Source organism: Niabella aurantiaca DSM 17617 (assembly GCF_000374125.1).
Classification (GTDB): domain Bacteria; phylum Bacteroidota; class Bacteroidia; order Chitinophagales; family Chitinophagaceae; genus Niabella; species Niabella aurantiaca.
In genome coordinates, this window is the sequence record NZ_KB893631.1 from 57672 (window position 1) to 115342 (window position 57671).

Here is a 57671-nt window from a genome sequence, read left to right on the forward strand (position 1 = left end):
CATGGCATATACATCGCTGATGGCATTGGCGGCGGCAATGCGGCCAAAGTCGTAGGCATCATCCACAATGGGCATGAAAAAATCGGTAGTAGCGATCAGGGCCGTGCCATTGCCCAGGTCCAGCACGGCAGCATCATCGCGTTTGTCGTTGCCCACCAGCAGCCGGGGGTCCGCAAATGCAGCGGGGGTTGCCGTATGTAATATCTTATCCAGCAAGGCCGGGCTGATCTTGCAGCCACAGCCGGCACCATGCGAATATTGTGTTAACTTATATATTGTTGTTTCCATTTGTAACGTCAAAAAAAGGATTCATTCCGGTATATCCGGACCGTCATTTCCGGGACGGGGGTCCTGGTCTTCTGTGATCAGTGCTATCAGGCGCCGGCTGTCTGCTGCGGTATTGTTTCCGGATACTTCCAGCAAAAATACCCTGTCTGCCGGATGCAACGCCAATCCCTTCCGGTAGGCTTTATCATAATAGACCAGCACAAGCCGGATAAAGTCGGCCATGCGCCCTTCGCGGATGGCGGCTATCGCTTGTTTTGTCTGCAAAGGTCCCAGGCGTTTATGGATCCTTTCGGTGCATGCCACCAGAAAATCACGGTCCAGGCAGCCATAGTCCTGTACCAGCGTTGCCACCCGTTGTTCCAGGGGCACCTGCAGACCGATCAGCACAGCAGCGCGCATTTGTTTCCAGAGGGGAGTAGGGATGCTGCGCCGGCCGATCATCTGGCACTCGTCTTCGAGCCACAGCGGAACTTCTGTGCACACCTGATTCAGTTCCCAGGCCAGGTTGTTCTCAAACTGTTCCTGTGTGGGTTGGATCAGTTTATCGAGACTGCCATAAGAAGATCCCCGGTGTTGCGCCAGCTCTTCCAGGTCGATCACCTGGTGCTCCTGCGCTTTCATGTATTGCAGCAACCGGGTTTTTCCGGATCCGGTCATGCCGCCCAGTATCCGAAGCTTATAAGCCCGCTCAAATTGCAGGTGCGCCCACCGGCGGTACGACTTATAGCCGCCAGTTACCTGGTAAACTTCAAAGCCATAGAGGTTCAATGCCCAGGCCATGGCGCCGCTGCGCATGCCTCCTCTCCAGCAGTGCACGGCGATCCGTTTGTCCGGGGCTATCTGCAGGCATTGCCGTATAAAACCTGCCCATTTTGGTCCCGTCAGTTCAAAGCCCAGCAGGATCGCTTCTTCGCGGCTTACCTGCTTGTAGGTAGTACCTACCTGCACCCGCTCTTCATTGCTGAACAGGGGTACATTGAACGCGCCGGGGATATGTCCCTGTGCAAACTCCGCAGGTGTGCGCACGTCCGCCAGAGGCAGCGCCCCGGTCCGTGCCATCCAGTCGCTTATGGAAATACTTTGCATCATGCTTAACGCGCGCAAAGGTAATGCATTTTTACAGCCGGCTGCCTTGCGGGGCAAACGCATCTGAATTGCAGAAGAGCAGTGCAGCCTAACGGGCAAAGGCGCCCGCCCGGGATGACCTGATCGAACAGGAATGACTTAGCCGGGCATTCGATAAAGATAAGCAGGCAAAGGAGCAGCGCGCCCGGAATCTTTTTAATCTGGAGTGACGAATGGGTGTTCCCAGCCGCTGGGCACACCCATGATGGTGTCCGGGTTATGGGTGCTGATACTTGATAACCTGTTGCCGGGCACTAAGGAAGAACGGGGGATGAAGGATTGGATCTTGGGCTCCGGTTAGCCTTGCCGCCTACACCATATCCAGAGGCTTCCGCTTTTCAGCCCGGATATTTTTAAAATGACTGGGAGTAAAGCCCGTTACTTTTTTAAACTGGTTGCTTAAATGGGCTACGCTGGAATAATTGAGCTGAAATGCGATCTCGCTGAGCGAAAGCTCGTCATATACCAGCAGCTCTTTTACCCGCTCAATTTTCTGATGGATAAAATATTTTTCAATAGTGGACCCTTCCACCTCCGAAAAAAGACTGGAGAGGTAGTTGTAGTCATGATGCAGCCGGCTGCTGAGATAATCGGAAAGGTTTACCTTTAATTCGCTATCCTGCTGGTGTACCAGCTGGATGATCTCTTTTTTGATATTTTCGATGACCCTGCTTTTTTTATCATCGATCAGCTCAAAGCCCAGTTCATTCAGCCCGGCTTCCAGCTTTTCTTTTTCGCCGGGTGTAATATCGCGCTCCAGTGCTACCTCGCCGAGCGCTACCGAAACCGGCTGCAGGTGCAGTTTTTCCAGCTCTGTTTTTACCGCCATTTTGCAGCGGTTGCATACCATGTTCTTTATATACAGTTTCATTGTGTTCGTATTTAAATGCACCTTTTCAAAAGAGCTTCCTTAACGGTGCCGGTAAAATTAAGCAAATTAGCAGATGCCATATCACCGGAACCAATGCATCTGGTTTCCCTGGACGGCATCTCCGAAGGCGGTTGTATCAAAAGCCCGCATGGCCCTGCCGCTCCCAAAATCCGGAACAGCCAAAAGTGTGGTTAGCGATCAACACACTTTTACCTGGATACACCCTGCATCAACACTGCTTCTCTTATCAACAACCAGGAACGGTTTCTGTTCTGATCGCGGGCCATCCCGGAAAAGATCCATACCCCGGCGCCGGGAATTTTAAATTACAAACGGACTTATCCCCAGTCTTTTTACCGGTTAACTTTCTGATACATAATCAACTATCCACTTTCTTTTTCTTTCTTTTTATTTATAATTATTGATTTAATAGAAATTGGAACTTGTTTTTTATTTTATAATATTTAAATTCGTTTTCGTATTCTTCGAAGTGCAAAAAAACGTTTTTACCTGCCCCGCCCTGTAAACGTGAAAGTGGGGGTAAAGAAAACAGAACGGCAGCAATCCTTGCTATGACCCGGAAAGTCGAAGTCCTTACAATTTAAAACAGCTGACGAGTTATGTTTGCCCATAAGAACCTGCCCACCGATACCCCGGAGCCGCGCGTGATCGCGGATCAAAAGCGGACCCCGGTTTACCGGAGCGCCCCCCGTTTCGATGACCTGCTTCCCAACCCCGGCAGATCCGTGCGCTGCCTGCTGAGGAGTGGTTAACATAATAAACCCGCCGCCGGTGTTTTGGACAAAAGCTATGCCTTCCGGAACGGAAAACGGGACCCGGGCATCCTTAATGTTTTGTTCATATGATAACAGAAACAACATAATTTATTAACGCAATGCATGGCCGATTTTATGACACGGACGATAGTTTTGCCGCCGAAGAAAACAACCTCGGATCATAATAAAAAAAGAAGCTGCCTCCCGGCGCTCGTGGAACAGATCATTTTTTATCAAACCAAAAAAAATTAAAATGTTCAGGGAAACAAGTTTTAAAAACTGTATGCGGGCATTTTGCCTTTTATGTACATTTTTATGTAGCGCACTGTGCTGTTTGTCCCAGGATAAAAGCGCATCCATCACCGGTATTATTATTGACAGCGCCGGCAACGCCGTACCCAATGCCACGATCACATTAAAAGACAGGAACGGTACTTCTTCGAAGCAGGGTATTGCCAATGGACAGGGCCGCTTTTCGTTTTCTGGGCTCAACCCGGGAATATACAGTATCGAGGTATCCTCCGTCGGCTACCAGACGCTGACCATAAAGACGGTCCGGTACGATGGCAGGCAGACCCTGCAGTTGTCTTATACATTAGAGCCGGTTGCAGATCAGCTGAGCGACGTGGTTGTGGTGGGGTACGGAACACAAAAGAAGATCAACCTCACAGGGGCCGTTGACCAGCTTGGAGGAGAAGCGCTGGAAGGAAGGGTACAGCCTTCCATTTCGCAGATGTTGCAGGGAGCGATCCCCAACCTGAATGTGAATCCCCTGGATGGCAAGCCTACCAGGGGCGTTTCCTATAATATCCGCGGTACCACTTCCATCGGCCAGGGAGGTAGCGCCCTGATCCTGATCGATGGTGTCGAAGGCGATCCCTCAACCCTGAATCCGAATGATGTGGAATCCGTTACGGTGCTGAAAGATGCAGCATCGGCAGCCGTATATGGTTCAAAAGGAACATTCGGAGTGGTGCTCATTACAACCAAAAGTGCGCGGAAAGGGAAGTCGGTGATCAGCTATTCTGGAAGCGCTTCCGTTCAGAAACAAACCTCCAGACCCGATTTTGTTACCGACGGGTACGAATATGCAGCGCATTTTTTTGAAGCCTATAATGCCTGGAACAACTACTCCTCCGTGCCCAGCAAGCTGAACAAGACCCAGATATTTACCCTGGATTGGCTTGAAGAGTTTAAGAAAAGAAAAGAACAGGGTATTAACGAACCCATAACCGTGGATAAGGACGGGAACTATGTTTATTACGGTAATGAAGACTATTACGACTTCCTGATGAAAAATACAACGTTTACGCAGCAGCACAACCTGTCGGTAAGCGGGAAGTCCGATAAAATGGAATACTACCTCTCTGGCCGCTATTTTAAGAGCGATGGCATTTACCGTTTTAACCCGGACATCTATAAAAATTACAGCCTCCGGGCAAAAGAGGGACTGCAGGTAACTGACTGGCTGAAGGTCACCAATAGCCTGGATTACTATTATTATACCTACCGCGATCCGATCACTGCCGGGGAAGGAGGCGTTATCTGGAGAAATATTGCGGATGAAGGACATCCCAGTTCGCCCATCTATAACCCCGACGGTACCTTCAGCTATTCGGCAGCCTATACCGTGGGCGATTTTGTGTATGGTAAAAATGTGCGGAACAATGCCGGCTCCAACCTGCGCAACACCACCGCTTTTGAAACGAAGTTCTTTAATAACAGCTTTCATGTTAAAGGTGATTTTACCTTTCGTACCCAGCAATATGAGCTTACCCGGGTACGCGTGCCCGTGCCTTACAGCGTAAAAGAAGGAGAAATAAAGTTTTTGGAATCTTCCTCAAATGATAACATTTATAATGCCAACCAAAAGTGGAATTATTTAACAGCAAATCTTTATGCGGATTATGAAAAACGGTTTGCCCGTCATTATTTGAAAGGGCTTTTGGGCTATAATTATGAGCAGCGTAACTATGATTCAAAATACATTACCAAAACCGGGCTGCTTTCTGAAGATACAAAGAATATCAACCTGGCGCTGGGAAATTCAACAACCGCTACCGGAGGTTATAACCGGTACCGGATCTCCGGCCTGTTCTTCCGGCTGAACTATATCTATGACGAACGCTACCTGCTGGAAATAAACGGCCGCTACGATGGCTCATCAAAATTCCCGCTGAATGAGCAATGGGGCTTTTTCCCCTCGGTTTCAGCAGGCTGGAGGATCTCCAGGGAAAAGTTCTGGCACATCGATCCGTCTGTCATTTCCGACCTGAAATTAAGAGGCTCATACGGAGCGCTGGGCAACGGAAATATCGATCCGTATGCCTACCTGGAACAATTTTCCTTTTCGACCTCCGGCAGGGTGCTGGATGGGAATAAAAACCCGGTGACCAGTGCGCCCGGTGTGATCCCCGACAATCTTACCTGGGAAACCGCGCGTACCTCCAACTATGGCCTGGACGCGGCATTCCTGCAGGATAAACTGACCCTGACCGCGGATTATTACATCCGCAAAACCCTCAACATGTACACAGTAGGGCAAACGTTGCCGGATGTTTTTGGTACCGGCTCTCCCAAGGGGAACTACGCAGACCTGACCACGAAGGGGTTTGAAGTTTCGTTGGCCTATCGCAACTTCTTTGAAATGGCAGGGAAGCCCTTTACCTACAGCCTTAAGGCAACGCTTGCGGATAACAGCGCCACCATCGACCGGTTCTACAATGCTACCGGAGGTTTGAGCGATTACTATGTTGGCAAGAAAGTGGGCGAGATCTGGGGCTATGTAACCCAGGGCCTGTTTCAGTCGCAGGAGGAAATTGACAATGCTCCAAAACAACCGCTCATAAAATCTTCCAACTCCGGTAAGATCTATCCGGGCGACCTTCGCTTTGAAGACCTGGATCAAAATGGTGTGATCGACTATGGCGATAATACTATCTTCGAACATGGCGATCTGAAAGTGATCGGGAATGAGACGCCCCGTTATCTTTATAGCTTTAATGTGAACCTCGACTGGAACCAGATCTATTTTTCTGCATTTGTGCAGGGGGTAGGAAAGCAGGATTGGTATCCGAGCAATGAATCGATCTTCTGGGGCCAATATAACCGTCCTTACAACAACCTGCCCGTCTGGCATCTGAACAATTACTGGACCGAAGAAAATCCCGGTGGCTATTTCCCCCGCTATGCGGGCTATAACGCTTCTTTGAAGCAAACCATACAGACCCGTTATCTTCAGAACGTAGCCTATACAAGGCTCAAGAATATACAGCTTGGATACAGCCTCCCCGCAAACAGGATCAGCAAATGGGGCATGCAGGCGATACGTATCGGCTTATCCGGTGAAAATCTTTTCACCTGGTCGCCGCTATACAAGAGGACCAGGGATATCGACGTGACCAATATCGGCAATTCTGACCCGGATGTCAGCAGCGGGTACGGCGACGGATTCAATTACCCGACCATGAAAAGTTATAGTTTGAATCTTTTGATCACTTTTTAAGCAAAAAAAATGAAAAAGTTATTTTATAGTTTCCTGATAGCGACCCTTGGAATGACTTCCTGTGAATTGCACGAGCTGCCTGAAGCTACGGCCACAGCTAAAGAAGTTTTTGGAAGTGAAATGGGCCTGAAAACGTACAGTTATTCCTTCTATAATATGTTGCCATCGGGAACCAACGCCTATGAACTGGATGCAATGGCAGATTATGGTGCTGTGAACTCCCTGAACGGCTTCTTACAGGCGGGGGCTTACTCCGCGGAAACCAGCAGTGGCTGGGACTGGGGCAACCTGCGCAATGTGAATTATTTTATAGAAAATTGCGCAACCGCCAATGTACCCGAGGCAGTTAAAAATAATTATCTGGGCATTGCCCATTTTTTCCGGGCCTATTTTTACCTGGACAAACTGATCCGGTTCGGAGATGTTCCCTGGATCGACCAGCCGCTCCAGATCAACGATGACGACCTGCTGTATGGGAAACGCGATTCCCGGACGGTGATCATCGACCACATTATTGAAGACCTGGATTTTGCGTATCAGAATATCAGTGTAAAAACTTCCGACGGATCTACCATTACCAAATGGACAGCGTTGGGGCTCAAGACAAGGGCCGCGTTATATGAAGCTTCATTCCGGAAATACCATACGGAATTGAATCTTGTGAGCACTGCGGACAAATACTATCAGCTGGTAGTGGATGCAGCGGATGAGCTGATGAAGAACGGCCCCTATTCCATCTATAAAGGCCAGGGGCCACAGGATTCCCAACGCCAGCTGTTCATTGCAGAAAAACCGGTTACCTCGGAGGTGATGCTGGCCGTGGTGCTGAGTAAGGACCTGGCAATACTGGGAGATGCGAACTGGTGGTGGACCTCCGCTACTTACGGGCCGCGGTACAGCCTGGTACGCCCGTTCATCAATACGATACTGAATGTTGATGGCACCCCTTATACCAGCCGCCCGGGTTACAATACAGAAACGTTTTACGAGGAATGTCAAAGCAGGGATTACCGCCTGGCCCAGCTGATCCGTACGCCGGGATACAGCCGGAACGGAGCTGCCGCACCGCCTAATTTTGCCAGCTATACCTATACCGGTTACCAGCCGATCAAATACACACTTGATGACAGCTATTATGATAACGGAGGATACAATATCAATAACCTGCCGCTGATGCGTTTTGCCGAGATCCTGTTGAATTTTGCGGAAGCAAAAGCAGAATTGGGCAGCCTGACGGATGCTGATTGGGATCAGTCCATCGGCGAGCTGAGAAGGCGGGCGGGCATTACGGGGGGTACCACGCAGAAGCCGGTTGCGGTGGATAATTATTTAAGGCAGACCTTTTTCCCGGATATCAGCGACCCGGTGATCCTGGAGATCCGCCGCGAACGGCAGGTAGAATTAGCGCTGGAAGGATTCCGGTTTAACGATCTGAAGCGCTGGAAAAGAGGCGACCTGATGGCCGGCCTGCAATGGAGCGGCATTTATGTGCCGGCATTGAATACCCTCATTGACCTCGATCACAACGGCACACCGGATGTCGTATTCTATGATGGCGCGCAGAGCGGCCCTACCATTGAAGTTCCGAAGGGCTGTGCAAAAGTGCCCATTGGCGGCAAGAGTACCAATTATCAGACGCTGACTGCCGATAAGCACCTGGAATGGTTTAAGACTCAAACACGCACCTGGTATGCAGATGGCCGCCAGTATTACTACCCGGTGCCGGCCTCGGCAATCGTAAAAAATACGAACCTGACGCAGAACCCGGGCTGGTAATATCCGGGGAGGTGCAGCATCTGTGTATTATAAATATAAAATGAAGAAGCGAATGGCCGTTGGGGACGCAGGCTTTGCGCAATCGGGAAAATAGCAACAGAAGCGCTGAAGATCACTGACGAAAGCAAGACGGGCATCATATTCCCGCAAAAGGATGCTACTGATCTGTGGAGGCAAACGGCAGGAAAGCCCTTACTCGATCACCCACCAGGAGTAGGAGTTGGGGGGCAATATAACCGGCAGTGTTACGGTATAATCCCGGTTCAGCGTATAGCTTTTTGCAGGTCCCTCTTTTTCGCGGATACGCGCGGTCCGGGTAAGGCCTGCATAATAAAGCGGAACGGAGATCTGCCGTTTCATGGGTTGACCGGTAGGATTAAAGAGCATCAGCAGGCCCTTTTCCTTTAATAAGGCGTTTACATGCAACCATCCGTCCCAGTCGCGTCCGTCTGCGCGGCGCAAATGGATCAGGTCAGCGTTCAGGATCTTTCGGTACTTTTTATACCAGGTAACCACTGCGGCAACCGTTTGCCGGGTCTGCTCGGTATCATACAGCCGCGGACCCCGGTAACAGGCCTGAACACCTGCGCCATAATATTGCATCATCAGTTGCTCGTAATCGTTTAGATGCTGCGAAAGCGGTTCCAGCACGGCTTCCGGTCCGCCGCCCTGGTAGCGGGTCAGCGGAACAAAGCCCCATCCCATGGAAGGGGTCTTCTCCCAGGTACCGTCAAAGATGTTCTGCCGGTTCAGGATCTTTTGCTGCTCACGGGGCAGCGAAAAATTTACCTCCCGGTAGCCCAGGCCGATTTTATTGGTGCCATCCAGGAAATACCAGTCGGGTGCATTGATATAAACGCCCCGGTTGTTCAGCCAGTGATACAATTCCTTTTGGATCTCCATTTGCCGCCATTGGCTATCGTCCAGGCCTTTATGCCCCGGGTGTGTTACAGAGGCACAGCGGTCTCCCGGATAAGGGCCGTCGTTCTCCCAGATGTCGAACCCGGTAACGGTAAAGAACTGCTTGATCTTGTTACGGTAGTCCAAACCCCACTTGCTTCCGAAGCAAGGGGCATTTCCAAAAAAAGCACCGCCGGTCTTACCGGTCAGGGGGTTGATCACATCATCGGCCTCGCTGATCTTGCGCGAGCTGAAGAGGGAATACACCCCCATCCTTATACCCTTGCTATGGGCATAGTCTGCCAGTGCCTTACATCGTGCCAGGTTCTGCACGCTGTTGTTCTCCATATTGATATGGCTGCCAAAGCTCAGGATCAGGGCCTCATATCCCGTTTGCACACATTGGTCAACGGCTTTTTTAACTTCGTCATCATTTTTGCTGACCAGGTGCATGAAGATGGGATTGGCCGTTGTCCAGGGCGCAATGGTGCGGTACATTTTCTGGATGGCCATACCGCGGCGTTGCCGGTCATAACTGTCCATGGCCAGTTCATAGGTCCGGATAGAAGTGAAGGTGTCGCGCGGCGGCAGATCGATGCCTGGCCCATATTCAGGATATACTTCCAGCAGGCAGGGGGTATTGTAATTATAATTTACCTGTGATGTGTAAGTGCTGTCTGTTTTCCAATGTGTGGTCTGATCGCTCAGGTCGTAGCGCATGGCATTGTTGAAGGCATAGTTTGATTCGATATACAATCCGCCGGGCTTTTTCATCTGCGCCGGACTGCCTACCACTGCACTCTCTTCTTCTACCATGCCCAGGATCTCGTTCACCACCCTCCCTACACGAATGGTTTGCTCCGACCGGTTGAAGATACGCAACCATTTTGCGATCAGCGGCAATCCGTCGTATAACGCATAATTCACTTCTACCTCAATGCCTTTTAATGCCGGCAGGGGCGACCGGAACAAAAAGCGTACGAGTTTTCCTGTGGCTGCCTGGTGGTTCGTTGCCCAGAATTTGGATCGCGGGTTCAGATAGGGGGGAAGATCGGTGACGGTATAGGTATTAAATTCAAAATCGGAAGCTCCTTTTTTCAGCTGACCAACCCAGGAAGGAAGCAGATAGGCATTTTCTTTTTGCCCGCGCAACCCGCCCACTTCATATGCGGTACCGTCAATGGTTACCCGGGCCTCGGCTTTTACCGAGCGGAGGAGTTGCTGGTTGTTGATCTTGTTTTTATAATCGATGCAGACAAGGTTCGGTTGCAGGCGGAACAGGCGTTGCACCAGCCCGTTATCGAGGATCAGTTCCTTTGCATCGCTGCTTTTATAAACCGCCGCTTTTGCGGTAACCGGCTTTACCAGCCAGTCGTTACCGGTGTTCCCCTGCTGCCCGGACTGCGGCTGGCTTCGGAGCTGGTATGCCCCGGTACAAAAGATCAAAAAAATAAAAAGAGGTCTGAGCATGCCGGTAATCAGTTTAAAATGAATGGTTGTTTAAAACAGCCAGATCGGTACCGGCTGAAAGTTACGTATTTGATTTCTGAAATCGGTGGATCTGTTCTATTTTTGAGAAGGTACTTCAACACCTGCATAATGACCTTAAAAGAACTACTCCAATACAGGATCCGCAACCAGCAGCTTCACCGGCCGGTGCCCCACAGTCCGGAGGCATTGGTGTCTTATATGGGGATCATCCAGGCACAGGACTATGCAATGGCCAAATGGGCGATCGGGCTGCGGATGCAGGACCCGGGTGAAGCGCAGATCGAAGAGGCAGTCGATGAAGGCCGGATCATCCGCCTGCATGTATTGCGCCCTACCTGGCATTTTGTAACCACGGAACAAGTGCGCTGGATGATGCAATTGTCTGCTGTATCCATCCAAAAAGCAGCCCGGTTTATCGACCGGCAAACGGGACTTACCCCGGCGCTGTATGCAAAGGCGCGGAAAGTGCTGGAAAAGGAGCTGGAGGTGGAAGACCTGACCAAAGAGGAGATCATGGAGCGCCTGGCTCAACGCCGGATAAAGACCGATCACCTGCTGGCCACACAATTGCAGATCCGCGCGGAAACAGAAATGCTGATCTGCAGCGGCAAACGAAAGGGCCGGCGCTTTACCTATACGCTTTTCGATAAAAGGGTAGGACCCGCGGCCACCATCAGCAGAGAAGAGGCGCTGGCAAGGCTTGCCACGCTCTATTTTAAAACAAGGGGGCCGGCCACACTAAGGGACTTTGCCTGGTGGAGCGGCCTGACCATAACCGACGCTACAAAAGGATGGGGAGCCATCGAAAAGGAGCTGATACCGGTAACGATCCGGGACACCGTTTACTGGATGTTTGAGCAGGATACGCCGGCTGCACCGGCAATACCTCATTCCTTTTTGCTGCCACCTTATGACGAGCTGGCCGTAAGCTATTCGGAAAGCCGCGGGCTGCTTTTTGACGGCGACGGCACTTCGGTCGGCAACGGGATCTTCCGGCCTGTGATGATGGAAAAGCACAAGCTGACGGGTATCTGGAAACGGACGGAGAAGAAGGATGCCATCGGGCTGGGGCTGAGCTTTCTGCCGCAGCACCCGGGCAAACCTTCCCGCGACCTGCTGCGCTCTGTAAAGCTTTATGAACAACATATGGGCAAACCGGTAAGCATCCTGTAGCCGTTCAGAATCGCAAGGTTATTGAATAATCCTTTATAGCATTTTTTGTAAATTTCCTGTGGGCTTTGCCATTAAATTTTGAACAGCAGGAGGTGTTAAGAAACATAAAAAAGTGCGCCATGGTCAGCGCACTTTTTATGATCGTTTATAGAGCCGTTTAGTTCAGCTTTTTCTTCAGATTTTCATCGATCGCTTCCAGGAACTCTTCCGTGTACAGGTAATGCTCACCGTGCGCCACGTTGGAACCATGGACACAAACGGCCAGGTCTTTGGTCATCTTACCCTGCTCTACGGTCTCAATGCAAACAGCCTCCAGGTTATCGGCAAAATCGATCAGCTCCTGGTTACTGTCCAGCTTACCCCGGAATGCCAGTCCTCTTGTCCAGGCAAAAATGCTGGCGATGGGATTGGTGCTGGTGGGTTTGCCCTGCTGGTGTGCGCGATAGTGGCGGGTTACGGTACCGTGTGCCGCTTCCGCTTCCAGTGTTTTGCCGTCGGGCGTAACCAGTACGGAGGTCATCAGGCCCAGGGAGCCAAAGCCCTGTGCCACGGTATCGCTCTGCACATCGCCGTCGTAGTTTTTACAGGCCCAAACGAAGTTGCCGTTCCATTTTAAGGCACTGGCCACCATATCATCAATGAGGCGGTGCTCATACGTGATGCCTGCCTTATCAAACTCGGTCCTGAATTCATTTTCGTAGATCTCCTGGAAGATGTCTTTAAAGCGGCCATCATATTTTTTCAGGATGGTGTTCTTTGTAGAAAGGTACAGGGGCCATTTCTTGCTCAGGGCCATATTGAAACAGCTTCTTGCAAAGCCCTTAATGCTTTCATCGGTATTGTACATGGTCATGGCCACGCCATCGCCCGTAAAGTTGTACACGTCAAAGGTCTGCGGCTCGCCGCCATCTTCCGGTGTAAAGGTCATGGTCAGTTTGCCCTTTCCTTTGATCACGGTATCGGTAGCGCGGTACTGATCGCCGAAGGCATGCCGCCCAACGATAATGGGGGCCGTCCAGTTGGTGACCAGCCGGGGGATATTGCTGATCACGATGGGTTCGCGGAATACCGTACCGTCCAGGATATTGCGGATGGTACCATTGGGGCTTTTCCACATCTGCTTCAGGTTAAATTCTTTTACCCGGGCTTCGTCCGGTGTAATGGTGGCGCATTTAATGCCCACGCCATATTGTTTGATCGCATTGGCCGCATCGATCGTAACCTGGTCATCCGTAGCATCCCGGTGCTCAACACCAAGGTCATAATATTTGATATCCACGTCTACATAGGGGAGGATCAGTTTATCTTTGATAAACTTCCAAATGATCCGCGTCATCTCATCTCCATCGAGCTCTACAACCGGGTTGGCTACTTTAATTTTTTGGGCCATGATCTTATTTTGATTTAATTAAAAAAAGTGATAGTGGCAAATCTAATGATTTCATGTAATATTTCTCAACAGAATTAATAAGACAATTTAGGAAGCTTCCTTTTTTTTTCGCTTACATTTGCGTATGAATGCGACCCTGACCGATATTGATGATTTTGTAACATTTTTAAGGCAGTTCGTTCCGCTTTCCCTCGAAGAAGTAAAGCAGATCCTGCTTCCGGCCATACAGGTGCGAACCTTCCATAAAAAAGACATCATTACCCGGGCAGGTCAAATAGAGGAGCACATGAACTTTATAAAAAAGGGCACGCTCCGGAAATACTATGTACAGGATAAAGATGAGATCATTGTACAGATATCGATCGAAGGGCATCTGATCTCCAGCCAGGAATCCTTTTATACCCGTACCCCTTCCGAATATTTTATCGATGCCATAGAGCCGGCAACGGTGCTCAGCATGCATTATAATGCCCTGGAAAATGTATTTGCATCCAGCCACAACCTGGAGCGCCTGGGACGCCTGGTTACGGAGCATACCATGGTATTGAAAGATAAATGGCAATTCAGCCTGATCCGCCAGACCCCAAGGGAGCGTTTTCTGAGTTTTGTAGACAAATATCCTGAAATATTACAGCGGGTTCCCCAAAAATACCTGGCCTCTTATTTAAACATCAAGCCCGAAACCTTTAGCCGGTTCAAACATCTCACGCGTCAAAAACATTAGCGCAGCAGCTGCCGGATGTTAAAATTATCAGGAAATGACGGAACCGGGGAGCGGTCATTCATTTGTGCTTCTATCTTGTATAAAATTAAATGAATAAATTTTTTACTCATTAATTATAAATGACTTATAGTATTTGATATCTTCAAAAAATAGAGACCGCCTTTCGGTCAATACCCAGTTCCGGAGCGGGTTTTGTGCATTTTTTGTGAACATATGTTAGTACTTCTTCTTGGAGTTTTGTCAGGAATGCACTACCTTTGCATCTTTCTTGCGTTTCTGGTTTGGCAACCAGTTCGTGTAATTCAGTAAAGCAGACCGGGAGGTCTGTTCTAAAAAAGTTCACAGTTTGCGCCCGGCGCACTGCGTTCAAACTTCCACTGAAACAAATTCTCTGGAAGGTATTGTTTAACTTAAACCTGTTACATGAAAAGAGTTTTAATCTTTGTAACCGCAATGGTCATTTCCATGACCGGCTTTTCCCAAAAAGGGGAAGGAACCAATGCAAAAGCATCATTTTATAGTAAGAATTTTAACGGACGTAAGACTGCGACCGGTGATACCTACTGGGATCATTTGATGACTGCCGCTTCCAATATTTATAAACTGGGAACACGCTTGCTGGTTGTAAACAAGCATACCGGTAAAAAGGTGGAAGTAGTGGTAAATGACCGGATGGCCGCACACATGAAAGGCCGGGTAGATCTGAGCAGGTCTGCATTCCAGAAAATAGCTTCCACTGACAAGGGAGTGGTTCCCGTAAAAGTCTATGTACTGGACGGAAAGAACCCTGATAACGATGATAAAACACTATAGGGTTGAAATTTTTTATAATGGTAAGCCGCCCTTTTCAGGGCGGTTTTTTTATACCCGTCCGGCAGCCTTCCCCGCCCCCCTGTTGATGTTTTGTCCATAACCATCAGATAAGATCCGGGTTTGCCACTGAGGTCCGGCGTCACAGAAGTTTTAATGTTACGGAGTTACCGGGGTTTCCCCACAAAGGTAAATACTGCTGATAAGCTCCGCTTTTTGCTTAATCGGCGGCGATGGCGTTTCCCTCAACAGGGGGGGTTAATGTTGTCATCAGCCGGTGGCCGGCAAGGGCACCGGTTAGGTGAAGCGTCAAAGGGTGCTTTGATATGCTCCAAAAAAAATCCCTGTTCAAAGAGAACAGGGACCGTATAAAAAAGAAACGATAAGCTATGCGTTTTTGCCGATACAATTCAAATCGGTGAAGGCTTCTTCCAGACGTTTTACAAAAAACTCTTCGCCCTTGCGCAGCCATGCGCGGGGATCGTAGTATTTTTTGTTGGGTTTATCTGCGCCTTCCGGGTTGCCCAGCTGGCCCTGCAGGTAAGCTTCATTCTTTTTGTAGTAATCGAACACGCCTTCGGCAAATGCCCATTGCATATCCGTATCCAGGTTCATTTTAATGGCGCCGTAACCAATGGCTTCAGTGATCTTGGCTTTTTCAGAACCGCTGCCGCCGTGGAATACAAAGTAAACCGGTTTGTCAGAGGCAGTGCCAAATTTTTGCTGAATGAATTTCTGGCTGTTATCCAGGATGGTAGGGGTCAGCACCACATTGCCGGGTTTGTAAACGCCGTGCACATTACCAAAGGCAGCAGCAACGGTAAACAGGTTGCCTACCTTGCTCAGTGCTTCATAAGCCTGCGCCACATCTTCCGGTTGTGTATATAATTTGGAGTTATCCACGTCCGTATTGTCCACGCCGTCTTCCTCACCACCGGTAACACCCAGTTCAATTTCGATGCTCATGCCCAGGGGCGCCATGCGTTTGAAATATTCAACAGAGGTCTCGATATTTTCGTTGATCGGCTCTTCGCTCAGATCCAGCATATGTGAGCTGTAAAGCGGCTGACCTTTTTCTTTATGATATTGTTCGCCGGCATCGATCAGCGCACTGATCCAGGGCAACCATTTTTTTGCAGCGTGGTCGGTATGCAGCACTACGGGAACACCATAGTATTTGGCCACGTTGTGTACGTGCAGGGCACCACTGATCGCTCCGGAAATATTGGCCTGCAGCTTATCGTTCGGCATTCCTTTTCCGGCAAAGAACTGCGCTCCGCCGTTGCTGAACTGGATCATCACAGGGGAGTTTACTTTTGCTGCGGTTTCTAAAACAGCATTCACGCTGTCGGTTCCCACTACGTTTACCGCTGGTAATGCAAATTGGTTTTCTTTTGCGTCATTGTAGAGGTCTTCCAGCTCTTTGCCAAATAAAACCCCGGCTCTGTATTTACTCATTTAATAAAAATTTTTAAAATAATGGTACTATTTTATTAGCGAGGCGCTAAGTTAACCATTCCTGAGAAATTTTCTGCTATTCCCGGTAATATATTGATCATTTTCCAATATTTCTGGAAACGGGCGGATACACCGGTTTTTTGAGGGACCGGGTCTTTTCCTGGATCAGTTTCAGGTTCTCCCGGAGCATGTATTTCAGGTGCAGCTTCAGGATCTGCCCCATGGAATTGCAACGGCTGAAGGCCGCGGTATGAAAATGCTGGTTCAGCTGTTCGGCCAGTTGCTTTTGCTTGGCAATGGGAGCGATGATGTCCCGCGACATAATGTTCAATAGTTCCATCAGCCGGAAACGGCCGGCCGCCACCCGGAAGGCCATGGAAGAACGTTCTTCCGCCTTATATTGCTCGATGGATTCTTTATTCAGATGGGCGAGCACTGTTTGTACAAAGCGGTTATTTTCTTTAAAGAACTGCGGCATATATAAACTTTTCCTGCCTTCATAGCTTTGCTGGTCAAAATCGATGGCACGGATACGGTACTGGTATCCTTCAATATCCGGAGTGCTTACGATCACAAAATTGTAGCTGCGCATATCGCCCAGTAAGCGCCCGAAACAACGTTCGTTAAATTTTACAAATTCCTTGGCAAAGCGGGTCTTGTTCGTTTCCGGATGATCCAGGTACTGGCTGAGAAACACATCCCCCGGTAACCCCGGAATATGTTCTTCCACCAGGGTACCGCCGTCCGTATAAAAAGTGATCCGGTTAGGCGAGAGGATATGCTCCATTTCCAGCCCGTAAATGCGGGAGGCATCCGTGATCTTCATATAATAGTGGTCAAAGTTGGCGTTGAATTTATTGATAATGCGGATGCGAAAGGGCAGGGAGTTGCCAAAATTGCAATAGTCGATGCGCGCCACGTCCAGTTGATCGGCAAAGCTCATATCACCTTCCGTTTTCAGGATCGCATAGATCTTTACAAGGCCTTCTTTTAAAAAATCCCAGTCGCGCTTATCATAAATGGCTTTTTCCCAGTGCGTATAGTTTCCATCGCGGTCTTTAATGGGGATAGACCAGGTAAAATTCAGCAGGTCCTTATGAGATATGGGGAGCTTCACTTCCCGGCCCTGGTGCTTTAAATAGGCCGAAAGCTCCGGGTTTACCGGATACAGCAATTTTTTGCGGGACGGTTTGTCGTTCAGTTCGTCGATAAGCGATGTATCCATGCAGCAATTTAAGTGATTTCTGACGAACCGGAAGGCCAAAATATGCCCGGGCCCCGCCAAAAAAGAAACCGCCTCAATTGAGACGGCTTCGATGGGTGTTTTGTTTATGTGTTGTTTATTTTTACAGGCTGTCTGGCTTACTGCTCAGGTTTTCGCCGGCTTTTTTGGCTCCATCCGCTGTATCGTTAGCGGCGGTACCCTGGGCGCTGACATCGGCTATTTTTTCCTGGATGTCGTCTTTCAGTTCTCCGGCTTTTTCTTTGGTGGCATCCCATGCATCTTCCAGTGTGTCTTTTGCCTTATCCCAGGCATCGCCTGCCTTTTCTTTCAGGTCGGATAAGGTGTCCTTGGCTTTGTCCAGAAATGACTCTTTGTTTTCTTCCATGGCATTTTATTTAAAGGTAAAAAATAAGCCGGGCCGTCCATTTTTCAGGCCCGCACGTTCTAATTAAACCAATCCCGTGCCAAATTGCCCCCGGAGCGAATTTGAAAATGTGAAAATTTGAGCATGACACACCCGGTATAAAATCGGGGGGGTATCTGAGACCTATTCCTTACGGGATCCGGAAACGCATACCGGCATAGAACATCCGCCCGGTTACCGGCCCCCAGATCAGGGAGCCGTCAAAATACGGGCTAAAGGGTGTTTCCGCATCAATGATCCGGTAATGCTGCACATAACCGGTCAGGTTCTCGCCACCGATATAAGCCTCCCACTGTTTGCTGAATTGCTTACTTAACTGGGCCGCTATCTGGAAGAATGAAGGCGACCAGGCTTCCATTTGTTGGCCGGCAGGGTTGGAAGCCGTGTTGGGAATGCGCTTCCGGCTTAACCATTGCGTGGTATAATCAAATTTCCATTTATTACGGGTCTCATACGCCAGGTTGATGAAGGCCCGGTGCTTCGCCGTGAAAGGCTTGTCCAGCAGTCCCTGTCTGTATTGTGTTTGTACCTCCAGCCAGCGGTATGCCAGGCGCAGCTCCAGTTTCCGCAGCAATTCATAATTCAGCTCGGCCTGTACACTGCTGGAAACCGATTTGCCGTTTAAATTGTAAAACCGGATGGCCTGCGGATCAGCATCCAGATCCGCCACTGTCTGGTTGGAGAAACGGGTCTGGTAGGCATCCAGTGCAAGGGAACCTTTGCGGTTGCCCAGGGTAAAATGGTGTATGAAGTTAAGGCCGTAATTCCAGGCTCTTTCGGGATCCAGCCCGTAGCCGTATGCAGATGTAGAACTGAGGATCTCGTATTTGCGGGCACTTACAAAAACGCCTACGTTCTCGGCAAAAATATTGCTGACACGGAAACCGGACCCACCCGATAACCGCAGGTTGGTCCGGGCATCAAGATCATACTTCAGATGTACACGGGGGGTGGTGATGAACCCGTACTGATTGTGATGGTCCAGGCGCAGCCCGGCAATGGCGGTGAGTTTATCGGACGCTGTATAGGTATATTCAAAAAAAGCGCCCGGTACGATCTCATTCCGCTTAAAAATCTGCTGGTTCAACTGTTCATTGTAGTTTTCATTAGAGAAGCTGAACCCGGTCCGGAACTTATGATCCGTGGTACCGATGATGGATTGATAGATCAGATTGCCATACAGGTTCTTTTGCCTGCCGCTGTATTCCGTTGGTCCGTAATAGGCGTTATTGGTGTATTGTGCAGCAGACAGGATCAGCCCCAGGCTTTTATATTTGTGTTGCGGAAATACGTAACCAACCTTTCCGGTAAATCCGTACTGCCTGGCGTCAATGCCCACACCGTAGTAATTTGTAGTGTGCCGGTCACGGTCACGGTCAAAGTCCATCTGCCCGGCAAAACGCCGGTCATTCAGGGCTTTCAGCGCCAGCTGAACGATCCAGCCGTTGTTATCCCTGTACTTCCAGCGGTTGATCAGGTTCCACTGAGAGCCCGTGGGCAGGTCTTTAAACCCATCCCCGTTATGGTCGATCTTTGTATCGCTGTAATTGCCATGGGTAAGGAGTGCCGTGCTCCATTGATCATTTAACTTTTGAGCCATATTGATGTTGGCTTCCAGGCGTCCCATGGTGTTGACATAGGTATTTACAAATAATTGTTCTGAATTGTCCGGTTTCTTTTCTTCTACATTGATCTGTCCGGCAATGCTTTCATAGCCGTTGACCACGGAGCCGGTTCCCTTGGTCAGCTGAATGCCTTCGATCCAGGGCCCGGGAATATAGGTGAGCCCGTAATGTGCCATAAGCCCCCTGATCTCCGGGGCATTTTCGGTTAGGAGCTGCGTATAATTGCCGGATAGCCCCAGCAGCCGGATCTGTTTTACGCCCGTAACGGCGTCGCTGTAGCTGACATCCACCGAAGGGCTGGTCTCAAAGCTTTCGGAAAGATTGCAGCAAGCTGCCTTTGTCAGCTCCTTCGCGCCCATATTGAGGGTATTCAGGATGCTCATGGTCGACACAAAAGTGGAGGGGTTCTTCGAACTTACGATGACTTCCTTTAGGTTGCCGGTAGAGGCATTCTTCAGGATGATGGTAAGCATTTCCGGGCTTTTTACGCTGATGGTATCGGATTGAAATCCTACATAGCTGATCGCAATATGGGTGGGCAACTCCGTTTCAAGGCGAAAGACCCCGGTACTGTCTGTAACAAAATGCTGGTTGGCATGCAGGCTTTTTACCGTAGCATGGGCAATAGGATGAATCTTTCCTTTGTTGGTCTCTTCCAGCACCACGCCGGTAATGATCTGCCTTGTTTTCACAGTTGCCTCACCGGCATCCCGGTGATAATGACAACAGGCCGGAAGGGCCTGGTACACGGCATCGGAAGCTTTAAACAGCCCGTTATCATGACCCGCATCAGCAAGGGATCTGCGAAGTTGCGTACCGGTAACTTTGGAAGAGTCGTAACTTACTGAAAGCATTTGGGAAACCGGGTCCCATTTTGCGGTCTTTGCCTTGCGATCGAGGACGGCTGCCTCTATTCGTTCTTTACACATTTCGCAGGCACCCAGCACTTTAAAAGACTCGGTCTTTATATTTTTTTGAGCAATGCCGATCTTTGTGACCAGCAGCAGCGGAAGAATCAGATATCGATAGTTCATGAATTCATTTTTAGAAAAATAGAATAACAACAGGGCTGGTAGAACACCAGCCTGCAAACGGGAGTGTTGTTCGTTCTATATTCTAAAAACACGGAAAAGGAGGGAACAGTCTTCGGGCTGACGCTCCGGAGGATCGGCAGGAGGCCGGATCAGCAGGATGGTAAAAACCGGCTCTGGTATATTGCCGAACAGGGCAGGAGGGGTAACAAAAAAACCGCCGGGTTGTGCCAGCACCAGAACGGGCGACCCGTTTGTTTGCTGATCTACCGAAACCCGGGCTTCGACTTTTTTATGCTCACAGCAATTTTTACCTTTTTGAACCGGACAGTCCTCTGTTTCCGAGGCCGCAGGCTTCAGGGATATGGTCTTCAGTTTGCCACAGCAATAAAAGAAATTCAGACTAACCCCAAAGGAGGCCAGGCTGTAAAAAACAAAAACGAGTAATATGGTCAGTTTTCGCAACACGATTGTTGACAACAATACCTTTAAACAGGACCGTTTATAAAAGGTTCAAAGATACGGCCCTTTTTTTATGTCGGCTCATTTCCGGCGAAACCTGCCCGGTCCGGAGCGGATACCGCTGATATTCTTGATCCGGCAGATGGAAACCGGTTTGGCAAAAGTAAGTGGTGGCAACCAGATTGATATATATTTTCTGGCTGACCAAGGTATTAAAATATAAAACGCGGCCGCGGACAGTTGGCCCATATCTAAAAAGAGCTTACAGACTTAAAACGATCCAATACAAATCTGCGGGAAAGTCTGTGCTATCCGTGCGCCATAAACAAGTTCATTGGATAGGATCTGCGCAGACAAATCCCACGACAATCTGCAGACCAATGCTTCCTGTCCGATCACGCCGGTGTGTCGGGTCTGCCCAACGTCAGTAATTTTTTATGTATATTCATCACCTGTGCGATCAGGGAGATCGTTTCATTATTGTCGATCACAAAATGACAGCGGCGCATTTTTTCGGCTTCGTCCATCTGTTGGCGCATCCGTTCCCGCACCTGGGTTTCCGTAAGGTGGCTGCGCTCCATAGTGCGCCGGATGCGCAGGGCTTCCGATGCCGTTACACCGATCATATAATCTACATACTGATCGCTTCCGCTTTCAAAAAAAATAGCCGCTTCTTTAATAGCGTAAGGGGTGGTTTGCCGGGTAAACCATTCCTGGCTGTTGCGGATGGTAACCGGGTGCACCACCTCGTTAAGCTGTTTGAGCTTTTGCGGATCGCCAAATACCCTTGTTCCCAGCAGCTGGCGATCCAGTTGCCCGTTCTTATAGGTATCGGCTCCAAACAACCGGGTAACCTGTTCGCGGATCTCCGGACTGCTGTTCATGAGTTGCCGGGCGGCGCTGTCCGCATCATACACCGGAATACCCAGCGTATGAAATATGGATGCCACCAGCGTTTTACCGCTTCCGATCCCCCCGGTAATACCAACTTTAAGCATGAAGTTTATTTTTATGAAATGGATGCTGATGCCAAACGGAATCAGTGGCTGTCCTGCCGGACCCGGGAAAATATCCGCGTTCCGAACCTCCTATGCTTGCCACTGAGGCGCAGCAACACGGTCCTTTTATATTGCAACCATGCTCCTGTCGCCCATTTCAAATGGTCCTAAAAAATTCAATGTCTATGTGGCTAAAAAACAATGTAACAAAAAAACACGGCAAAAATATTTCGTTGCCGTGTTCCTGTTTCTAATTATATGATCCGCTGAAAGCTGACAGCTACTTAGCCGGGGTAGCGGTTCCTTTGTTCAATTGATTGGTCCAGTCCATGCTGATGGCAGACTTTTCAATTTTGATATAGTTCCCGGGGCTTACCTCAATGCTCAGCGTTCCATCTTCGTTTACCTGGCTGATCTTACCATGAATACCGGCGATGGTTACGATCTTATCACCCTTTTGCAGGTCTTCAATGAACTTTTTCTGGTTTTTTGCTCTTTTAGACTGCGGACGGATAAAGAACAACCAGAAAACGATGATCATTCCAAACATGAAGATCATGGTTGTCATAGATCCAAAAGGGCCGGGCGAAGCTTGCGCCTGCAATAATACATTTGTCATTTCTATTTTACGCGTTTGATTAATTGACTACTTCTACTCTAAAATTAAGAACGGTTTCAGTGAAGGGTTTCGTATTGGCGCGCACCGTCATATTTTTGTTATGGGCGCCTTCGGCCTGACCTTCGCTGTTGAATTTGGCCACTACTTTTCCTTCTTCACCGGGCATAATGGGCTCTTCAGGCTTTTCACCAACCGTACATCCGCAACCGGGGCTTACAGAGGCGATGACCAGCGGCTTGGTGCCGGTGTTCTTTACAACGAACGGAATCTCAACGATCTGACCTTTCTTTACTTTGCCAATATCCTTAAATGTGGAATCTACCCAGACAACTGTCGTAAAGTTTGCAGAATCTGTTAATGCCTTTTCCTTTTGTGCCACTGTAATACTGTCGCCGGAAGCAGCATCGCCCTTTCCGGATGTGTTCTTACAAGCAATAAGCGTTGCGGCTGCAACAAAAATGAGTAACCCCTTTTTCATTTATATCAATTTTTTTTGAAAGTGCAAACTTAGTCCAAAATCGGCACGGGTGTATCACAAATCCCTGTTTTTATTGGCCGTTCCCCGTTGATTTACATCGCCGCAGCAAAAAAGTTTAAAATTTCTCAAAAATACGCGCTGTTTCCGCCGGCACTCAGGCCTTCTTGTAATCCGTTTTCTTTAAACGTCCTTCCTGCATCAGCTCTTTATGGATATTATCCAGGATACCGTTTACAAAATGCCCGCTCTGGGCAGTGCTGTATTCCTTGGCAAGATCGATGTATTCGTTGATCGTAACTTTTGGCGGGATGGTTTCAAAATACAGGAACTCCGCCACGCCCATTTTCATGATCACCATATCCAGCAAAGCGATCCGCTCCGGATCCCAGTTCTTCAGCTTCGGTGTGATCAATTCCAGCAGATAATCGTTCTTATCGATAACAGTAGTCAGAAGGTTATGGGCAAAACGGGCTTTGTCTGCGCTTACGATTTCCTGGAACTTTGCAGATCCAGGCTTGTGCAGATAGGTTTGCAGCAGTTGCACCACCATTTCCCCATCATCGCTCCAGTTGGAGAACAGCTCTTCAATGTGATTGATAAAATCCTCATTTCCGAGCATATAGTCGTTCAGGATAAATTCGAAGATCTTCCGGTCTTCCTGTTTACTTTGCTGATTTATTGATATATAGTGATGATATTCAGAGGTTTTTATCAGTTGATTGTAAATTTTCTTTACAAGCTCCTCATCCAGTGATCCTTCCGGCTTTTCCTTTTTCAGCTGTTCCTCCAGCTGCTTGTCTTCAAGGATCTGCCAAAGCAGGCCGCTGCCGGCCAGTTTGGTATTTACATTCAGGTCGTTGGCAGAGGGAATGTATTTGCTGGCCCGTTTGTGTGCGTCCTTTTCTGCATAGCGGGCAATTTGGGTCATAAAGTAGATCAGGTACACGAACAGGCTGCGGGTTTGACTGAAATGCTGGTCTAATATTTTTGAAGGATGGGGTACTTTGCTGGTCTGTTCGGTTTCCGCACTGCACGCATAAAGGGTTTGCATCACCTTAACCCTGATATTTCTTCTGCTAATCATTGATTGAATGAACTCTTTTTGGGGCTGCGAAGATAGTTGATTTATACTTTATTGAAGAAAAAACCGCAGCTTAAAAAGATTTATAGCCGTTCCGGTAAAGTGCTATTTTGACAGGAATGGAAATCAATAACGGCCTATTTCCCAAAATATCGGGGTTGAAACTGAAAAAATTGCATTTTAGAATGGGATGGCATACTATTTATGCTACATTAGCAGCCCAAAAATTACATTTTGGCACTTTAAATTAAAATTTTAAAAAACAGTACGATTATGGCTAAAAAAACAACTGTTACCCCTTTGCACGACCGGGTAATTGTAAAACCAGCAGCAGCAGAAGAAAAAACAGCAGGCGGCATCATTATTCCTGATACTGCTAAAGAAAAACCCCAGCGCGGTACTGTAGTGGCCGCGGGTCCTGGCAAAAAGGACGAACCTGTAACAGTAAAACCCGGCGACACCGTATTATATGGTAAATATGCCGGTACCGAGATCCAGATCGGTGGTGAAGATCTTTTAATTATGAGAGAAAGCGATATCCTGGCGATTGTATAATTAATGTGTAAATGTGCTGGTGTGAAAAATAGGAAAATTAACACATCAGTCATGCAAGATCCTAAATAATAAAATGGAATTGTGATTTAGACACATTTTCACATTTTCCACATTTCCAAATTTTCAAACTAAGTAAAAAAATGGCAAAACAACTTTTCTTCAATATTGAAGCAAGAAATAAAATGAAAAAAGGCGTGGACTCTTTAGCCAACGCCGTAAAAGTTACATTAGGACCCAAGGGCCGGAATGTTGTATTAGAGAAAAAATTTGGTGCACCCGCAATAACAAAAGACGGGGTTACCGTAGCAAAGGAAATCGAGCTGGAAGATGTAGTAGAGAACATGGGCGCCCAGATGGTAAAAGAAGTAGCCTCCAAAACTGCGGACATCGCAGGAGATGGAACTACGACTGCTACCGTTTTAGCACAGGCGATCATCGGCGAAGGACTGCGCATGGTAGCTGCCGGTGCCAATCCTATGGATCTGAAGCGTGGTATTGATAAAGCGGTTTCCCTGGTTGTGGAAAGCCTGAAAGCGCAAAGCCAGACCGTAGGCAGCGACAGCAAAAAGATCAAGCAGGTTGCCACCATTTCTGCCAATAACGACGAACAGATCGGTGAGCTGATCGCTCAGGCATTTGGCAAAGTAGGTAAAGAAGGAGTGATCACCGTAGAAGAGGCAAAAGGTACCGATACTACTGTAGATGTAGTAGAAGGGATGCAGTTTGACCGCGGTTACATTTCTCCTTACTTCGTTACCAACAGCGAAAAAATGGAGGCTGAATTACAAAGTCCTTACATCCTGATCTATGACAAAAAGATCAGCACGATGAAGGACATCCTGGGCATCCTGGAAAAAGTAGCGCAAAGCGGCCGCCCGCTGGTGATCATTGCAGAAGACCTGGAAGGTGAAGCACTGGCTACCCTGGTGGTGAACAAACTGCGTGGCACCCTGAAAGTGGCTGCTGTTAAAGCTCCGGGCTTTGGCGACAGAAGAAAAGAAATGCTGACCGATATCGCTATTTTGACCGGCGGTACCGTGATCTCTGAAGACCTGGGACACAAGCTGGAAAGCGCTGAGCTTTCTTCACTGGGTCAGGCTTCTTCCATTACGATCGACAAAGACAATACAATTGTTGTAGGCGGTAAAGGTAAAAAAGCCGACATCACCGGTCGTGTAAACCAGATCAAAGCGCAGATTGAAAATACGACTTCCGACTACGACCGTGAAAAATTACAGGAACGCCTGGCTAAATTAAGCGGTGGTGTTGCGGTACTGTACGTAGGTGCTGCTACAGAAGTAGAAATGAAAGAGAAGAAAGACCGTGTGGATGATGCGTTACATGCAACAAGAGCTGCGGTTGAAGAAGGCATTGTACCGGGTGGTGGTGTAGCCTATATCCGCGCTATTGAAAGCCTGGACGTTAAAGTAAGAGGCCAGATCGAAGATGAAGCAACCGGTATGGCGATCGTAAAACGTGCCCTGGAATCCCCCGTACGCACGCTGACTGACAACGCCGGCATCGACGGTTCCATCGTTGTTCAGAAGATCAAAGACGGTAAAGCTGACTTCGGTTTCAACGCAAGAACAGAAACTTACGAAAATCTGTTCAAAGCCGGGGTGATCGATCCTACAAAAGTAAGCCGCGTTGCACTGGAGAATGCAGCTTCTATTGCGGGTATGTTGCTGACTACCGAGTGTGTGGTTGCAGACAAACCCGAACCCAAAGCAGCGGCTCCTGCAATGCCAGGCGGCCCGGATATGGGTGGCATGGGCTACTAATAGTGAATAGTTAATGGTCAATAGTTCATAGATTGGCCGTTCAATAAAAGATCCTGCTTCAAAAGAGGCGGGATCTTTTTTATGGGCTTTTGACCGCAGTGCAGGGCCGGGCAGCGGTTCCGGCTATCCGCTAAACCTCCGTTGCACTCCGGTGCTGCTGCTATCCGGCAGCCCGTCGGCACCCGGAACATGTATGGCGCAGGGCCTCTTTCCCCAACTTTTAAACCCATAAACTTTTAAACCTTTAAACTTTACGCTACCTTTGCACCACTTTTTGAAAACTGATAAATAAAGACGGACTCATGATAAGTGTAAAGGATCTGAAGCTGGCTTACGGCAAGCGGGTATTGTTTGAAGATGTGAACGTGAACTTCACAAAGGGGAACTGCTATGGCGTTATCGGAGCCAACGGAGCCGGTAAATCAACGTTTCTGAAAATTTTAAGCGGGGAGATCGAGGCCAATAAAGGCACCATCTCCATTACGCCCGGTGAACGCATGGCGGTTTTGAAACAGAACCAGTTTGAGTTTGATGAGCAGACGGTGCTGAACACGGTGCTGATGGGGCATAAAAAAATGTGGGATACCATGTTGCGGCGGGATGCCATTTATGCTAACCCCGATGCTACGGAAGACGATTACATGAAAGCATCTGAGCTGGAAGCCGAATATGGAGAAATGGGCGGATATGAATCGGAGAGCGATGCGGCAGCTTTTTTAAATGGCCTCGGCGTAAAAGATGAGCTGCACCAGATGCTGATGAAAGACATCCCTTCCAACATGAAAGTGCGGGTATTGCTGGCGCAGGCCCTTTTTGGCAATCCGGATATCCTGCTGCTGGATGAGCCTACCAACGGGTTGGATATTGAAACCATCGGCTGGCTCGAAAACTTCCTGGCAGACTATGAGAACATCGTACTGGTCGTAAGCCACGACCGTCACTTCCTGGATGCGGTGTGTACCCACGTGGCCGATGTGGATCGCCAGAAGATCAAGGTCTTTACCGGAAACTACTCTTTCTGGTATGAAAGCTCGCAATTAATGGCGCGCCAGATCAGTGATAAGAACAAAAAACTCGAAGAGAAGAAAAAGGAATTGCTCGATTTTATCGCCCGCTTCAGCGCCAACGCTTCAAAAAGCAAGCAGGCCACCAGCCGGAAAAAAGCGCTGGAGAAGCTGGATTTCCAGGAAATTGAGCCCAGCTATCGTAAATATCCTGGTATAATCTTCCAGCCGCTGCGGGAAGTGGGCAACCAGATCCTGAATGTGGAAAAACTTAGATCGGCAACAGGAGACCGGGTGCTTTTTGATAAGGTAACTTTTAGTGTGAACAAGGGCGATAAAATTGCTTTTATTTCAAAGGACCCGCTGGCGGTGACCCAATTCTTTGAGATCATTAATGGTGAAACAAAAGCAGATGCAGGACATTTTGAATGGGGGACCACGGTTACTTCTGCCTACCTGCCCATCGAAAACAGTAAATTCTTTCAATCGGACCTGAATCTGATGGACTGGCTGCGTCAGTTCGTGCCACCACATGTTACGGATGTTGATGAGCCGTTCCTCCGCGGTTTTTTGGGCAAGATGCTCTTTGGCGGGGAAGAGGTGCTCAAAAAAACGAATGTATTAAGCGGTGGCGAGAAGGTACGTTGTATGGTGAGCAAAATGATGCTGCAAAGTCCCAATGTGATCGTCCTGGACCAGCCCACCAACCACCTGGACCTGGAAAGCATCCAAAGCTTCAACGAACAGTGCACGGTTTACAATGGCATTGTACTATTAACCAGTCATGACCATACTTTTATGCAAACAGTGGCCAACCGTATTATTGAACTGACCCCTAAAGGCATTATCGACCGGTTGAGCACCTTTGATGAGTACCTGGAGGATGAGCGGGTAAAAGTATTACGCCAGGAAATGTATGCATAGGCATTCCTGAAACGATGGGATGTCTCCAATGTACTATTGAGCCGGGAAGGCGGTAACCGGAAGCAATTTTAAACAAGCTTTTCTGCCATCCCGGCTATTGATTTACCTCCGGTTTCTGAAGCAAACCCATAAACCGGCTGCCGTTCATAAAAAATTCTGTAGTATTTGAAGTAACAACCTTTTCTTTGCCGGAATTTAAGTATTGCTGAAGCGGAGCCCGCTTTAAAAACAACCGATAAATTTAATAAAATGCGTAGAAAGTTTTTCTTAACGGCTGTGCTGTCCGTAACCGTTGCCGGCGGCAGCTGGCTGCATGCCCAGGATGACCTGATCAAAAAGATCAGCGGCAACAGCAGCGACAGCACCGGTTTCCGGTTCACCAACATCATCAATCTTGCAGTAACACCGGTAGAGAACCAGGGGTCTTCCGGCACCTGCTGGAGTTATTCTACCAATTCATTCCTGGAGTCGGAAATGATTAAGGCCGGAAAAAAGCCGGTACCCCTTGCGAAGATCTATACCGCCCGTAAATCATATGAGGACAAGGCCGCCAATTATGTAAAAATGAACGGAGCCGTAAGCTGGGGCGATGGGGGAGAACCACATGATGTGATCAATATGTACGCCAAATACGGCATCGTGCCCGAGGAAGCTTATACCGGCTTGCTGAACGACGCCAAAACCAATAATTTCAGCGAGATGCAGGCTGTGTTAAAAGCCATCCTGGATGCGGTGATCAAAAATCCCGCAGGCGTACTTTCCCCCAACTGGAAAAAGGCTTTTTCGGCTACCCTGGATGCCTACCTGGGAGCAGTACCTCCAATGTTCACCTATCAGCACAAAAGCTACACCCCGCAAAGCTTTGCAAAAGAAGTGGTGGGACTCGATCCCAATAATTACATCGAGTTCATTTCGCAAAACAATACACCCTACTGGCAAAAAGCCATGATGATGGTACCGGACAACTGGGCCTTCCAGTGGGATTACAATATTCCACCCACAGCCATCACCGATGTCATCGACCATGCTTTAAAGAACGGCTATACGGTTGCGTGGGGCACCGATGTTTCCGAGCCCTATTTCAGCTGGCCCAACGGGGTGGCATTTGTACCGCAAAACCCCACCTCGTATATAAAGAAGATTTCAGATGCCCAAAAGAAAGAGCTGTTCAACGGTCCCAAACCGGAGCCCGAGATCACACCGGAGCTGCGGCAGATCGGCATCGAGAACAGCCAGACCTCCGATGATCATGGCATGCACATCGTAGGACTTGCAAAAGATCAGAACGGAAAGGAATACTATATTGTCAAAAACTCCTGGGGTACCGGTAACGATTATAAAGGTTACCTGCATGTGACCAAGGCTTATGTACGGTTTAAAACCACCAGCATCCTGGTGAATAAAAACGCCGTGCCTCCCGCAGTTGCCTCAAAGATCACCATGTAACCGGTAACGGGTGGTCGTAAAAGCTATACCCGGCGCAGTTTATACGAAAGTGAATTATAATTTAGGCCGATACGTTTCCGTATAATGCCGATGTGATAGCCGTTTAGGCCAATCGAACGGGTCTGCTACGGATATCCAATCGGTATAAGAAGCCCGTACCCGGCCTGGCTACGGGCTTTTTCATAAAGAGGGGGGGCGCCTGGTTGTTTGGATTTTCTCCAGTCAGAAAGATCTTATGGACCCGGAAAACCAAAAGATGACCATATATCGCAGAGGTATCTTATATTGCGGTAACGATTGCTATGCCCGGTTCTTCGCACCTGCCCGGTAGCCGGCAGATCGGTACCAATGGTTGTGCCGGCAAATAGCGGGTCTGTATAAAATCAACAATATGTTTTGTCGTCCATTTTCCTGCCTGATAACCTTTACCGTAATATTCCTGGTTACCGGCTGTGCCGTGCGGCCACGGGTAACCGTAGGGCAGCCGAAGCCGCCCTTTAAAATAAGGGTGATCGCTCAAAGCAGGGAAGTGGTCCTGCGGCAAACCTTTCCCTGGGAGCAGCAGATGATGGGATATTTTAAAGTATTGAAGCCCTCCCGGGGTCATTGGCAAATGTGGTATTCCGGCTGGGACGTTCATCGTAAGGATGATTATTCCGGCTATCTTTTATATGCCGAATCAAAGGATGGCCGCAACTGGCAAAAGCGGCTGCCCGGAAGTGCTAAAAACATACTGCGGGGCACCGGTCATCCGCAAAGAGACGGCATCGTGGAGCAGGATGTTTTCATTGTTCCGGGCACAGCTCATCCCTACAAAATGATTTACACGGCAAGAGACCCCGAAGACGACAATAAAGAGAAAACATATGTTGAGGAGTCTGCGGACGGGATCCATTGGCAGCACCGGAAGGTATTGTGGAACCGCAAGCACGATTCGCAATTCTCCGTAATACAAAAGGACAACCGGTTCTATATCTATCTACGCTATTGGACCACGGTGAAGAATAGACGTTACCGGACCATTGGCCGCGCAGTCACCGACCAGGACTGGAATGTGATCGAAGAACCGGTGAATATTTTTACGGCGGATCCCAACAGTGATTTTCCGCATCTCTATAACCCCGCGGCCAGTAATATTACTTCCGATCTGGACCTGCTTTTTCCAACCTTTTTTAATGAAGCTACCAATAAAGTACGCATCGGTGTTTTATATACGTACCGGGAACGCCCTTTTTTTACCAGTCTGGACCTGACCGGTCAGCTGCTGGAAAAAGAAAAGAACAATTGGGCGATCGTATGCCCCGGCCTCATACCGGCAGGAAAACATACTTACTGGCTGTACTATTACGCGACCAATATGGTGCACAGCGACTATGACAAATCCGGTAGAAATTTCAGTTATTACCGGATAAAAATAAAGATCATCCCATAACCGGCCGGTAGTCAAAAATGCAGTACGGATGCGGTGTTCCCGGCACAAGCGCCCCTTCTCCCGCCGCCGCTACAGAGCCCTCAGGAGTACAAGTTTTGTTTTTCATTTTATTTTTCAATATTTTCGGTAACGTAACCGGAAATAATAGCGGAGGTGGTCCGGCAATTCGATACCTTTAGGAGTGCCCCGGATATTGAACGATTGTATTGCAGTAATGGCCGCTACCGTACAGGTGCCCGCTAAGCATCCGGAATTTTTCAACCAGACAGATATGTAAAACAGATAAAATGAGTAAACGATTTTCACGCCGCGATTTTTTGAAACAAAGTTCGGTAGCCGTTGCGGGCTACTCTATGGGAGCCGCTGCATTTGCCCCCCGGTTGGGTAAAGAGGGGGTACGGATAGGATTGATAGGGGTAGGGCAAAGAGGGCTCGGACTTGCGGGCACACTTCAAAAAATAAAGACCGCCCAACTGGTGGCCTGCTGCGATATTGATGAAGCCCATTTGCAGGCGGGTATGAAACGGGCAGTACCCGGTGCCCGCTCTTATAAGGACCACAAAGCATTGCTGGACGACAAGAATATAGAAGCCGTCATCATTGCCACACCCCTGTACCTGCACCATTCCATGGCAATGGATGCCATCAGCGCCGGCAAGCACGTCTATGTAGAAAAGACCATGACCTACAATATTGAACAGGCATTGTCGCTGGCGCGCATTATGAAACAGCATCCCCGTCAGGTATTGCAGGTAGGGCATCAGTACCGTTATTATGAAATGTACCCGAAGATCAAAAAGCTGCTGGCCGAAGGTATGATCGGTACCGTAACCCATTTTGAATCGCAGTATAACCGCAACAACAACTGGCGCCGGCCGGTGGAAGGCGGCCGCAGTGAAAAAGCCGTGAACTGGCGGATGTATAAAGAGTATTCCGGCGGGTTGCTTGCCGAACTGGCGGCCCACCAGATCGATCTGGTGAACCTGCTCACCGGCGCTGCCCCGGAGAGCGTGGTGGCCATGGGGGGCATTAATTTCTGGAAGGATGGCCGCACTACCTATGATAATATTCAGGCCGTCTACGCCTATCCCAACGGGGTGCGCTCGCTTGTAGGGTCGGTCCTGAGCAATGAATTTGTAGGATACCGTTTGCGCATCTTTGGTTCCAAAGGCACTTTTGAGCTGGGTCGGGATACCGCTATGTTCTATACAGAAAACCGGGTACGGACCTATGCCACTGTAGATGGGGTTACCGGTGCTACCAAAGAGGCGCTTCAGCAGGGCAAGGGAATTTATGTATATAAGGACGAGAAAAAAATAGAACCTACTTTTTTTGCCCTGAGCGGGTTTGCCGACTCCATTATCAATGGAACACCGGTGGCCAGCAATGTTCATACAGGAAAAGATGTGGCCATCGCCGTGCATATGGGCAATATTGCGGCGGAAACAGGCCAGTTGCAGCGCTGGCAACCGGAGTACTCGGCCATATAAAAGGATCTTAAACAAACGATAAAATGCTCAAACAACAAACGATGGACCGGAAACAATTTCTGCGTCTTTCTGCGCTTGCCGGTATCGGGCTGGGTATTCCGGGCCATGCCACTGCAATGCAGCACCAACCTTTATTGGATGGCAAGCGGATCGGGATCATCGGGCTGGACACGTCGCATGCAGTGGCTTTCGTAAAATCGCTGAACGGGAATGATCCGGATCCGGCCTTTAAAGGCTACCGGGTTGCGGCGGCCTATCCCCGGGGAAGCAAAGACATTCCCAGCAGTATAAAACGCATACCCGGCTATACAACCGAAGTTCAGAAATACGGAGTTGCCATTACCACATCCATTACTGATCTTTTGTCAAAGACAGATGTCGTCTGCCTGGAAACCAATGACGGGCGGCTGCACCTGGAGCAGGCATTGCCCGTGCTGCAAGCGGGCAAACCGCTTTTTATAGATAAACCCATGACCGCTTCCCTGAAAGATGCCGTTGCTATTTTTAAAGCCGCGGAGCAATACGGCGCTCCCGTATTTTCCAGTTCTTCGCTCCGGTACATAACCGGCATGGATGAGATCCTCAGGGGCGATTACGGCAAGGTGACCGGCGCACAAACATACAGCCCGGCAACCCTGGAAAAAACGCATCCGGATCTGTTCTGGTATGGCATACACGGCGTGGAGATCCTTTTTACCGCGATGGGCCCCGGTTGCCAATCCGTAGTAAGAGCACATACACCGGAAACCGACGTGGTGGTAGGCACCTGGAACGACGGGCGCGTTGGCAGCTTCAGGGGAACGCGGAGCGGAAATCCGGATTATGGCGGAACGGTTTTTACAGAGAAAAAGACGGCAATGCTGGGCCGGTTCAAAGGATATGACCCGTTGTTAAAAGAGATCATCCGTTTTTTTGAAACGAGGCAATCGCCGGTGGCCTCCCGCGATACGCTGGACATCCTGGCTTTTATGGAAGCCGCTGATGAAAGCAAACGGAAAAACGGCGCGCCGGTTACACTGGAATCCGTTTATAAAAAAGCCAACTATAAAACCCGATAAAGAACATGACCATGATAAAAAAAACCTCACGCAGAAATTTTATTAAAGCCTCAACATTCAGCGCCGCAGCGCTCACTGTGGGCGGCGTGCTGCCCGGGTTCAGCGCCCGCAGCTACCGCAACATTGCCGGTGCCAATGAACGGATCCTGGTAGGTATGGTAGGGGTCAACAACAGGGGCTCCGCGCTGGCCGGAACTTTTGCAGCACTTAAACAATGCCAGATCAATTATATATCGGATACCGATAGCCGCGCTCTGGCCCGGTGCGTGGATAAGGTAGCCAGATTACAGTCTGCCGCCCCCCGGGCACAGCCGGATTTCCGGAAGGTATTGGAGCAGCAGGATGTAGATGTGATGGTGATCGCCACTCCCGATCACTGGCATGCCCCTGCCGCCTTGCTGGCATTGCAGGCAGGCAAGCACGTGTATCTCGAAAAACCCTGTAGTCATAACCCCAAAGAAGGGGAAATGCTGATCGCATCGGTAAAAAAGCACAAACGCCTCATCCAGATGGGCAACCAGCGCCGGTCATGGCCCAATGTTATGGAAGCCATCCGTGAACTGCACAGCGGCATCATCGGCAAAACATATTTTGCGCGTACCTGGTATGCCAACAGCCGCAAACCCATTGGCACCGGTAAGCCGGCTCCGGTACCTGAATGGCTGAACTATGATCTCTGGCAGGGACCGGCTCCCCGCAAACCCTATATAGACAACCGCATCCATTACAACTGGCATTGGTTCTGGCACTGGGGTACCGGCGAGGCCCTCAACAATGGTACACATATGGTAGACCTTGCGCGCTGGGGATTGCAGGTCGACTATCCGACCAAGGTTACTTCAACCGGCGGGCGCTATTTCTTTACAGACGACTGGCAAACCCCCGATACACAAACCATCGGCCTGGAGTTTGGCAATAAATGCGCCATTACCTGGGAGGGGCGCAGCGCCAATGGCCGCCACTCGGAAGGTTCTTCCGTAGGCGTGGTATTCTTTGGAGAAAAAGGAACTCTCCAAATCAACAGCGATGACGGCTACCAGGTCTACAGCCTGGATAACAAGCGGGTAAAGGATGTGAAAAGCAAGGTGACCGTCAATGCTACGGACACTTCCAACCCGGCCGGCATTTTAGACGGGCTGCATGTGCAGAACCTGTTTGACGGTATTAAAAAAGGCACAGCATTGAACTCCGATATCGAAAGCGGTTATATCAGCACGTTGCTGGTACAGCTGGGTAATATTGCTCAGCGTACATCCGGCGTATTGAACACCAATCCACAGAACGGGCACATTCTCAATAATGCTGCTGCGGAAAAATTATGGGGCCGTACCTATGAAAAAGGGTGGGAGCCTGCCGTGTAATCATGTAGGCCTTTCAGTGACGGATGAAGGCCGCAGGCGGGGAACCTTGACATTGATCATGCCAATCGGGTAGAATGCTGTATCTTGGCCTTCAAGAACCATTGTAAAAAGGCGGATATGAAACAGTTCCTGGTATTGATCCTCTGGTGCAGCGGATTGCTTGCAAATGCACAGCAAGATAGCTATGGCCTGGTAAAAGACATCCCTTATTATCCGGCACCGGCACAACCGGATGCCTATAAGGAAAGCCAGTGCCGGCTGGATGTATATTATCCCAGGGAGCAAAAAAATGCAACCACCATTATCTGGTTTCATGGAGGAGGGCTTAAGGCAGGAAAAAAGGAAATCCCCCGGGCGCTGATGGATAAGGGCTATATTGTTGTAGGCGTGGGCTACCGGTTTTCGCCCAAAGTAAAAGCGCCGCAATACATTGAAGATGCTGCCGCCGCGGTGGCCTGGACCTTCCGGCACATTGCGCAATACGGTGGCAGCCGCTCCCGGATCATTTTATCCGGGCACTCCGCCGGAGGGTACCTGGACCTGATGCTGACCCTCGACAAAAAGTATTTGCAACGCTATAACATTGATGCAGACAGCATCCTGGGCATTGTGCCCTTCAGTGCACAATGCATTACGCATTTTACCGTAAGGGAGGAACGCGGGGTAAACCCATTGCAACCCGCGATCGATTCTTTGGCACCGCTGTATCATGTGCGAAAGCTGATACCCGCCGTGCTGCTCATTACCGGCGACCGCGAAAAAGAGCTCTATGGACGATATGAAGAAAATGCCTACCTGCTGCGGATGCTGAAACTGACCGGCAATAAAGAAGCAAAGCTTTATGAGCTTCAGGGCTACGATCATGGGGGCATGGCACAACCGGCATTTCCCCTGCTGCTACAGCAGGCAAAACAACTTTCAAGGCGGTAGGGGTAGGGATATGCTGCAGGCTTTGACGAACAGAAAGCACAAACCGAAAAATTCTTATGCTGCCCCTCTGTATCCAGGATCAAAAAAAGGGGCGGCGGTGCCATGCACCCGCAGTTGCTCAACAATCGCCTTGATGTCTTATCAAGTAGGGGCGGGAGCAGGGGCTGTTTCCCGGATGTTGGTACCGTTATTTGCCGTCGCCCGTCAAAGCATCGATCGCTTTAGTGATATTTCGTTGTTTTGTTTCCGCAGCTTTTGCATTGGCAATAGGCAGCGTGAGCGCTTTTTTCCTGCTATTGGACAATGTTTCAAATACCTTTTTTGCTTTTGCATTTTTGTCCAGCGCTTTTTTAAACTCTGCAGGTATTTCCACTTCACGAGGCGCCGTGTCCAATTCAATGGTCACATCGATCAGATCACCTCCGTTCACTTTTGCACCGGCACGGTTCTCTGCGCTTACACCCACCATAAAAGCGCCGCCCATTACCGCCACTGTGCTCCGGTAAGTAAACCCATTGATCGTAACTTTAACGGCTGGTTTTTTACCCGCATTTAATTTTTCGATGACCTGATCCGGAATGACGATACCAGTGGCCGTTTTGCCAGACTGCAGCAATGTAGTGCTGAATTTTAACTTTTGAAGAGGAGCCATTTTAGTAAATTTTATTCTTATTACAAAAATGCAGCAATAAATTGATTTTGTAAATATCCGATAGCGGCAATAAACAGGTCTTTTGCGGCAACGGGCCCGATACTCCCGGCCAGCGACCCCGCAACACCAATATGAGGGAAGTTATCACGGGCGGAAGTGGCCCTTTGTCGTATAAATGAACAATCACTGTATCAAAAACGAACATTTTTATCCTCTGCAGAAACGCATCTTGTTGCGTTTCAAGCGCCTAAGTAAATGGCATTTTTCTTGAAGATTTTGGCTGGTTATTCTTGCTCAACGCTTAATCATACGCCCGCTATGTCAAAAAAATATATAAAAACAGCCTGGCAGAACTTACGCCGCCATAAAGCCTACGTTGCCATTAATACCATTGGATTAGCGGTAGGCATTGCCGCCTGCCTGCTCGTTTTCTTATTGATCCGATATGAAACCGGTTTTGATAATTTTCATAAAAACAAAGAACGCATTTACAGGATCGTAGCAGCAAACAAAACCCCGGAGGGAATGCATTATTCGCAGGGGAGTGCCTTTCCCTTGGCAGAAGCATTACGAATGGGTCATCCACAACCGGAACAGGTTGCCCGCATCTATGCGCGGAAAGAGAAGCTGATCACCCTGTTAACTAACAACCCAAATGCGCCGCAAAAAAAATTTAAACAGGATGTATTTTATGCAGAGCCGGAGTTTTTCGACATCTTCAATTTTCCTTTCCTGGCGGGCGACCCCAAAACAGCTTTATCCGCAATAAATACAGCGGTGCTTACGCAGAAGACCGCCGAAAAATATTTTGGAGACTGGCATACCGCCATCGGTAAATTGATCAAATATGATAATGGCCATGTTTGCAAAATAACCGGCATTCTTCAAAATGCGCCGGCGAATACCGACTTTCCCCTGCAGGTGGTGTTTTCCTTTAAGACTTCCGCACAGGAGGACATTTCAACCGAGTGGGCGGCCCAGGATGGGTCTTTAAACACTTTTGTAGTGCTTCCGGAAAACGAGCCGGCGCAGCAGTTCGAGAACGACCTCAAAACGCTGGTGAAAAAGCGTACACCGGCGGAATATGCCAACCAGGGCTATCTGTTACAACCGTTAAGCCATATACACTATGAAAAGGCATTTGGGACCTTTAGCAGAAAAACCTTCAGCAAAGAACTGATCACCGCGTTAAGCCTGATCGGCGTGTTTCTTTTACTGATTGCCTGCATCAATTTTATAAATCTCGCTACGGCGCAGGCTGTGAACCGCTCAAAAGAAGTAGGCATCCGGAAAGTTTTAGGCAGCAGTAAGATGCAGCTGATGACCCAGTTTTTAAGTGAGACCTTCATCATTACGCTCGCTTCGGTAATGATAGCCATTGGGATCGCATTGATCGCATTACCAATGCTGAATCAGCTGTTACAAACATCCGTGAAAATAAAATTCAGTTTTTCGCTCTTGTTTTTTCTAATCAGTCTCACCATCAGTGTAACCTTATTATCCGGCATTTATCCGGCCATCGTTTTGTCAGGATTTAATCCCATTACCGTTCTTAAAAATAAGTTTACCAGCAAAACAGCGGGTGGCTTCTCCATACGGAAAGTACTGGTAGTGTTCCAGTTTGCCGTTGCACAAATTTTGATCATCGGAACATTGGTCGTGGTCCGCCAAATGGATTTTTTTCAAAATGCAGATCTGGGTTTTAATAAGGATGCCATTGTAACGGTACCTATGGCCAACGATACAACGCGGCCATCTAAAGATGCTTTAAAACTGCAATTGCTGCAACAGGCAGGCGTGAAGGAAGTAAGCCTGAGCGCATTCAGTCCGATGGACCGGGCGGGCTGGGACGATGATTTTAAATTTGACAATGCCGCCAAAAAAGCCGGCTTTAAGACCGACTTTAAATGGGCCGATGCCGATTATTTTAAAACCTATGATATGCAGTTTATCGCGGGCAGGCCCTACAATTCGGCCGACACCGTAAACGGGTTTGTGGTGAACGAAATGATGACAAAAAAATTAGGATTTAAAGATCCCGGAAACATTCTTGGGAAAAAAATAAGTTTCTGGGATGGAAAAATAAATGCCCCGGTTGTGGGCGTGGTAAAAGATTTTAACGGATCCTCGCTGAAGGAGGAAATGAAGCCGACGGTGCTGAGTTCAAACAAAATGTTCTACCGGCTCATCAACATCAAAATACAACCACAGCATGTAAAACAAACGCTCTCAGCAATAGAACGGATCTGGAGCAGGACCTATCCTGATTTTGTGTACGAATACCAGTTCCTTGACGAAAAGATCGCCGGCTTTTATCAGCAGGAAAAACAGCTTTCTCAATTGTACAAGATATTTGCGGGTATTGCCATCTTTATTTCCTGTTTGGGCCTGTATGGTTTTGTTTCCTTTATGGCCGTACAGCGCACCAAAGAAGTAGGCATCCGGAAAGTACTGGGTGCCCCGGTAAGCAGTATCCTTTATTTATTTTCAAAGGAATTCATACTGCTCATCGGCATTGCCTTTCTGATCGCAAGCCCGATCGCTTATTACATAATGCACCGGTGGTTGCAAAACTTTGCATACCGGGTGGATGTTGGCGTTGGAATATTCGTATCAACCATTCTGCTTGCTGAAACAATTGCCTGGTGTACAGTGGGCTACCAGGCTATAAAGGCAGCGGTAGCCAACCCTGTTAAAGCATTACGAATGGAGTAAACACTTGAACAGGCCCGCGGGGGACCGGGCAGGTGCAGCGCACCGTTCATCTTTGTAACCCGGAGTACCACGTTACGGGCAATTTTTCTTATCTTGCGTCTCTCGTTTTTAAACTATTCAAAACAATACTTTAAGTCTATTCGTGAACCTCTTTCAAATTTCCATGAATGCAACAGCCCTAACAATAAAAACCTGTATGAAAAAATGATCCGCTAAGTACGATGCCCTATAATATTATATAGCTCTTCCTGTACAGTAGTCCAACGCTCCATTGCTTTTAATTTTAACTGCAGGTACCGGTAGGGCCGCTGTTCGCAATACTTTGGCGCAGTCGATCACTATTAATAATTCCACCGTAACCCATAAACGCAAAAATGAAAAAAAAGTACCTGTTATTACTCCTAAGCCTGTGCCTGGCGGGCATCCTCCCGGCGCAGATAACCCCCACAGCAGATCGTATACTCTATGTGAATAAAGCCGTATCCGGCGGAAACGGCAATGGATCTTCCTGGGCCAATGCCATTCCGGAACTTGCGGATGCACTCAAATGGACAAGAGCACAGTATGATGCCAATAACAACTGGCTTGCGGGCGATTCATTACGGATATATATTGCCGAAGGAACCTATAAGCCTTTGTATGACGCCGATAACGGCCGTTACCAGAATGATGGGGGCCGGGACAATGCCTTTGTAATAATGAATCGTGTACATCTGTATGGCGGGTTTCCATCTACCGGAAACCCCGGTATGGGCCAGCGTAACTGGAAAACCTATAGTACCACGCTGAGCGGTGATATTGGCGCTCCAAACGATGCCGCAGATAATGTTTACCATGTGCTCATCAGTATGGGAGGGGGTAACGTGCATCTGGATGGGTTAAAAATAACCGGCGGCAATGCCAATGCCACCCATCAGACACCTCTGGTACGTATACCAGGGAATGATATCACCTACATCAGAAATACGGGGGCCGGCTCGCTTTTATCGGGCAATCATTCTTTACGGCTCAGCAATATGGAGATCAGCGGAAATACGGCAGCGTATGCCGGAGGGGGGTATATTTTTGGAACCCCGGTATTTACGAATACTGAGGTTCGCAATAATACGGCGGTGGAGCGCGGCGGCGGATTGTATTTTACAAGTCCTTACGAAGACCCGGTGGTTGCCGGTTCCCTTTTTACGGGGAATACGTCAAAACTGGGTGGTGCTATCTACAGCCGCGACGATTCACTGGTAGTGATCAATACCACCTTTGCGGATAATACGGCCACAACTGCAGGTAACGCCATCTGTAGTGAGGCTGCATACATTTCCGGGCAGTCCGTCAGAAACCCGGTATTGGTCAATAGTATACTTTGGAACAGCACACCCAATGCGGTCAGCATGATTGAGAATACGGGAGACCTGCCTTTTATAATCACCTACAGCATAGTACAAGGCAACAGCGTAGCAGCAGGCACGGGCAATTCCAATGCCAACCCGCTTTTTACCAATGCCGGCAGCGGCAACTATACATTAATGGCAGCAAGCCCGGCTATTAATACCGGCAACACGCCGTTATGGAATGCTGCTAATATCACCGGAACAATGGTTGACCTTGCCGGTAACCCGCGTGTGGCGGGCAATGCCATTGACAGGGGCGCCTTTGAATTACAGACCGTTCTTCCGGTATCCTTTGGCAGTTTCCGCGCCACGCTTAAAAACGGACAATTATTATTTAACTGGAACACAGAAACGGAAATCAATAGTGATCATTTTTTAGTACAGGTTTCTGCTGACGGAGCAAACTGGGAGACCGTGCAAACCGTCCAAAGCAAAGCGACTACAGGCAACAGCCATACCGTACTGGAATATGCCATTACGATTCCGCTAACCATGCTCGGTTTAAGCGCCGGATTTTTATTATTGGGTACAATGGCATACAAGCGTCGCAGGCGGGAACCGGCAGTAGCTGCGTTCCTGGTTTGCATTTTAAGTTTTGCCTGCCATAAAACCGGGATCGTTAAAAGCGCTGAAACCGGTGCGCTGTTCGCACGTTTGGTACAGGTAGATAAAGATGGTGCTCAGCGGGTATCAAAGACCATCCAGGTGGTGCGGGAATAAGTTTCCATATATTACAAATTTGTTTGTGGACGATGGGTAGGAGTTCGTCCTCCATTGCCCATATACTATAGTAAATCCCCGGTATGTTGTATATTCAATATACCGGGGGTTTTATTTTATCCTGAGTTAAGCAGAGTTTTGATTAGCTTTGTTTGAGCTAACAAAATTTTCAGTACCTATGAATTGGAAGCAAGCACTAAAAGATGCCAGGACTGCCTATATGGAAAATAATTTTGAAGGTTGTCGCAATTTTGGAGTTCCACGAAAATCATATTCCGACAAAACAGCAAATGGCTTAACTGCTTGCATTCTTGATTTCCTGAAATATCACGGTCATTATGCGTGCCGGATCAACACCACAGGCATTCCACGGATCGTAGACGGCACATTGACCTGGACGCCCTGCAATGCAAATCTTGGCGTGGCAGATATTCACGCAGTTATTGCCGGTCGCTTTATTGCCATCGAAATAAAGATCGGTACCGATCGGTTGAGTAAGCACCAGGAACAAGAAGGGCTGCGCGTGGAAGGCGCGGGAGGGGTTTATCTTGTTGTACGGACCATGGGGCAGTTCTACGACTGGTACCAGAAATATAGAGATGGTAGTTAGGCGTTTTTACTATTTAACATAATATAAATTATAGGAAATAAATAATTGTCGTATCTTTGAAGGTGCGCGTATAAACCACCTGGCTGATTTCTTGGCCGGGTATTTATACCAGCATTGGTTTAGGTTTACATTTAAAAACGACAGCGCCGTATTTCCATACGGAGCTGATTTTATTTTGGTTTACACAAAACTCAGCGGGTTCGTTTTAACGGTACGGATCTGTGTCAATACCTGCCATTCAAAAATTCCCGGCTGTTATCTTTCTTATACAGGATATCTTCTAATGTTAATTACTTAAGTTCTTGGCCTTACAATATCAACGGTATAAAACAACTACGGAGTAACCTGGAATGTATAAAACCGTTCAGAGCCCGAAAACCGATGAATATACGTTGACCCTTCCGGAGGCCAGGATTCTATATAATAGGCTAATTGTCTTATTCTCATTAAGATTCAACATACCATTTCCCTGTGGTTAGTAATTGCTTTACAGTTGGTTCTGCCGCCTTGTCTTTTTTACAAGCAAAAAACAATAAGGGCGCAACAAAAAGTAATAATGATTACTTTTTCATGTGTATTTGTTTTAAAGTTTTATAAATTCCACCCTCCTGTTTTTGGCTTTGCCTTCTGCGGTTGTATTGGAAGCAATGGACAGCACTTCGCCTTTACCCTCGGTTTGTATTCTGGAGAATGCTATTTTGTATTTATTGACGATGTAATTTTTTACCGCTAATGCCCTTTTTTCCGATAAGGTTTTATTGGCTGCCGCATCGCCATCGCTGTCAGTATGCCCGATGATAAGAATTTTCAATCCGCTGTTTTGCTGCATCGCCTCTCCTATCTCGCCTATTATGTTAAATGAAACGGGTTTAATAAGGTCTTTATTAACATCAAATAAAATGGCATTGGTGCTTACAGCGCCTTTTTCAATCAGTTGTTTTGCCAGAGCGCTGCGGTTGTCGGTTTCGGCGGCGGCTATCTGCACATTGCTGATGAGCAATCCCAATTCCGAAGCAGGAACGGTATACACATTGTTCACAAAAAAGTTTGCCCGTATAGCAGGTGTTAAAGCCCGTGGCAGGTCTATTAGCTTATTACCGTCTAAGTAAATACGAATCCTTGTGCCGTTAATGGCCATGCTGACATGTAGAACCTTGTTTACATACCTGGTTAGCGGGAAATCGTTTTTATTGCCGATAATATCCCTTAAACCATATTCCACCGTTTTGGCATCCGGTTCATTATACCTTGCAACGGTTACAAAAAATTTCTCTTTGTAATACAAATCTTCCTGAAGAATATTTTTCACAGGCGTTAATCCAAAATCTATCCGTGGAATGGATAGTGAACCACGCTGCTGCAAAAACAAATCAAACTCAATGGTATAATTTTCAGGCAGGGCATTGCTCATTTCGGGCATGATAATACTGTTGTGCTTTACTTCCAGCCACTTTCCCTCCATCCCATTGATAGTAACAACTTCGCCGCTGCCATTGGTATTCCATTTAGCAGGAAAATCTCCAACAGGGTCCCACACAAAATCATCCTGAAACAATATATTAGTTCCCGGTACAAAATCAGAGGACTTGTTTACCCGGGATGACGCACCCATTGTACCACTTCGCGGAACTGATGTATTTTCTGTTGCAGCGTTATCATTTGCCGCGGGCTCGTCTTTCTTCTTTTTATTCTTCTTTTTAAAAAGCCCGCCTATGCCTTCTTCTATTTTGTCTAATCCTTTATCAATCCCCCGGTCAACTTTGCTGTTGGCTCGGTTTTCGGCTGCTTGCCTGGCCTTCTTTCCAGGGTCAATAACTTGTGCGTTGGATGTAATGACTACTGCTACCGTCAAAATGAGTAATACGAATTTTCGGTTCATTTTATAGTAATTTTATTCTTTTATATAATTTTTTTCAATATTACTGCTTACTTATTAATGTATTCGTATGTATGGGTCTCAGGATCACTCCCGGGCTTATCGTATGTAGCCTTGATAGGATAACCTTCTTCGTTGTATTCATAAGTAAAACTGCTTGTGCTTCCGATATCTTCATCCTTAATGGACAAAATATTATTTTCACGAGGTGTAAGCGTATGCAACTCATCAAACCCAATAGGGCTAAGAAATCCTGTTGGATAAAAGGTGTATGGTGCTGTTTTTGTGTCGTATGTCAATACATGATGTAAAACCATTTGCCAGCTTTCATCTGTATTGTTAAATATATAGTACTTTAACTCCTTGGTGTTTTTGGTTCCGGGTATAAAAGCATATTCTATTTTGGAAGTATTAGCCCCTGCTTCATCTTTCATAATCAAGCTCATTCCCGATGTAGTATTTAAATAGGAAACAGAGAAAAGTAGTTCTCCGCTTTCAACAGTTTGGCTCATTTTGTCTATTGTGCCATCTGCATTATATGAATAAATGAATTTATAGCCCGGGCGTGACGGGTCGGTGTAATCTTGTTCGCAGGAGCTTAACTGGCCCTGGGTATTGTAGTAGAACAGATAGCTAAGGTAAAGGCCGGCAAAGTTATAGGTCGATTGCTTGGTCATACGTCCCTGCTCATCGTACTCAAATGTGGTATATGATTCTTCGCTTGTAATAATTTTGGAGAGATATACCTTCTTTTGGGGCAAGTCAGATGTTTGGTCTTTCTTACGACAAGAAGTGATGCTAACAATTAAAACAAGTAAAATAGTTGATGCTAATATCCTTTTCATAATTATTTTCTTTAGAGGTGAAAAGTATTTTTGTAGGATTAAGTTTAATGCAAATTGCCACTTAATATTTTTATTATTTCTGTATGCAATAGTGCTGAATCTTTCGGATCGGAATGATGTGCTTTCAGTGCCTCAATCTCTACTATGCTATTTTGAATTTGTTGTTTGTTTTCCATGAGTTCCTGCCGTCTTTGTTCATCAAATTCCGTTTTAGTTTTATTGCTTTCTAATTTGCATAATTTGTAATCTACCTCCAGTAAAACGACTTGTAATTGTACCATCGCGTCAGCATCGGATGCCGCATTATCTTTTACCATTTTGTTGATATGTTCTTCATCTTTCTTTTTTTGTTCACTCTTTAACCGGTTCATTTCCTGGAAAACGTAGGCACAATTACCCGATAAGGTTTTGCTTGCTATATCTTGCAGCGGTCTTGCTTGCGTGAGGTGGCCAGAAATTGAAGTCTCTTTTGTTTCCATCGATATATGGTTATTTCCGCAGGAGGCATCTAAGAATGCAATAAAGAGAACTATGGTAGCCGGTTTCATGCGTGTATATTTTGAAAGATGGTTATTTATTAAAGCTGATTCTAGAGGATGAAAAGCTATATGGCTCACAACTGCAATCGCAGTCCCGTTTTTCAAAACTGAGCGTAGCCGTATTTTCCATTTTTGCGAGTATGGAGATATCGGTCGTGCTGCCACCCCAAATGTTTTTGGGTTCGTAGCAATAAGTTTGCCCGTCGGGCGTAACGGTAGCAAAAGTTCTATTAATAAGCCCGGTAGCGAAACCGCCATCACTGACATCGGCAATACCGATGCCATACACGCCACTTGCCATGCCTGGTACTGCGTTTCCAATAGAGATACGCAATTTATCAGGCTGTATATTGTCTTTTACAAAAGCAATATGTTGATCTTCCAGATCTCTGGCTGCGCCTTGTTTATACCAATTGCCCTGTAGTGTACCGGCAATATCTAAATTATATGCTCCGCAAACAGGAGTCTCGGTTCTTCTGATATCTCCGTTTACGCTACCCGCTTTGGCTTCCATAGTGTTTTTTGCGGAAGCAGCAAAAAAATCGAGTGGACAAACAGGGGTTCCGTTTACCGATGCACCCATATCTATATTATAACTTTGGGCGGTAGCACCTGCCGTGGCTATTATATCGCCTGCATCAACTTCTATAGATACAGGTTTTCTGCAATATTCTACCGTACTTCCGCCTGTGGAATAGGTTTCACAGACAGCATCGTTAAAACCATTTGCTTTTTCGAGAATGGAGATATGCAGCGTTGATAAATGCCCAAGAAATAAAACAGTACCTGAAGGATTTCCAAATTCGATACGGTAGTCACTAAAGCCTGTTGTTGTATTTCTAAACCGGGCAATTTGAAAAATATATATTGCACCGGGTGCATATACGTTTAGTTCTGTACCGGGATTGGCAAAATAAATATAGGTATGTTTGGTAGGAAACGTATGCCCCGGAGGATTTAAATTTCCCAACGGCACCAATCCAGACACTTTTTCAAAATCAACCGGGGCAAGGGTCAGGCGGCCTTGGTTAATGTTTGTATTTACAGTTTTTTTATTTTCTTTTTTGCACGATGCAATAATTAACAACAAACCCAAAAGGCATATAGCGATTAATTTATTTTTTAAAAAAAATATTCCTGTTTTCATCGTACTGAGTTTTTGGGCGCCGAGGCTTACTTTCGGTCGCAGTCGAGTTCTCTGGCTGCTTTTTGATATGCTGTTAGTACTTTCCTTTTTTCTATGAGTGCCTTTGCTTTATCATTGGGGTATCGCCTTGTTATGGCCATCATTTCTCTTTTTGCCTTTTGTATCTCTGTTTTAGTTTTATTGGCGCATTCAATAGTTTTTGACTGTCTTTGCGCCTCATCTTCTGTGGTTATTTTACTGTTTTCCGAATTGCAAATCCTAATATCTGCTTCTATTTCTGCACCTTTCAAACTGTATTCAGGGTCTTGAAAATCTATTAATGCGCCCAATCCGGAATTATTTATATCGTTGATCAAATTTCCCTGATTCATCCTTGCCAGAGCCTGCTTTTGTCTTTCTAGTTCTTGCCTGTTCCATTCTTTCTTTGCCTGATACAAGTATGCACAGGGTCCCGAATATGTTTTGGCGTCCAGCTCGGCTATTTTTTTATCAATACCGGTAACAGCTTTTTCGTTCATCCTGTTTTCGACAGCTATAAAAGGGGTTTTGTCAAACTGCAGGTCTATATCCTCCCATTCGGTAGCTTTAAAACTTCCGGCATCAGACGACATTTCTACGATCATCCAAATGCCTTTATCTGTTTTTACATAGCCAATTCCGGCATAGCCCAGAAACCGTTTCAAAAGAAATTGTTGGGGTGTAGGGCCGCCGTATAAATATATTGTGGGTGCTGCGGAGGAACCGGAGGCTTTGTAAGGTGTAGCTTGGAGGTTTTGGGGTAAAACATTTTTGCTGCTTCCAGCCCGGTTTACAGAGGTTCTTTCAAAAACCAGGTTCGTACTATAGGCAACCATTTCGGTATTCATCGTAGCAACATAGTGCAGCAATTCACCCTTTTTTTCCCGGTTGTAGTAGGTATAGTATAGGCCTGCAGGAGTATAATAGGAGAGCCTGAATTTTTTATCGTTTATATTGAACGATCCATCGCCCAATTTGCCTGCTCTACCGGTACGGGTGGCAATACTTCCGTTCCGTGTATTGATATATAAATAAGTTTCACTTTCTCTACCTGAAGCGGTATTTGAAATCTTGATGCGTTTATCGAATCGCAATATGGTACTCGATTCATGGGCACTTCTTCGTGCTGATCCGGGTATCAGAAACGGTACATTGATTAATGTTGCTAACTCAGGGGAAATACGGGCAGGTGGTTGTGCCTGCGTTTCAAATGAGAGAAGTATGCAAACTGATATTATTGAAACAAACTGCTTCATCTGTTTATTTTTTTATATACTCATAGGTGTAAATAACGCCTGCGCTGGTAGTCCGTTTGGTGGGGTAACCATCGCTGTTGTACTCGTACGTATATGTATTTGTAGATGGGGAATGCCCCGGATTTTTTACGGTAACTTTTTGATAATTATTTACTGATCTTGCATATGCAGTTTTGGGAAGCGATTCGGAGGCTACATGGTTGTCATCAAAATCAGCATTTTCGGTTGTTGCCTGTAATTCCCCTTCGATAGAATAGGAAAGTTGCCGGATGATATTGCCTTTTGCATTTAAATAAAATTCAGTAACCAATTTCCGTTCCCCACCACTTAGTGTAAGGTAGGAGCTTACTTTACCTGGCGTACTATAATCTGCTTCCGTTTTGGACTCCATTGTTGCTATACCATCGCCTAAACGGTAGACTTCTATTTTTGTCAGCTGCCCGTTGGTATTATAAAAATAACTGTATTTATAATCCACAGCGCTACCCGGATAATCATACAGAAAATCCTCCAATGTACCTGAACTATTATAAGTATAATTACCAGTATAATTTAACGCGGGGTTATCGTTACTATAGCTCATTTGAGTTGCCCTGTTTTGCTCATCATAGCTATAGGTGCTGACAGAGGTTGCGGTTGTGAACTTTGTAAGTAATGTTTGTGGAACGGATGGTTGCGTTTTGTCTTTTTTGCATCCAGCGGCAAGCAGTATAAATACTGTAACCAGTATAGGAAATTTTGGATTTGCTTTCATAATGAAAAGTTTTGTACACCAAAGGTCTTTTTCATTATGCACCCAAACAATTACACATTTGGGTAGTATGCTACTCTACCTTCACAATTTTATGTATCAACGCCTTGGCTACGGCTTCGGTAGAGCAGTTTACGTGCAGCTTATGATAAATATTTTGCAAGTGCTTTTTTACAGTATCAATGGTTACATCGCACTCCGCCGCTATCATTTTGTAAGAATGGCCTTTTACCAGCCATTCCAATATTTCCTGCTCCCTGCCTGTTAAGTGAAAATCGTTTTTCAGTTTTTTACTTTCTCTGAAAAAAGTAAAAACCCGTTTGGCAATAAAAGGGCTCATTGCAGCACCGCCTTCCATTAATTCCTCTAAGGATTGTATCAGCTTGAGCGGTGCAGTGTTTTTAAGCAAATAGCCATCGGCTCCTGCGCAGATACTGTCAAAAATCCTGCTGTCGTCATCAAAAACCGTGTGCATCACTATTTTGGTATCCGGCAAGAATATTTTTGCTTTTTCTACTCCTTTGATGCCGCCAATACCGGGCATATCAATGTCCATAATAACAATATCAGGAAAATATTTTTCCAAATCATCTTCTACATCATCGCAATGCTGAAAGCCGGCTTTTACCTTAAACCTTGGGCTATTGTTCAGCAACAGCGTGAGCGATTGGCAAAGTTTTATATTATCGTCATAAATGACCACCGAGTAATGCATTTTACAAAATTAGTTTGTGGCAGGTAAACAAAATATTACCCATTCAGGTAACAGGAAATTGCAACAAAACATCTGTGCCCTTTCCTTCTATTGATTTTATAGATAACTTTCCCGATAATGATGCTGCCCTTTTTTGCATATTGCCGAGGCCATTGCCCTGCTTTTTGTTTCCGGCATCAAAGCCTGCGCCGTTGTCTTTTATATGCAGGAACAATTCATTATTTTTGATAAACAGGTCAATCCCGGCCTGTGTGGCACCGGAATGTTTTACAAGATTATTCACAGCTTCTTTGTAAAACAAATAAAAATTGCGCCGCTTGTCCATATCCAATTGCGTTTTGTTTACCTGTTCATCAAAACGGATATGGTACTGAATGGATTTTCCATCGAGCATATCGGCGGCATAGCGTTTCATTCTTACTAACAGTTGCGCCAAATCATCGTATTGCGGGTTTATACTCCATACAATATCGCTGATACTTTCACTTACCTGTTGTATGTCTTCAATGGATTTTTCAAGATAACCGTCTGCAATGGTTGCATTGGCAATATTGTTCCTGGCTAATTGGTTCAGGATATTGATATTGCTGAGCGTTGCGCCGATATCGTCGTGAAGGTTTTCGCTTATGTTGTTGCGCATTTTTATGATGGAAGCCTGTTGTTCTAATTTCTTTTTTAGTTTATAGCGGTTAAAACCAGCCCAGGCCAGCAATATAAGCAGCGCCGTTAGCCCTAGGAGCAAGTTACGTATAAGGGACTGCCCTTTAATTTGTTTTTCCCGTATAATTTTTTCTTTTTCGGCGAGCAGCAACTTTTGCCCGTTATTGTCTGCTACGAGCTTTTGTTTTTCCAATTCTTCGTGCTGCCGCAACAGGTTTTCTTCCTGCAATTCTTTGGTTTTGGAAAGCAAATCAATTTCATTTTGTTTGCGTTCGGCTTCGGCCGTGTTACCCGCTATCAGGGCTTGTTGTTTTTCTATTTCTAATTGTTTAATTTTTTGCTGCACCTGCAATTTATTTATTTCAAAATCTTTTTTCTCTAAATCAAACGCTGCCTGCAACTGTGCTATCCGTGTGTTGGTTTCGCTGTTGCTGATGCTGTCTCGCAGCGCAATAAATTTCTTATACTGTTCCAGTGCTTCTTTGTAATGGCGATGTTCTAAATAAAAATCAGATAGATAGTTGTGCCCGTTTCGCAATACGGTTTTATTCTCTATAGAAGAGGCTAACGCTATGGACTTATTAAAATAGTGATGGGCATTGGCCGTATCTCCGAGCTTATTGCTGTAAAATGCCGCCGCAATGTACCGGTTGGCGGCTAGACCATAGTTTTTCAAGCTTTCCAATATCGCAATGGCTTTCAGTTCCATCTCCAGGGCTTCCTGCACTTTATTTTCTTTGTTCAGCAATAATGCTTTCGTAAAATACATTTGCGCCATTCTTTCCTTATCGCCGCTTTTTTCAGCAGCAGTCATTCCCAGGCCGATGTATTTGCCGGCAAGTTCATCGGCGCCAGTCTGCGCATACATATTGGCAATATTGCCGTAAGAAAGAGAGAGGTTCCGTTGGTCGCCCTGCTTTTCTCTTATTCGTAAGGCATAGAAGGCGTACTCAAGGGCTCTGTCGTCTTTTTCTAATTCGAAGTAGGCGGTAGAAAGATTGCTCATGGATTGCGCCAGCCCATTGGGATCGTTGTGCCGCTCATAAATTTTTATGGCTTGTAAATAAGATTCTACCTGTTTATCCGCAGCGCCGGTTTCGCCATAAGAAAATCCCATATCATTATAGATCTGTGCGGTAGTTTCATTGTTTTGTTGTTTGTAATATACCTGTAATGCATTTTGATAAAAACGGTTGGCTTCTTTATAATTTTGAACAGAAGCTAAATATTTTGCATGAAGAAAATATGCCCTGCCCGAATATTCGGGTTGATTTATTTTACTTGCAGCGTTCAACGCAAACGAATCATAAAAAGCCATAAGATTGAAATTGCCTAAACTATGAAGCGAATCGGCTTTTCGAATTGCTTGCTCTGCATTATAAATCAGCTGATTTCCCGATTGAGCCAAGGAGGGCGCAGATGTTGAAAGAGAAAAAAGCAGCATGCAGAATTGTATTGGTTTCATCTGACAAAATTAAGTATTCGCCGACTATAATTTATTTGAAAGCAGACTCTTAATACTGAAAACGAATTGATTTTGGCTGGGCAGAAGTCGGGCAACGGCGCAGCCCTCATGAGCACCATTAAAAAACAAACAATAAAACTTGCGAATAATCCGCTATATCTTTTGAGCTATGCTCGTAACCTTCGGCACAAGCTATCGCTTGTTTCTCGGTTGTCCCTCACAAAGGATGCCGCTGCTATCCTATGGACACATTAAATTTCTACGAGCTGCAGGTTGTGTTTGAAAGCCAATCCCTGTAATTATTTAATAAGGGTATTGTAATATTTCCATGTATTAAGTGCCTGCGTTAGAGCAAAAAGATGCTCTTCGCGATAATGACCCTGTAAGGCTTTCAGGAAAAGCTCCGATTTCTTTTCTTTCAGTTGCAGTACGCATAAATCAAGCAATACCCGCGGTCGTCGTTCCCCGGTCACAATCGCTTCCTGCATCCGCAAGCCGCTGCTTCCGGTAATGTCGCTTATCACTTCGGTAAGACGGATGTTCATTTGGGTAAGTGCTTTTTGCATCAAATGAACCTGTGTGGTCGTGGAGCGGATATGATCCTGCCGCAGTCGGAGATAGCTGCGTATTGAAATGAACAATGAAACGAAGGCCGATTGTCCGTTTTAAAGCACTAAGTTACACTCGTGCCCCGTCCCTCATAAATTTACCACCGGCAGGTGGGTGGACTTCCCCCACGCACTCAAAATAAGTAAAGCCCCTACCCTTCGCCTCATGCCGGCTTTACCTATTTTTCGTAGAAAAAGCGGTACATAAAGGTTGCTCAACCGCAACCCTTACAGGCATCCATAACTGCATTCGCTAGGGTTTACATTTAGAAACGATAGCTCTGTATTTCCATACGGAGCTGATTTATTTTTAGTAACGCGATATACACGACGTTCTGCTTGCAACCGACAGATCGAGTTGCAAATGATCTGTGTAAAAGAATATTTTTCGAAAACCGATTTTCACAAGTTTGTGAAAAATCAGTTTGTAAATTTTCCAAAATTTTACAACTCAATTTTTCACAAATCAGGGAAATGGCATTGCCGGCAGCCCGTCCGTCTATATTCAAAAAATCCGCCTGTCCGATATGGAAATATCCCCGTTGTCCAGCTGGTGGAAATTTCGACGGTCGCGGTGACGATCAGAAGGCTTGTAGCTGAAATGGTTTCCTATATGTGCTGTGTAAGTATTTTGTCGGCCGGCATCGCGGTTGTGCCTGCAGGTGCTATGCCGCGAGCCGGTCACGGCCTGCTGGAACCCCATTCGGAGGTATCAATCAAAGGGTGCTGCCTGCGGCACCTTTTCCCAGATAAATTTTACGACACCACACCTACTTAACATAATGTTCAGAATGTCGATCCTTATAGGCAAACCCTCGCTTAGCAGGTCGTTATTGAGCGCCGGAAGCTGGTGATCAGGATGGGTTTAAAGATGGATATAAGAGCCGACCTCTCTTTTTTCTGTCGGCCAAAGCGGGCATCAACATTATTCCAGACTGCAAAAAACTAAATTACCCCACACTAAAAACGAGTCAATACTTTTTAATCGGGTATGATAGAGCGTTTTACGCCGTAAAAAACTTAAATTTGAAACCAATGTACAATACCAAAGGATCCCTGTCTGAAGCCAACGCAACCATTGATGCTCCCTGCTTCAGCATGTTGTTGATATTTTAAAGCGGTAAATGACCATATATAGAAACGATAAACTTTCCAATAATGATGAGATTTACTTCCTTATTTTTTTTAGCTCTCCTGGTCATCAGCAGCATCAAATGTACTACGTACGCTTCGCCAGGTAAAACGGTATCCAGGCAGGGAATTATTACAGGTGCCGATCAGACTGAAAAATACCTCCCCTATCTGAAGGGAAAACGGATCGGCCTGGTGGCAAATCAGAGTTCTCTGATCGGCAGGAAAAGTAGTGTAGACAGTTTGTTGAGTCTTGGAGTTAAGATTGTAAAAGTGTTTGGACCCGAGCATGGCTTTAGAGGCAATGCCAGTAACGGAGCAGTGGTAAGTGATGAGGTCGATGCTAAAACCGGTATTCCGATCGTTTCTTTATACGGCAGGAATGAGAAACCAACAAAAGAACAGCTGGCAGATGTTGATCTTATGATCTTTGATATCCAGGATGTGGGCTGCCGCTTCTATACGAATATCAATACGCTGGAGCATGTGATGGATGCCTGCGCAGAGAATAATAAAGAACTGCTGATCCTCGACCGGCCTAATCCCAACGGCTATGTAGTAGACGGACCGGTAATGACGGATGATAAATTTAAATCGGGTATCGGGATACATTATACGCCAATGACGCATGGTATGACAATAGGAGAATTTGCACAATATCTTAATGGAGAAGGATATCTTAAGAAACCATGTAAAATAACGGTTATAAAAGTTGCCAACTACAACCATGACATGCCTTATACACTACCAATAAACCCCTCTCCTAATTTAAATACGCAGCAGGCCGTGATGCTTTTCCCGAGTTTGTGCATGTTTGAAGGAACCGCTATCAATGAAGGCAGGGGCACTTATATGCCCTTCACGATATTGGGAGCACCCGCATTAAAAGGCCGGTATTCATTTTCGTATAAACCCATAAGTATTCCCGGAATGAGTGAACGCCCCAATCACAAAGACACTGTTTGTTATGGCCTTGACCTTCGCAATTATGATATTGCCGCGCTCCGGAAGAGCCGGCAGATCAATTTAACATGGCTGATCGAGTTATATAAGGCCTACCCGGATAAGGCCAGATTTTTTACTCCCGGAAGGGCTAACCAGGACATATCGGCTTTTGATCTGCGCATAGGTACCGATCAGCTGAGAAAACAGATCATCGCTGGCGTACCGGAAGCGGAAATCAGAAAAAGCTGGGAACCGGGGTTACAAAAGTTTAAGGCTATACGGGCAAAATATCTGTTATATCCGGATTAACTGATTGGTGATTTCCCGAACCGGGACTTATTGAATGAATGTATTTAGCGCCGGGGCTTTTTGAATGTCTTGTCCAGCTCAACGGCTTCGTGTATCAGCGTTTGCAAGGCTGATATATTGATCTCTTCTGCAGAATGATAGATCCTGTAATAAATTTGTTTGTTGGTACCGTGTTCCAGGTAATGGTCTTCGTCTTTTAAACGGTTGCCATACCAGAAAGCAAACATGACACCGCTTTTAAAACCACCACGGGGAACAGCCGCCGGATAGATCAGCAATAAAGACCGGTTACCATAGAAAAACGGAACATTATAGGAGATCTTTTCTTTACCGTAGCCGTTCAATGTCTCAATGGCAATTCCACGTAAAATGTCAAGCAGCAGGGCCTCATCTGCGGGAAGAAAAGCGAACAGTTCAACCAATGAACGAAATTTTACCTTCTTGTTTTCCATTTCCTGTTTTGTTTCAGAACACTATAAAAATAAAAATTTTTACCGGTTGCTTGTCCGTAACAAATAAATATTTTACCTTTTCTATCTGTTGTGCTGGTATGCAAAATTTACAATGGGTATAAATGAAATAAAATGAGAAAGCTAATCGGGGCGATCAATATGACACTGGACGGGTTTTGTGATCATACGGCAGTCGTTCCGGATGATGACCTGCATCAGCATTATGCTGACCTGTTACGGAATGCTGACGCCATTCTATACGGAAGAATAACCTATGAATTGATGGAATATTGGCCAACAGTGATAAAAAATCCTACGGGTAACCGGTCAATGGATGAATTTGCCGCTATAATGGATCGCATCCCCAAAATTGTTTTTTCCCGAACGCTGAAATCGGTGGAATGGGAAAGTGCACGGTTGGCTACAAGAGGCCTTAAAGAAGAAGTTTCCGCACTCAAAGGAGCTGCCGGCGGCGGGAGCAAAAACATCTTAGTGGGCAGCCGGAGTTTAATTATTGCTTTACTGAACCTTCATTTAATTGATGAATTCCAGCTCATGGTTCACCCGGTTATAGCGGGCAGCGGTCTGCCCTTATTCAACAACATCAATGACAGAACCATGTTTACGCTTGTGAAGACAAAAACCTTTGGCTCTGGCGCCATCACGCTTTACTATGAACCGGTAAAAGAATGATTGCTAACCGGGTTGATACGCCTTCATGAACACATCCCTGCCGCTTTTGCCATTGGCATCCGCTTCGATAATCAACGCAAAGCTATTATTCGCCACGTCCCTGCCCTTCCATTTATTTTGCCTTTGAAAGGTTTGCAGCAATTTAAAATACCGCAGATGGAGTTGTTCGGGAATTAAAAACCATTGTCGTTACCCTGATCTTTATCAGCCGGCCCATCCGGATCGTTCTTTTGTTTTTCAGTTGAAAATATATTTTGTCCGATCAATTTATTAATCGCAATATTGCAATATAGTAATGAATCGATGGGCCTGACAAAATCAGAAATATTTACAGAGAAGCAGAACCACCTGGCCGGTGTATTTAAAGCATTGGCGCATCCTGCCCGGATTGCGATATTGCAGCATATCATGAAACAAAACGCCTGTATTTGCAACGATCTGGTCGGGGAATTGGGCCTGGCACAGGCTACGATTTCGCAGCATTTAAAAGAGCTGAAAAATACAGGCATCATTAAGGGAAATATAGAAGGTACCAGCGTTTGTTATTGTATCGATGAAAAGGTATGGCTGAAGTTGAAAAAAGAATTGAACGCCTTTTTTACAGATGATATGGTGGCAAATAAATGCTGTTGATTTTTTTTGCCTTTATTCATCGTAATATTACGTTACAGAAACATGGTGCATAATGACACTCCTGAAATTGACAGGCAAATATCTGCGGAGCTCTCCTGCCCAACCGGTCAGGGGGGGATCACACCCATAAAAATTTAAAAAAATACACGGATGAAACTTTCAGAAATTAAAACACTCTTACCGGCACTGGATAATGTGGCGTTCCGGTTAGAAAATGGCGACTTTGTCCCCGAGCATTTTCATATTACCGAAGTAGGTATTGTTACCAGGCACTTCATAGATTGTGGCGGCACCATCCGCTATGAGCAGGTTGTAAGTTTTCAGCTTTGGAACGCCGACGACTTTGAGCATCGTTTAAAGCCCCAAAAACTACTGCAGATCATCCAGCTTTCAGAAAATAAACTGGGGATCACTGATCTGGAAATAGAAGTAGAATATCAGAGCGATACGATCGGCAGGTACGGATTGGGCTTTAACGGTCATTATTTCATACTGGAGCACAAAGCCACGGCTTGCCTTGCGCAAGATGCCTGCGGCATACCGGCACAAAAGGTGAAAAGGAATTTAACAGACCTGAAGACTTCATCCTGCTGTGGTGGTGGCAATTGCTGATCTGAAATACAGGCGCTTACACCAAGGGAAACCTGTATCCTTCTATTATTGATGATGCTACCCTTCCATTTGAATCCCTGCCTTAAGCTTTTACACTCTGATCATTCCTGTAACAAACAATTATGGAAATAAAAAAAATATTAGTGCTTTGTACCGGTAACAGTTGCCGGAGCCAAATAGCGGAAGGTTATTTGAGGCATTTTGCAAAAGATAAAGCAGCAATTTACAGTGCCGGTATAGAAGCACATGGCCTAAACCCAAAAGCCATAGAAGTAATGCTGGAAGACGGTATTGACATAACAAATCACACATCTGACAATGTGCATGCGTACCGCCACATCAGTTTTGACTTTGTAATTACCGTTTGCGATAACGCGAAAGAGCATTGCCCGTTCTTTCCGGGCAGCGCACAAAAGTTCCACCGCGATTTTCCCGATCCCGCCAGGGCAACGGGCAGTCCCGATGAAATAAAAGCGCAGTTTCGCTATACACGTGCGCTCATAAAAGATTATTGCCGGGAGTTTGTCCGGCGTAATCTTTAGGATTTTGTAAAACAGCTTCTGAGAAACGCGGGATAGATTTTTTTTGGGTCTACATCTCTCCACCCTTGTTTTTCAAACGAATGGGCAGTTGCATGTATAAAATAATTCCATGTCGTCCATGTGGCTGTTTGTGTAGCGGAATATTTACGGCTTTGCATGGTAATGGATACATCCCGGTTGA

49 protein-coding genes (1 of these 49 only partly in view) are annotated in these 57671 nt (G+C 46.8%); 24 read left to right on the forward strand and 25 right to left on the reverse strand.

From position 1 onward, the window contains the following. From selD to B160_RS0111625, 3 genes are all read right to left on the reverse strand, one after another. Positions 1–288, reverse strand: partial view of a selenide, water dikinase SelD gene (selD, locus tag B160_RS0111615; RefSeq protein WP_018628085.1) — the 5' end (the start) only. Its footprint begins 756 nt before the window's first position; only the first 288 of its 1044 coding nucleotides appear in the window; the start codon lies at positions 286–288; the stop codon falls past the left edge of the window. A gap of 21 nt (positions 289–309) precedes the next feature. Further along, positions 310–1392: a tRNA 2-selenouridine(34) synthase MnmH gene (gene mnmH / locus B160_RS0111620; protein WP_245562195.1), complete on the reverse strand. Its 1083-nt coding sequence runs from the start codon at positions 1390–1392 to the stop codon at positions 310–312. 331 nt (positions 1393–1723) lie between these two features. Then, complete coding sequence (locus tag B160_RS0111625; protein ID WP_018628087.1) at positions 1724–2284, reverse strand: AraC family transcriptional regulator; 561 nt, start codon at positions 2282–2284, stop codon at positions 1724–1726. Positions 2285–2904: 620 nt separating this feature from the next. Here B160_RS0111625 and B160_RS31635 point away from each other — a divergent pair. From B160_RS31635 to B160_RS0111650, 3 genes are all read left to right on the forward strand, one after another. Then, positions 2905–3057, forward strand: a complete 153-nt coding sequence (locus tag B160_RS31635; RefSeq protein ID WP_157558020.1) for a hypothetical protein — start codon at positions 2905–2907, stop codon at positions 3055–3057. 337 nt (positions 3058–3394) lie between these two features. Continuing rightward, positions 3395–6565 carry a SusC/RagA family TonB-linked outer membrane protein gene (locus tag B160_RS0111645; RefSeq protein WP_245562196.1) on the forward strand — a complete coding sequence of 1057 codons (3171 nt, stop codon included), beginning with the start codon at positions 3395–3397 and terminating at the stop codon, positions 6563–6565. Between the two features lie 9 nt (positions 6566–6574). Then, positions 6575–8341: a RagB/SusD family nutrient uptake outer membrane protein gene (locus B160_RS0111650; RefSeq protein ID WP_018628092.1), complete on the forward strand. Its 1767-nt coding sequence runs from the start codon at positions 6575–6577 to the stop codon at positions 8339–8341. 192 nt (positions 8342–8533) lie between these two features. Here the strand turns inward: B160_RS0111650 and B160_RS0111655 are convergent, their stop codons facing one another. Beyond that, positions 8534–10711 carry an alpha-amylase family protein gene (locus tag B160_RS0111655; RefSeq protein WP_018628093.1) on the reverse strand — a complete coding sequence of 726 codons (2178 nt, stop codon included), beginning with the start codon at positions 10709–10711 and terminating at the stop codon, positions 8534–8536. Between the two features lie 129 nt (positions 10712–10840). Here B160_RS0111655 and B160_RS0111660 point away from each other — a divergent pair, with 129 nt between their 5' ends. Continuing rightward, complete coding sequence (locus B160_RS0111660) at positions 10841–11905, forward strand: winged helix DNA-binding domain-containing protein (protein ID WP_018628094.1); 1065 nt, start codon at positions 10841–10843, stop codon at positions 11903–11905. A gap of 157 nt (positions 11906–12062) precedes the next feature. Here the strand turns inward: B160_RS0111660 and B160_RS0111665 are convergent, their stop codons facing one another. Next, on the reverse strand, positions 12063–13295 hold the full coding sequence (locus B160_RS0111665; RefSeq protein ID WP_018628095.1) for an isocitrate dehydrogenase (NADP(+)): 1233 nt from the start codon (positions 13293–13295) through the stop codon (positions 12063–12065). Between the two features lie 124 nt (positions 13296–13419). Between B160_RS0111665 and B160_RS0111670 the strand changes: the two genes are divergently transcribed. Both B160_RS0111670 and B160_RS0111680 read left to right on the forward strand, forming a co-directional pair. Further along, a complete protein-coding gene (locus B160_RS0111670; RefSeq protein ID WP_018628096.1) occupies positions 13420–14019 on the forward strand; it encodes a Crp/Fnr family transcriptional regulator in 600 nt (199 codons plus the stop codon). A gap of 423 nt (positions 14020–14442) precedes the next feature. Then, complete coding sequence (locus B160_RS0111680) at positions 14443–14832, forward strand: septal ring lytic transglycosylase RlpA family protein (RefSeq protein ID WP_018628098.1); 390 nt, start codon at positions 14443–14445, stop codon at positions 14830–14832. A gap of 384 nt (positions 14833–15216) precedes the next feature. Here the strand turns inward: B160_RS0111680 and fbaA are convergent, their stop codons facing one another. The 9 genes from fbaA to nusB all read right to left on the reverse strand — a co-directional run bounded on the left by fbaA (position 15217) and on the right by nusB (position 24233). Continuing rightward, entirely contained in the window at positions 15217–16287 is a 1071-nt protein-coding gene (gene fbaA, locus B160_RS0111685) for a class II fructose-bisphosphate aldolase (RefSeq protein ID WP_018628099.1), read from the reverse strand. A gap of 97 nt (positions 16288–16384) precedes the next feature. Next, positions 16385–17512 (reverse strand): hypothetical protein, encoded by a 1128-nt coding sequence (locus B160_RS0111690; protein ID WP_018628100.1) that lies wholly within the window; start codon positions 17510–17512, stop codon positions 16385–16387. Positions 17513–17633: 121 nt separating this feature from the next. Next, positions 17634–17897 carry a YtxH domain-containing protein gene (locus B160_RS28960; RefSeq protein ID WP_018628101.1) on the reverse strand — a complete coding sequence of 88 codons (264 nt, stop codon included), beginning with the start codon at positions 17895–17897 and terminating at the stop codon, positions 17634–17636. Between the two features lie 169 nt (positions 17898–18066). Beyond that, positions 18067–20595 (reverse strand): TonB-dependent receptor domain-containing protein, encoded by a 2529-nt coding sequence (locus B160_RS0111700; RefSeq protein ID WP_018628102.1) that lies wholly within the window; start codon positions 20593–20595, stop codon positions 18067–18069. Positions 20596–20670: 75 nt separating this feature from the next. Further along, positions 20671–21072 (reverse strand): HYC_CC_PP family protein, encoded by a 402-nt coding sequence (locus B160_RS0111705; protein ID WP_157558021.1) that lies wholly within the window; start codon positions 21070–21072, stop codon positions 20671–20673. A gap of 377 nt (positions 21073–21449) precedes the next feature. After that, positions 21450–22052 carry a dephospho-CoA kinase gene (coaE, locus tag B160_RS0111715; protein ID WP_018628105.1) on the reverse strand — a complete coding sequence of 201 codons (603 nt, stop codon included), beginning with the start codon at positions 22050–22052 and terminating at the stop codon, positions 21450–21452. Between the two features lie 280 nt (positions 22053–22332). Next, the gene (gene yajC, locus B160_RS0111720) at positions 22333–22671 is read right to left on the reverse strand and encodes a preprotein translocase subunit YajC (protein WP_018628106.1); all 339 of its coding nucleotides are present in this window, start codon (positions 22669–22671) and stop codon (positions 22333–22335) included. Positions 22672–22690: 19 nt separating this feature from the next. Beyond that, complete coding sequence (locus B160_RS0111725; RefSeq protein ID WP_018628107.1) at positions 22691–23149, reverse strand: DUF1573 domain-containing protein; 459 nt, start codon at positions 23147–23149, stop codon at positions 22691–22693. Positions 23150–23303: 154 nt separating this feature from the next. Then, positions 23304–24233: a transcription antitermination factor NusB gene (nusB, locus tag B160_RS0111730; protein ID WP_018628108.1), complete on the reverse strand. Its 930-nt coding sequence runs from the start codon at positions 24231–24233 to the stop codon at positions 23304–23306. Positions 24234–24503: 270 nt separating this feature from the next. Here nusB and B160_RS0111735 point away from each other — a divergent pair, with 270 nt between their 5' ends. The 9 genes from B160_RS0111735 (at position 24504) to B160_RS0111795 (ending at position 36211) form a co-directional block, all read left to right on the forward strand. Then, complete coding sequence (locus tag B160_RS0111735; RefSeq protein ID WP_018628109.1) at positions 24504–24785, forward strand: co-chaperone GroES; 282 nt, start codon at positions 24504–24506, stop codon at positions 24783–24785. Positions 24786–24925: 140 nt separating this feature from the next. Next, a complete protein-coding gene (gene groL, locus B160_RS0111740) occupies positions 24926–26566 on the forward strand; it encodes a chaperonin GroEL (protein ID WP_018628110.1) in 1641 nt (546 codons plus the stop codon). A 302-nt stretch (positions 26567–26868) separates the two neighbouring features. Further along, complete coding sequence (locus B160_RS0111750) at positions 26869–28494, forward strand: ABC-F family ATP-binding cassette domain-containing protein (RefSeq protein WP_018628112.1); 1626 nt, start codon at positions 26869–26871, stop codon at positions 28492–28494. 249 nt (positions 28495–28743) lie between these two features. Beyond that, entirely contained in the window at positions 28744–29940 is a 1197-nt protein-coding gene (locus B160_RS0111760; RefSeq protein ID WP_018628114.1) for a C1 family peptidase, read from the forward strand. 391 nt (positions 29941–30331) lie between these two features. Next, positions 30332–31372 carry a hypothetical protein gene (locus B160_RS0111765; RefSeq protein WP_018628115.1) on the forward strand — a complete coding sequence of 347 codons (1041 nt, stop codon included), beginning with the start codon at positions 30332–30334 and terminating at the stop codon, positions 31370–31372. A gap of 287 nt (positions 31373–31659) precedes the next feature. Further along, positions 31660–32862 carry a Gfo/Idh/MocA family protein gene (locus B160_RS0111780; RefSeq protein WP_040679794.1) on the forward strand — a complete coding sequence of 401 codons (1203 nt, stop codon included), beginning with the start codon at positions 31660–31662 and terminating at the stop codon, positions 32860–32862. Positions 32863–32885: 23 nt separating this feature from the next. Next, positions 32886–33920: a Gfo/Idh/MocA family protein gene (locus B160_RS0111785; protein ID WP_026309716.1), complete on the forward strand. Its 1035-nt coding sequence runs from the start codon at positions 32886–32888 to the stop codon at positions 33918–33920. A gap of 5 nt (positions 33921–33925) precedes the next feature. Further along, the gene (locus tag B160_RS0111790) at positions 33926–35281 is read left to right on the forward strand and encodes a Gfo/Idh/MocA family protein (RefSeq protein WP_018628120.1); all 1356 of its coding nucleotides are present in this window, start codon (positions 33926–33928) and stop codon (positions 35279–35281) included. Positions 35282–35398: 117 nt separating this feature from the next. After that, on the forward strand, positions 35399–36211 hold the full coding sequence (locus B160_RS0111795) for an alpha/beta hydrolase (protein WP_018628121.1): 813 nt from the start codon (positions 35399–35401) through the stop codon (positions 36209–36211). A gap of 187 nt (positions 36212–36398) precedes the next feature. Here the strand turns inward: B160_RS0111795 and B160_RS0111800 are convergent, their stop codons facing one another. Then, entirely contained in the window at positions 36399–36863 is a 465-nt protein-coding gene (locus tag B160_RS0111800) for a YdeI/OmpD-associated family protein (RefSeq protein ID WP_018628122.1), read from the reverse strand. A gap of 318 nt (positions 36864–37181) precedes the next feature. Between B160_RS0111800 and B160_RS0111805 the strand changes: the two genes are divergently transcribed. The 3 genes from B160_RS0111805 (at position 37182) to B160_RS0111815 (ending at position 42293) form a co-directional block, all read left to right on the forward strand. Then, positions 37182–39578 (forward strand): ABC transporter permease, encoded by a 2397-nt coding sequence (locus B160_RS0111805; protein ID WP_026309717.1) that lies wholly within the window; start codon positions 37182–37184, stop codon positions 39576–39578. 374 nt (positions 39579–39952) lie between these two features. Continuing rightward, positions 39953–41683, forward strand: coding sequence for a choice-of-anchor Q domain-containing protein (locus tag B160_RS0111810; RefSeq protein ID WP_018628124.1), 1731 nt, complete (start codon positions 39953–39955; stop codon positions 41681–41683). A 178-nt stretch (positions 41684–41861) separates the two neighbouring features. Beyond that, positions 41862–42293, forward strand: a complete 432-nt coding sequence (locus B160_RS0111815) for a hypothetical protein (RefSeq protein WP_018628126.1) — start codon at positions 41862–41864, stop codon at positions 42291–42293. Between the two features lie 583 nt (positions 42294–42876). Here B160_RS0111815 and B160_RS0111820 read toward each other — a convergent pair. The 9 genes from B160_RS0111820 to B160_RS0111865 form a co-directional block, all read right to left on the reverse strand. After that, on the reverse strand, positions 42877–44172 hold the full coding sequence (locus B160_RS0111820) for an OmpA family protein (protein WP_018628128.1): 1296 nt from the start codon (positions 44170–44172) through the stop codon (positions 42877–42879). A gap of 47 nt (positions 44173–44219) precedes the next feature. After that, positions 44220–45014 carry a hypothetical protein gene (locus tag B160_RS0111825; RefSeq protein WP_157558022.1) on the reverse strand — a complete coding sequence of 265 codons (795 nt, stop codon included), beginning with the start codon at positions 45012–45014 and terminating at the stop codon, positions 44220–44222. A 44-nt stretch (positions 45015–45058) separates the two neighbouring features. Next, positions 45059–45562 carry a hypothetical protein gene (locus tag B160_RS0111830; protein WP_018628130.1) on the reverse strand — a complete coding sequence of 168 codons (504 nt, stop codon included), beginning with the start codon at positions 45560–45562 and terminating at the stop codon, positions 45059–45061. 22 nt (positions 45563–45584) lie between these two features. After that, complete coding sequence (locus B160_RS0111835) at positions 45585–46700, reverse strand: hypothetical protein (protein WP_018628131.1); 1116 nt, start codon at positions 46698–46700, stop codon at positions 45585–45587. Positions 46701–46726: 26 nt separating this feature from the next. Further along, entirely contained in the window at positions 46727–47974 is a 1248-nt protein-coding gene (locus B160_RS0111840; RefSeq protein ID WP_157558023.1) for a hypothetical protein, read from the reverse strand. 4 nt (positions 47975–47978) lie between these two features. Further along, complete coding sequence (locus tag B160_RS0111845; protein ID WP_018628133.1) at positions 47979–48728, reverse strand: hypothetical protein; 750 nt, start codon at positions 48726–48728, stop codon at positions 47979–47981. A 70-nt stretch (positions 48729–48798) separates the two neighbouring features. Beyond that, complete coding sequence (locus B160_RS0111850) at positions 48799–49440, reverse strand: response regulator (protein WP_018628134.1); 642 nt, start codon at positions 49438–49440, stop codon at positions 48799–48801. Between the two features lie 43 nt (positions 49441–49483). Then, positions 49484–51418, reverse strand: a complete 1935-nt coding sequence (locus B160_RS0111855) for an ATP-binding protein (RefSeq protein WP_157558024.1) — start codon at positions 51416–51418, stop codon at positions 49484–49486. A 446-nt stretch (positions 51419–51864) separates the two neighbouring features. Next, positions 51865–52206, reverse strand: coding sequence for a hypothetical protein (locus B160_RS0111865; RefSeq protein WP_157558025.1), 342 nt, complete (start codon positions 52204–52206; stop codon positions 51865–51867). Between the two features lie 331 nt (positions 52207–52537). Here B160_RS0111865 and B160_RS0111870 point away from each other — a divergent pair, with 331 nt between their 5' ends. Both B160_RS0111870 and B160_RS0111880 read left to right on the forward strand, forming a co-directional pair. Further along, positions 52538–52951 (forward strand): hypothetical protein, encoded by a 414-nt coding sequence (locus B160_RS0111870; RefSeq protein WP_018628138.1) that lies wholly within the window; start codon positions 52538–52540, stop codon positions 52949–52951. A 380-nt stretch (positions 52952–53331) separates the two neighbouring features. Then, entirely contained in the window at positions 53332–54558 is a 1227-nt protein-coding gene (locus tag B160_RS0111880; RefSeq protein WP_018628140.1) for an exo-beta-N-acetylmuramidase NamZ family protein, read from the forward strand. Positions 54559–54602: 44 nt separating this feature from the next. Here B160_RS0111880 and B160_RS0111885 read toward each other — a convergent pair whose 3' ends face one another. Further along, positions 54603–55010 (reverse strand): DUF1801 domain-containing protein, encoded by a 408-nt coding sequence (locus B160_RS0111885; protein WP_018628141.1) that lies wholly within the window; start codon positions 55008–55010, stop codon positions 54603–54605. 132 nt (positions 55011–55142) lie between these two features. Here B160_RS0111885 and B160_RS0111890 point away from each other — a divergent pair, with 132 nt between their 5' ends. The 4 genes from B160_RS0111890 to B160_RS0111915 all read left to right on the forward strand — a co-directional run bounded on the left by B160_RS0111890 (position 55143) and on the right by B160_RS0111915 (position 57490). Continuing rightward, positions 55143–55703 (forward strand): dihydrofolate reductase family protein, encoded by a 561-nt coding sequence (locus tag B160_RS0111890; protein WP_018628142.1) that lies wholly within the window; start codon positions 55143–55145, stop codon positions 55701–55703. Between the two features lie 282 nt (positions 55704–55985). Continuing rightward, the gene (locus tag B160_RS0111905) at positions 55986–56336 is read left to right on the forward strand and encodes an ArsR/SmtB family transcription factor (RefSeq protein WP_425411195.1); all 351 of its coding nucleotides are present in this window, start codon (positions 55986–55988) and stop codon (positions 56334–56336) included. A 150-nt stretch (positions 56337–56486) separates the two neighbouring features. Beyond that, entirely contained in the window at positions 56487–56948 is a 462-nt protein-coding gene (locus B160_RS0111910) for a DUF6428 family protein (RefSeq protein ID WP_018628146.1), read from the forward strand. 122 nt (positions 56949–57070) lie between these two features. Then, positions 57071–57490: an arsenate reductase ArsC gene (locus B160_RS0111915; protein WP_018628147.1), complete on the forward strand. Its 420-nt coding sequence runs from the start codon at positions 57071–57073 to the stop codon at positions 57488–57490. Positions 57491–57671: the final 181 nt, after the last annotated feature.

Excerpts from the sequence above, each read along its gene's own strand:
- B160_RS0111690 (WP_018628100.1), bottom strand. The coding sequence starts at position 17,512 with ATGGATACATCGCTTATCGACGAACTGAACGACAAACCGTCCCGCAAA.
- B160_RS0111725 (WP_018628107.1), bottom strand. The coding sequence starts at position 23,149 with ATGAAAAAGGGGTTACTCATTTTTGTTGCAGCCGCAACGCTTATTGCT.
- B160_RS28960 (WP_018628101.1), bottom strand. The coding sequence starts at position 17,897 with ATGGAAGAAAACAAAGAGTCATTTCTGGACAAAGCCAAGGACACCTTA.
- fbaA (WP_018628099.1), bottom strand. The coding sequence starts at position 16,287 with ATGAGTAAATACAGAGCCGGGGTTTTATTTGGCAAAGAGCTGGAAGAC.
- B160_RS0111750 (WP_018628112.1), top strand. The coding sequence starts at position 26,869 with ATGATAAGTGTAAAGGATCTGAAGCTGGCTTACGGCAAGCGGGTATTG.
- B160_RS0111660 (WP_018628094.1), top strand. The coding sequence starts at position 10,841 with ATGACCTTAAAAGAACTACTCCAATACAGGATCCGCAACCAGCAGCTT.
- B160_RS0111785 (WP_026309716.1), top strand. The coding sequence starts at position 32,886 with ATGCTCAAACAACAAACGATGGACCGGAAACAATTTCTGCGTCTTTCT.
- B160_RS0111885 (WP_018628141.1), bottom strand. The coding sequence starts at position 55,010 with ATGGAAAACAAGAAGGTAAAATTTCGTTCATTGGTTGAACTGTTCGCT.
- B160_RS0111665 (WP_018628095.1), bottom strand. The coding sequence starts at position 13,295 with ATGGCCCAAAAAATTAAAGTAGCCAACCCGGTTGTAGAGCTCGATGGA.
- B160_RS0111670 (WP_018628096.1), top strand. The coding sequence starts at position 13,420 with ATGAATGCGACCCTGACCGATATTGATGATTTTGTAACATTTTTAAGG.
- B160_RS0111735 (WP_018628109.1), top strand. The coding sequence starts at position 24,504 with ATGGCTAAAAAAACAACTGTTACCCCTTTGCACGACCGGGTAATTGTA.
- B160_RS0111680 (WP_018628098.1), top strand. The coding sequence starts at position 14,443 with ATGAAAAGAGTTTTAATCTTTGTAACCGCAATGGTCATTTCCATGACC.
- B160_RS0111655 (WP_018628093.1), bottom strand. The coding sequence starts at position 10,711 with ATGCTCAGACCTCTTTTTATTTTTTTGATCTTTTGTACCGGGGCATAC.
- B160_RS0111700 (WP_018628102.1), bottom strand. The coding sequence starts at position 20,595 with ATGAACTATCGATATCTGATTCTTCCGCTGCTGCTGGTCACAAAGATC.
- B160_RS31635 (WP_157558020.1), top strand. The coding sequence starts at position 2,905 with ATGTTTGCCCATAAGAACCTGCCCACCGATACCCCGGAGCCGCGCGTG.
- B160_RS0111820 (WP_018628128.1), bottom strand. The coding sequence starts at position 44,172 with ATGAACCGAAAATTCGTATTACTCATTTTGACGGTAGCAGTAGTCATT.
- B160_RS0111825 (WP_157558022.1), bottom strand. The coding sequence starts at position 45,014 with ATGAAAAGGATATTAGCATCAACTATTTTACTTGTTTTAATTGTTAGC.
- B160_RS0111780 (WP_040679794.1), top strand. The coding sequence starts at position 31,660 with ATGAGTAAACGATTTTCACGCCGCGATTTTTTGAAACAAAGTTCGGTA.
- B160_RS0111805 (WP_026309717.1), top strand. The coding sequence starts at position 37,182 with ATGTCAAAAAAATATATAAAAACAGCCTGGCAGAACTTACGCCGCCAT.
- B160_RS0111790 (WP_018628120.1), top strand. The coding sequence starts at position 33,926 with ATGACCATGATAAAAAAAACCTCACGCAGAAATTTTATTAAAGCCTCA.
- B160_RS0111830 (WP_018628130.1), bottom strand. The coding sequence starts at position 45,562 with ATGAAACCGGCTACCATAGTTCTCTTTATTGCATTCTTAGATGCCTCC.
- B160_RS0111835 (WP_018628131.1), bottom strand. The coding sequence starts at position 46,700 with ATGAAAACAGGAATATTTTTTTTAAAAAATAAATTAATCGCTATATGC.
- B160_RS0111890 (WP_018628142.1), top strand. The coding sequence starts at position 55,143 with ATGAGAAAGCTAATCGGGGCGATCAATATGACACTGGACGGGTTTTGT.
- B160_RS0111855 (WP_157558024.1), bottom strand. The coding sequence starts at position 51,418 with ATGGCTTTTTATGATTCGTTTGCGTTGAACGCTGCAAGTAAAATAAAT.
- B160_RS0111760 (WP_018628114.1), top strand. The coding sequence starts at position 28,744 with ATGCGTAGAAAGTTTTTCTTAACGGCTGTGCTGTCCGTAACCGTTGCC.
- B160_RS0111810 (WP_018628124.1), top strand. The coding sequence starts at position 39,953 with ATGAAAAAAAAGTACCTGTTATTACTCCTAAGCCTGTGCCTGGCGGGC.
- B160_RS0111795 (WP_018628121.1), top strand. The coding sequence starts at position 35,399 with ATGAAACAGTTCCTGGTATTGATCCTCTGGTGCAGCGGATTGCTTGCA.
- yajC (WP_018628106.1), bottom strand. The coding sequence starts at position 22,671 with ATGACAAATGTATTATTGCAGGCGCAAGCTTCGCCCGGCCCTTTTGGA.
- B160_RS0111650 (WP_018628092.1), top strand. The coding sequence starts at position 6,575 with ATGAAAAAGTTATTTTATAGTTTCCTGATAGCGACCCTTGGAATGACT.
- B160_RS0111915 (WP_018628147.1), top strand. The coding sequence starts at position 57,071 with ATGGAAATAAAAAAAATATTAGTGCTTTGTACCGGTAACAGTTGCCGG.
- B160_RS0111910 (WP_018628146.1), top strand. The coding sequence starts at position 56,487 with ATGAAACTTTCAGAAATTAAAACACTCTTACCGGCACTGGATAATGTG.
- B160_RS0111845 (WP_018628133.1), bottom strand. The coding sequence starts at position 48,728 with ATGAAAGCAAATCCAAAATTTCCTATACTGGTTACAGTATTTATACTG.
- B160_RS0111625 (WP_018628087.1), bottom strand. The coding sequence starts at position 2,284 with ATGAAACTGTATATAAAGAACATGGTATGCAACCGCTGCAAAATGGCG.
- nusB (WP_018628108.1), bottom strand. The coding sequence starts at position 24,233 with ATGATTAGCAGAAGAAATATCAGGGTTAAGGTGATGCAAACCCTTTAT.
- B160_RS0111840 (WP_157558023.1), bottom strand. The coding sequence starts at position 47,974 with ATGAAGCAGTTTGTTTCAATAATATCAGTTTGCATACTTCTCTCATTT.
- B160_RS0111765 (WP_018628115.1), top strand. The coding sequence starts at position 30,332 with ATGTTTTGTCGTCCATTTTCCTGCCTGATAACCTTTACCGTAATATTC.
- groL (WP_018628110.1), top strand. The coding sequence starts at position 24,926 with ATGGCAAAACAACTTTTCTTCAATATTGAAGCAAGAAATAAAATGAAA.
- B160_RS0111850 (WP_018628134.1), bottom strand. The coding sequence starts at position 49,440 with ATGCATTACTCGGTGGTCATTTATGACGATAATATAAAACTTTGCCAA.
- coaE (WP_018628105.1), bottom strand. The coding sequence starts at position 22,052 with ATGCTTAAAGTTGGTATTACCGGGGGGATCGGAAGCGGTAAAACGCTG.
- B160_RS0111800 (WP_018628122.1), bottom strand. The coding sequence starts at position 36,863 with ATGGCTCCTCTTCAAAAGTTAAAATTCAGCACTACATTGCTGCAGTCT.
- B160_RS0111880 (WP_018628140.1), top strand. The coding sequence starts at position 53,332 with ATGATGAGATTTACTTCCTTATTTTTTTTAGCTCTCCTGGTCATCAGC.
- B160_RS0111870 (WP_018628138.1), top strand. The coding sequence starts at position 52,538 with ATGATCTGTGTAAAAGAATATTTTTCGAAAACCGATTTTCACAAGTTT.
- B160_RS0111815 (WP_018628126.1), top strand. The coding sequence starts at position 41,862 with ATGAATTGGAAGCAAGCACTAAAAGATGCCAGGACTGCCTATATGGAA.